We start from the raw sequence: 54,874 nt of genomic DNA on the forward strand, positions 1-54,874 counted from the left end.
CGTTGCTCAGCACCTGGCCGGCGAGAGTGCCGGCGTTCTGCGACACGTAGTTCTGGGCCTCCGCGACGAGACCGTTGATCCAGTCGTAGATCTCGGCCTGGGTGAAGTGGATCGGCAGCGGCCCGGTCTCGAGGAAATCAAAGATGTCGTCGATGCCCTGGCTGAACTGGTCGGCGAGGTCCTCCCACTGCCCGGCCACCGAGGTGATGACGTAGGTGAAGATGCCGGCGACGACGGCGAGCGAGCCGAGCATGGCGACGGCGGTGGCCAGGGCGCGTGGCATCACCCGCGCGAGGGCGCTCACCACCGGGTAGAGCACGGAGGTGATGACGAGCGCCACGAAGACGGCGATGAACACCGCCTGGATCCGCGTGGTCGCGAAGACCGCCATCGCCACGACGATGACGATCCCGACGAACAACCAGGCCATGAGGCCGTAGCGGCGCAGCCACCGGGGGACGTCGAAGGGATCGCGCTCGGCGTGCATCGCCCGTTCCGGCATGCGCCGCACCGACACCCGTGACACCGACGACGACGCGCGAGGCATCCGGGCGGCACGTGCCGGGCTCCGGTCCGCCGGTGAGGACGACGACGGCGTGGCGCCGTGGGCGGGCGGGCCGCCCGGCTCCGGTCGGCGGGTGCGAACCTTGCCGAAAAGCCTCATCGGGCGGCCTCCTCGTGTGCTGGACGTGCCCAGTGTGGCTCACCGCGCGCCCCACAGCCCGACGACACGGCCGACCCCGCACGGGCATGCCGGGACGGCCGGCGGTGGCGCTCGCCACACTCCGCCCGGAACGACCGCTGGAGTTCGAGACGGCCCTCGCGGCCGTGCTATCTTTTGGGACGTCGCCAGGGGCCCAGGCTGCTGGAGGACACCACTCGTCCGGGTGGCGGAATAGGTAGACGCGCTAGCTTGAGGTGCTAGTGCCCGTATTAGGGCGTGGGGGTTCAAGTCCCCCCTCGGACACAGGCACGGCCCGCAGGATCTCAGATCCCGCGGGCCTTTCTGCATGCTGCGTGTGCACCTGAGATTTCGGCGGCGGATCGGGACGTGCGCCACAACGGGCCTCAGGGGTCCGGGCGCGCCGGAGGACCGCTCAGGTCAGGTCGTCGTGCTCGCCGCTGACCCACTCGATGTACCGCTGCGCCGAGCGCTCGACGACCTCACCGGCGCCCTCGGGGACGACTCCGCGGAAGTTGTTGTAGAGCCGCTCGAACTCGAGCCGCTCCACCTGGTCGGCGATCCGCCGGACCACGGCGGCGGACAGCGGGATGCGGTTCGGATAGCTGCGCAGGAAGCTGACGGTCCGCCCCTCGGGGCCGGGGAAGATGCCGTCGCCCGCCAGCAGGACGCCCTGCCCGTCGACACCCGTGACGAGGGCGACCGTGCTGCCGGGGAAGTGGCCGCCGATCTGCTCCAGGTGCACGTCCGGCACGATCTCGTGCGCCTCGTCCCACAGCCGCACCGCCGGCGCGCGAAGGGGGAGGAAGGAGGCGTCGGCGCGGGCGACGAGGATCGGCGCGTCGGCGAAAACGCGGCTGTAGAGCGACTGCACGCCGTACATGTGCGGATGGCTCGCGACGATGGCCGCTAGTCGGCCGCGGGACGCGATGGCGTCCACGGCATCGTCGTCGATGAGGCCGGGGACGTCGAACAGCACGTTGCCGTGGTCGGTGACGACGAGCTTGCCGATCTGGCCGATGCCCACGGACGGCTCCGTCCCGATCCCGAGCAGCCCCGGCTCGAGCTCCTCGACGACGGTGCGGTGCCCGGCCTCGAGGAGCCGGCCCACCGTGGTCCATGCCTGGCCGCTGCGCGGAACCCACTGCCGCTCGTCGGCGCAGATGACGCACACGTCCGGCAGCGGCTCCCGTCCGTACTCGACCGCGCAGGTGGCACAGACGACGTGGTCTGCGGTCCGGAGAAGGGCGGTGGACTCACTCATGTCGATCCTCGACTCCTCGATCGTGCCCGTCGTGGGGATGGGGTCAGCCCGAGGCTAGTCCCCGGCCGACCGGCGCGGGCCGGTCCTGGACCCAGGGGACAACGACGGCGTGCGGGAGGCGGTCGATATCCCCCACACGTTCCCCGGACTACCAGGAGGCCTACCTCTCGGCGAGCTGGCCGCGAGGCCTCAGTGGCGGCTGCGCAGGTCGAGCTCACGCAGCACCCGGTCGGCGACCTCGGGATCGACGCCGGGCTCGTTGCGGGCGCGCACGACCTCTTCGCGCGCCACGCGGAAGGCGTCCGCCTGGAGGGCCGTGGCGATCTTGCGCCGCTTTCGAAACTCCTTGATCCGGTCGTTGTACTCGTGTGGGAGCTCCCCGGCGACGGCGTCGTCGAGGTGCCCGAGAGCCTGCTCGATACGGGCCGCCGCCTCCTCGGGCAGCTCCCCGGACCGGCTCAGCGCACGCAGGTGCGCCACGGCCGCCCGACTGGCTCGCGCGATGAGCTCACGCTCGGCCCGCTGCTCGGCCTCGTGGGCACCCTGCACGCCCAGCACCCGCACCAGGGCCGGCAGGGTGAGGGCGGGCAGGACGAGTGTGACGAGGACGACGGCGGCAGCGATGACGAGGATCTCGGGGCGGGACTCCAGTGGTCCGTCCGCCCCGACGGTGGGGATCGCCAGCGCGAGGGCGAGTGTCGCCAGACCGCGCATCCCGCCCCACGTGAGGATGAGGGACTCCTGCCAGGTCCGCGGCGCCACCCACGGGTCTTGCGCCCGGCGGTTGAGGAGGAGCAGCAGGAGGAGCCAGGCCGCCCGGACGCCGACGACGACGGTGCAGACAAGCGCGGCGTGGCCGACCATGCGGCCCAGCTCCGGACCGGCCTCGGCGACGACCTGGTGCAGCTCGACCCCGATGAGGCCGAAGGCCACCCCCGTGACGAGGAGCTCGATGACGTCCCAGAACGCGCGCCCGGTCAGCCGGTCCTCGACGTCGTCGCCGCCTCGAGTGCTCGCCGTCTGGACCGCCGCGACGACGACGGCGACCACCCCGGAGGCGTGCAGCTCCTCGGCGAGGATGTAGACGGCGAAGGGCAGGACGAGAGTGATCGCATTTCGCCCGGCGACGTCGGCGACGCGGTCCGACAGCCATCCGCCGGCGGTCGCTGCGGCGAGCCCGAGCCCGACGGCGAGCACGAGTCCCAGGGCGAACTCACCGAGGACGTCGATGCCGAAGGGCCGGCCGGTCTGCGTCGAGGCGATGGCCGCGGTGAAGACGACGATGGCGACGGCGTCGTTGAACAGCCCTTCGCTCTGTAGTGTGGTGGTGAGGCGGCGGGGAATGCCCACGGGTCCGGCGATCGCCTCGACGGCCACCGGGTCGGGAGGGGCGACGGCAGCGCCGATCGCGATCGCGGCGGCGACCGTGACACCCGGGACGACGGCGAGGACGGTCCCCGCGACGGCGGCGATCGTGATCGTCGTCAGCACGAGGGCCAGCCCGACGACGGCACGCCACCGGCTGCGCAGCAACGACCAGGAGGTGCGCTGCGCGGTGGCGTAGAGGAGCGGCGGCAGGAAGAGCGGCAGGATGAGGTGGGGGTCGATGGTCACCTCTCGCCAGGCGGGGACCAGGCCCACGAGCATCGCCATGACCACCATGAGCGCCGGCCAGGGGAGCCGGAGCCGCTCACCGACTCCGACCAGGATGATGGCGCCGAGCATGAGGACGATGACCAGCACGAGAAGGTCCATCGCCACAGCGTAGGGACCACCTGTGCAGTGGCCCCGTCGCGAGTGTGGCCACGAGTACGCAGGAGACACGAGCCGATGCCTCAATCGTGGTCAACACCTGCCGATACTGCTGGGGACGCCTCCGTGCGCCCCCACCGCCCGCAACCCGGAAGTTCGTCTCTCCATGCCACTGTCCAGGGCTGTCCGCCCCACCCTCGTCATCACCTCGCTGCTCCTCGCCGGCACGGTCCCCGCCGCGGCCGAGGCCGTCCCGCAGGAGCCGATCACCGTCGTCGCCCTCACCGCCGCGGACGGCAGCCTCACCGGGCTCGCCGACCAGGGGCTGCAGCCGCTGCAGCACGGTGCGCGTTCCATGCGCACGATGGCTGACACCGACGACGTCGCCGTCCTCACCGCGCCCATCGCCACCGAGGAGTTCTACGTCGCCGGCGTCACGTGGGACGGCGCCGACTCGCTCCCGCAGGACGCCGCCGTCTTCATCCGCGTGATGGAGGGCGGGCAGTGGCGGGACTGGGCGCAGCTCGAGGTCGAGAGCGTGGCCGACGAGCAGGGCACCACAGGAGGCACCGAGCCCTACATCGCCGCGGGCGCGGAGGCGGTCCAGGTCCAGATCACCGGGGACGCCGACCAGCTGCCCGGCAACGTCCGCCTCAGTCTGACTCCGGAGTGGCCGGGGCAGGAGGAGAGGGTGCTCGAGCAGGACGCCCCGGCGCCTGATCTGCCACCAAGCACCGACCCGCTCGCTCCCGTGCCTGCGGCCGCGCTGCCCTTCCAGCAGCAGACCGCGCGTGCCTCCGCAGCCCCGGCCACCGAGGCCACCGTGCAGGCCGCCGGCGCCAGCCGGGCCGTGGCAGCAGTGCCGCGCCCCTCGATCACCAGCCGCGCCGGCTGGGGAGCGAGTGAGTCGCAGATGACGTGGCGCCCGTCCTACGCAGACCTGCGCGCCACCGTCATCCACCACACGGCCGGGACCAACAACTACACCCAGGCCCAAAGCGCCAGCATCGTGCGGGGCATCTACAGCTACCACGCCGTCAGCCGTGGGTGGGGCGACATCGGCTACAACTTCCTCATCGACAAGTGGGGACGAATCTACGAGGGTCGCAGCGGCTCGCTCGCCTCGCCCACCGGCAAGATGCCCGTCGGTGCGCACGCGGCCCCGTTCAACACCGGCACCGTGGGTCTGAGCGTCATGGGCGACTACACCAAGGTCGGCGTCCCGGCCGCGGCGATGAACGCCATGGTCGACATCCTCGCCTGGCAGTTCGGGCGCGCGGGCCTGGACGCGACGGCGAGCTCGGGCCTGGTCTCCCCGGGCACCTACGCCCGCCCCAAGGGCCAGCGTCTGGGCCGGGTCTTCGCCCACCGCGACGTCTCCGCCACCGCCTGCCCCGGTGACGACATCTACTCCCGCATGGGCTGGCTGGCCCGCGCCACCGAGCAGCGCGTCGGCTCCGCCACCCCGGCTCCAGGGCCGAACCCGGGGCCGAACCCGGGGTCCACCCCGGGATCCACCCCCGGGTCCACGCCGCCGGCCCCGCCGAAGCCCGTGATCGGCCGGGTGTACCTCAACAACGGCTGGGGCAGCGTGGCGGACATCGAGTACGCCTTCGACGGTGCGGGCGCCGAGATCCTCGTCGGCGACTGGGACGGCAACGGCACCGACACCCTGGGAAGGCGGCGAGGGAGCCGGTTCGACGTGTACAACCAGAACACCGCCGCCGCGCCGCCGTGGACGATCAGCTTCGGCCGGACGGACGACGAAGTGTTCATCGGCGACTGGAACGGCGACGGCAAGGACTCCATCGCAGTCCGCCGCGGCACGACCTTCTACGTGAAGAACAAGGTGCTGGGTGGCGAGGCCGACCACGTCTTCGCCTACGGCAAGGTCGGCGACGAGGTGCTGGTCGGTGACTGGAACGGGGACGGCACGGACACCTTCGCCGTCCGCCGCGAGGGCGTCCTCTACGTGAAGAACAGCGTCAGCGGCGGACGGGCGGACCAGGAGCTCGTCTACGGACGCCCCGGTGACGTCATGCTCGTGGGGGACTGGAACGGTGACGGCAAGGACACCTTCGCCGTCCGTCGCGGGAGCACGTACTACGTCAAGGACCGCATCGCGGGGGGCCCGGCTGATCGCGAGATCCACTACGGACGAGAGAACGACGTCATCCTCGTCGGCGACTGGAACGGTGACCGGTCCGACACCCTCGGGGTCTATCGCCCCTGACAGGCCCCGCGGCCGGCGTGCTCGGCATCCTGGAGCGCGCCGGCCGCGTCGCACGCCCGGTCACCGGGTGAGGACCTCGCCGGCGAAGGGGCTCGGGGAGAAGGCCCGCACCTCCTCGGTGGTGGCGGTGAGCGCCGGGTCGTTGGCCAGGTAGTTCTTCGTCTCCCGCGCCACGAGCCCGGAGAGGATGACGAGGCCGATGAGGTTGGGGATGGCCATGAGGCCGTTCATGACGTCGGAGAAGTTCCACACCACCTCGAGGGACACGGTGCAGCCGATGTAGACGACGAGGGAGAAGACCACGCGGTAGGGCATGACGCCGGGGCGCCCGACAAGCCGCTCGATGCAGCGCTCCCCGTAGTACGCCCAACCGAGCACGGTCGAGAAGGCGAACATCGCCAGGGCGACCGTCACGATGTAGTGGCCCCAGTCACCGGGCAGGCCGTGGGAGAAGGCCTCGCCCGTCATCGTGGCCGCGCCGTCCTCACCCGTGTCCCACACCCCGGTCGTCACGATGACCAGGCCCGTGAAGGTGACGACGACGATCGTGTCGATGAAGGTCTGCGTCATCGACACGAGCGCCTGGCGCACTGGGTGGGAGGTCTTGGCCGCCGCGGCTGCGATCGCGGCCGAACCCATGCCGGACTCGTTGGAGAACATGCCGCGGGCGGCGCCCATCTGGACGGCGATGATGATCGTCGAGCCGACGAAGCCTCCGGTGGCGGCCGTGCCGGAGAAGGCGTCGGTGAAGATGAGGGCGATGGCGGCGGGCAGGTCGGCGACGTTGACGACGAGGATGAACAGCGCACCGAGGACGTAGAAGACGATCATGATCGGCACGAAGCCGGCCGTGACGCGCCCGATCGACTTGATGCCCCCGACGAGGACGACCAGCGCGAAGACACTGAGCACGACGCCCGTGACCCACGGCGGGACGCCGAAGGAGCGGTCGAGGTTGCTCGCCACCGAGTTGCCCTGTGTCATGTTGCCGATGCCGAAGGAGGCGATGATGGCTGCGACGGTGAACGCGAGGCCCAGCACCTTGCCCAGCGGGCCGCGGATGCCGCGCTCCAGGTAGTACTGCGGGCCGCCGGACTTCTCCCCGGCCGCGTCGGTGCGCCGGTAGTAGACGCCCAGGAAGGCCTCGGTGTACTTCGATGCCATGCCCACCAGGCCGGTGACCCACATCCAGAAGAGCGCCCCGGGACCACCGATCGCGATAGCCGTCGCGACGCCGACGATGTTGCCTGTCCCGACGGTCGCGGCCAGGGCGGTGGTGAGCGCCTGGAACTGGGAGACGTCACCGTCGTCGGCGCCCACGTCGCGGCGCTTGATGATGCCGAGGCGGAGTGCGGCGCCGAGCTTGCGGAACTGCAGGCCGCGCAGTCGGATCGAGAGGAAGAGACCGACGCCGAAGAGCAGTGGGATGAGGACGAAGGGCCCCCACACCACTCCGGAGACCTCGCCGAAGAAGGCGCTGAGGTCGGCGCCGAGCTGGTCCATGTGATCTCCCCGGGACGTCGTGCGACAGGTGGCTGGGCGTCACTGTGCCACGGGTCACAGACATCGGTGGTGAACTTGCCCGGGCGAGTTGCGTCAGGTGACGGCGAGGATCCCGCGCACGAGGGTCGCCGTCGCACCGAGGACGACGACGGCGACGGCGACCCGTCGCGCCGTCGTCGCCGGCACGTGGCGGGCCACCCGGCCCCCGACGAGCACGCCCACCGGCACAGCGGCCACCGCGGCGACGACGAGCGGCCATCCCGGCAGCCCTCCCGCGGCGGCGCCGGTCACCGTCTTCGTCAGCAGCGAGACGAGGCCCATGGTGAGGAAGATGGGCTGCAACGTGGCGGCGAAGGCCCGCTGCGGCCAGCTGGTGGCCTGGGCGTAGACGAGGACGGCGGGCCCGCCGACGCCCACCGCGGTGTTGAGGAAGCCGCCGGTGAGCCCGGCGACGGGCGCGGCGGCGCGGCCGAGGTCGGGCAGCTGCCAGGCCAGCGCCATCGGGGCGAGGGCGATGAGGAGCGCGGCGCCGATGACCACCTCCAGCCAGCCGGCGTCCGCGGCGCGGACGAGCAGCGCGGCCGGGATGGAGCCGAGGATGATCGTCGGGGCAATGCGGAGGAAACGCGCCCAGTCGATGTCGGCGCGCATGACCACGGTGAGGGCGAGCGCGGACACGACCGTCGTGATGTTGGTGAGGACCACCCCGGCCACCGGGCCGATGAGCAGGACGAAGGTGGGGGAGACGACGAGGCCGGTGCCCATGCCGCTCGTGCGCTGGAGCACCGCGCCGAGCACGACGGCACCCAGCACGGCAGCGAGCACCCAGACCTCCACGTCCCGTCCGGGCCGTCAGGTGCCGCAGTAGGTGACGAACGGCGTCTCCGGAGGCGCCGGGAGGGTGTAGCGCTCGAGGCCGGGACGCTCCTCGTAAGGGCGGGTGACGACGTCGAGCAGCTCGCGGACCGGGCCGAGGTCCCCGGCGGTGGCCGCGTCGAGCGCCTCCTCGAGGAGGTGGTTGCGCGGGATGTAGACGGGGTTGTGGCGCTCCATGAGGGCCGGGTCCGGGTCCACCGCCCGCCACTGCTCGAGCCACCGGGCGAGCCGGGCGTCGAAGCCGGGCAGCTCGCGCACCGCGGCCGGGTCCCCCTGCGCCGCGGAGGTGAGGGCGCGGAAGAAGGTCGTGTGGTCCGGACGGGCGGCGACGAGGAGCGCGGCGAGGTCGGCGACGAGCCGGTCCGCGCCGTCGTCGTCCCCTGAGAGCCCGAGCTTGGCCCGCATGCCGGCCGTCCACGCGGCGCTGTACCGGGCGGGGAAGGTGTTGACGAGGTCGGTGAGGACGCGGACCGCCTCCTCCTCGTCGGTGTGGACGAGGGGCAGGAGCGCCTCGGCGAGGCGGGCGAGGTTCCACTGCGCGATGACCGGCTGGTTGCCGTAGGCGTAGCGCCCGCGGGCGTCGATGGAGCTGAAGACGGTGTCCGGGTCGACGGCCTCCATGAAGGCGCACGGCCCGTAGTCGATGGTCTCCCCGGAGATCGTCATGTTGTCGGTGTTCATCACGCCGTGGACGAAGCCGACGAGCATCCACCGCGCCACGAGCGAGGCCTGCGAGTCCATGACCGCCTCGAGGAGCGCGAGGTAGGGGTCGTCCGCCGTGGCGGCGCGAGGGTGGTGGCGGGCGATCGCGTGGTCGGCGAGGCGTCGCAGCAGCTCGAGGTCACCGGTGGCGCGCGCGTACTGGAAAGTCCCCACGCGCAGGTGACTGGCCGCGATGCGGGCGAGGACCGCCCCGGGCAGCAGTGTCTCGCGCCGCACCGTGGCGCCGGTGGCGACGACGGCGAGGGAGCGGGTGGTGGGCACGCCCAGCGCGTGCATCGCCTCGCTGACGACGTACTCGCGCAGCATCGGGCCGACGGCGGCCAGACCGTCACCGCCGCGGGCGAAGGGCGTGGGGCCCGAGCCCTTGAGGTGGAGGTCGCGGACCGCACCGCTCGTGTCGGTGAGCTCGCCGAGGAGCAGGGCACGGCCATCGCCCAGGCGCGGGGAGTAGGAGCCGAACTGGTGACCTGCGTAGGCCATGGCGACGGGCGTGGCGCCGTCGGGCACGGTGGTGCCGACGAGCAGGCCCATGCCCTCGGGGGTGCGCAGCTCCTCGGGGTCGAGGCCGAGCTCGCCGGCGAGCGGCTCGTTGAGGAGGAGCAGCGTGGGCGTCGGCACGCCGGCCGCGCGCCACGGGACCACGAGCTCGGGGAGCTCGCGGGCGTAGCGGTCACCGAGGACGTGGCTGGTGGGAGCGGTGGTGCTCATCGCTTGACGATACGTCGGTGGTCGCGCGGCTGCTCGGTACGGTTCGTCACGTGCACATCGGCATCGACCTGGCCTGGAACACCCGTCGTCGCACTGGCCTGGCGGCGGTGGACGACGCCGGCGCGCTCGTCGCGTCCGGCAGTGCGGTGAGCGACGCGGAGATCGACGACTGGCTCGCGGGGCTGCCGGCGCCCGTCGTCACCGTCGCGATCGACGCGCCGCTCGTCGTCGTCAACGCCACGGGGATGCGCGAGTGCGAGAAGCAGGTGGGCAGGGCCTACGGCCGCTACGACGCGAGCTGCCACGCGAGCAACCGCTCGATCCCGTACTTCGACCCGCCGCGCGCGTGGACCCTCGCCGAGCGGCACTGGTGGGCGACCGACCCGGCGCACCGGGGAAGCGTCGAGCGGCCCGCGGCGATCGAGGTGTACCCGCACGCCGCCATGGTTGGGTTGTTCGGGCTCGGCCGGATTCTTAAGTACAAGCGCGGTCCGGTGCTCGCGCGGCGGGCGGCGCTGGTCGAGCTGCTCGAGCGGATGGAGGGCATTGCCGTGCTCGGGCCGTCCGGGAACGCCCGGTGGCGCGAGGTCCGGCAGGCGATCGAGGAGGCCACGCGCCCCACGCACCTGGACCGGGTGGAGGACGAGATCGACGCCGTCATGTGCGCGCACCTCGCCTGGCGCTGGCACCGAGCGCCCCAGTCCCTGCACGTGTTCGGCGACGCGGAGCGCGGCTACATCGTCGCGCCGCCGCCGCCCAGTCACCCGGCTCGGATGGCGGACGACGGCTGACGCCGAACACGTGGTGACCAGGCTGCCCGTACCGGTCGCGGCCGGATGTCAGACCCCCTCTGTAACGTCGATCACATGGACGACGACGGCGCAGCACCGGGCGGTGAGAGGCTCACCTCCGCCGCCGGCAGCGTGCCGGCGGGCGCGCTCGCCGTGGCGGTGCTCGAGTCGTGGCGGGGTGTGCTGGGCGAGGTCAGGACCATCTCCGACGCCGAGCGCGTCGACCTCATCCGGGCGCTGGAGGAGCTGAAGTCGGCCGCGTGCGCGGCACAGGCGCAGCTCTCGGTGGAGCTGGACGCCTCCCAGCGTGCGGAGCAGGCGCGGGCCGGTGTCCCGCTGTCCCGCCGGGGCGCGGGCATCGGGGCGCAGGTCGCCCTCGCCCGGCGCGAGTCCCCGCACCGCGGCGGACGGCTGCTCGGGCTCGCCAAGGCGCTCGTCGTCGAGATGCCGCACACCTACCGGGCGCTGCAGCAAGGCCTTCTCAGCGAGTGGCGGGCCACCCTGCTCGTCCGCGAGTCGGCCTGCCTCTCCGTCGAGGACCGCACCGCGTTCGACGCCGAGATGGCGGGGGACCCGGCGCAGCTGGAGGGACTGGGGGACCGGCAGCTGGTCGCCCGGGCCAAGAGGGTCGCCTACCGGCTCGACGCCGCCTCGGTGGTCCGCCGCGCGCGCAAGGCGGAGAGCGAGCGCTGCGTGAGCCTGCGGCCCGCCCCGGACACGATGAGCTACCTGACCGGCTTGCTGCCCGTCACGCAGGGTGTGGCGGTCCTCGCCGCGCTCACCAAGGCCGCGGACTCCGCGCGGGCCCGGGGGGATGAGCGCAGCCGGGGGCAGGTCATGGCCGACACCCTCGTCGAGCGGGTCACCGGCCAGGAGACGGCGGACGCCGTGCCAGTCGAGGTGCAGCTCGTCATGACCGAGCGCACGCTCCTCGCCGGCGATGACGAACCCGCCCACATCCCCGGGTACGGGACCGTCCCGGGCGGCTGGGCGCGGCGCCTGGTGGCCCGCCGGCTGGGTACGCCGGAGCTCGCGGGCCTTGGCCGCCACACCCGCGTGTGGCTGCGCCGGCTCTTCACCTCCCCGACTACCGGCCAGCTCGTCCGGATGGACTCGCGCCGCCGCACCGTGCCACCCGGCCTCGCGCGTTTCATCGCCGCGCGGGACCAGACGTGCCGTACCCCGTGGTGCGACGCGCCCGTCCGGCACGTCGACCACGTCGTCCCCTGGAGCGAGGGCGGGAAGACCGGGGCGGACGGCCTGGAGGGCTACTGCGAGGCGTGCAACTACGCCAAGCAGGCACCCGGCTGGCGCACCCGCGCCGGACCGCCCGGTGACGAGAGCGGCCACGTCGTGGAGACCACCAGCCCCACCGGGCACCGTTACCGCTCCTGGGCGCCGGCCCTTCCCGGCCACCCGCCGCCGGACGAGCGCGAGTCGGCGCACACGGACCGGGACAGCGCCGCCGAGCGCTACCTCCTCGACCTCCACCGCGTCGCCTGAACCGGGAGCTGAGCGATCCCTCACATCCGGTCCGGTGGGGCCGATGGGACCGAGGAGACCGATCGACCGGCGAGGAGACACCGTGACCACACCGCCCGAGGGCCAGCCGACCAACCCCTACGCCCCGGTCCCGCCGCCGGGGACGGTGCCCCCTCCCTACGGCGCCGCACGGGTCCCGTCGTACGGGGACCCGGTCAGCGTCCCCGGGTACCAGCCGTCCTTTCCCGGTGCCCCGCAGCCGCCGCGGCGCGGCATGAAGGGCTGGCAGGTGGCGGCCGTGGCCACGACCACGGGCGTGCTCGGCCTCGTCGTGGGTATCGGCATCGGCGGCGCGGGCGACGACGACGCCCCGACCGCGGCTCCCACCCCGATCGCCCGGACCGAGGAGCCGAGCGCCAAGCCCGCCGAGCGGGATGCGACCGACGCTGCGGATGACGAGCCCGCCGACGCCGCCCCCGCCGACGACGAGGAGGGCACCCGCTCCACCCCCTATCCCGTCGGCAGCCCCGTGACCGACGGTGAGTGGGAGGTGACGCTCGGCGAGCCTCGCGAGGGCTGGTCGGAGATCCAGCGGGAGAACCAGTTCAACGACGCGCCGGCCGAGGGAACCGAGTACTACCTCGTCCCGGTGACCGCCACCTACCTCGGCGAGACCGGGCTGCCGTGGATGGACCTGTCAGTCCAGTTCGTCGGGAGCGACGCCCGTACCTACACCAACAGCTGCGGCGTCATCCCCGGTGACCTCATGGACGTCGACGAGCTCTACGAGGGCGGCGTCGCCGAGGGCAACGTCTGCGTCACCGTCCCCGAGGGCGCCGACGGTCTGTGGACGCTGAGCACCGGCTGGGGCGGCAATACGGTCTTCTTCACCGCCGCGGACTGACTGACGCTAGGCGCGCTCGCGCTCCTGAGCGCGTGCCGCCGCGATCCGCTCGACGTCCACCGGCGAGCGCTGCAGCGGCGGGATGATCTCGTCGTCGGGCGTGATGATGACGAGGTCGTTGTCCATGTGGTCGGCCATGGCGTGCACCGCGTCGATGAAGTCACCGCGCCGGACGGCGTCGACGATGCGCTCGTGCTCCACCTGCATGGTCTGCGCGTCACCCCCGTGGGTGAGGCGCTCGACGTGCCCGGGGGCCGCCAGCTTCGCGGTGATCCCGGCGTACAGCGAGGCGAGGAGCCGGTTCTTCGCGGCGTCGAAGAGGAGGTAGTGGAAGCGGGAGGCGAGCTCCACGCTCGTGTCCCGCGGTCCGACGGCCGGGCACTGCCCGTCGCGCAGCGACTGCGCGACCGAGGCCTCGAGCGCCGCGACGTCCTCAGGCGTCCGGTGCAGCGCCGCCTGCTGGGCGGCCTCGACCTCCAGCGCGCGGCGGTAGCTGAGCAGCTCCTCCAGCGTGTACGCGGTGAGGAACTCCGAGAGCACCGCGCTCGTCGGCGCGCTCGAGCGCACGAAGGTGCCGCGTCCCGGCAGCGCCTCGAGCATGCCGATGCTCGCGAGCGAGCGGACGGCCTCGCGGATCGTCGAGCGGCCCACACCGAGGGTCTCGGCGAGCTCGGGCTCGATCGGGATGCGCGAGCCGACCTCCCACGCGCCGGTCGTGATCTGCCGCCGCAGGTAGGCGAGCGTGTTCCGGGCGCGCTCGGTGCCGCTGCTGAGGACCATCTTGCGAGTATAGGAAGGGAAAGCCGCTCAGCCGGCGATCCACTGCGCGATCCGGTCGCGTCCCTCCACAGTGGCCGTGAGGCCGAGCGCCTGTACCTCGCGCCCCTCGAGGAGGAGCACCTCGTGCTCGGCCACCGCGGGCAGCGCCGCGACCGCCGCGTTGTCGAGCAGCGGGCGGAAGATCGAGTCGCCCGAGCCGTTCATGTCGACGAGCAGGATCCGGTCCGGCTCCGCGGCGAGCACCTGCTCGGCCGAGATGGGCCCCGTCCGCACCATGCCGAGGGTCTCACTGGCGTCCTGGGCGCCGGCCAGGCGCAGGACCTCGAGCGGGAAGGCGCCGCCGGCGGTGACGAAGGGTCGTCCGGCCTGGTTGCTCAGCACGAGCACCCGCGGGCCGTCCCCGGCGGACTCGTCCACCAGGCCCGTCGTCACGTCCTGGACCAGCGTGCTCGCCGTGTCCTCCACGCCCAGCGCCTCCCCGACGAGCGCGATGTTCGTCGTCATGTCCTCCACGCTCGCCCATGTGTTCGGCAGGACGAGCACCGGGATGCCGGCGCCCTCGAGCACCCGACCCACCCCAGCCTCCAGGCCGTGGCGGTCGTTGAGGACGACGAGGTCCGGGCCCGCCGCGATGACGGCCTCGGCATCGATGCTGCTCTCGCTCGTGACGTGGTGCTCGACGGCGGCCATCTCCTGCGCGTGGTTCGACAGCGCCGGGTTCGAGGCCTGCTCGGGGACCATGACGAGACGGTCCGCGGCGCCGAGCTCGGCGACGACCGCAGCCGTCTCGTAGGTGAGCGCGGCGACCCGCTCCGGCTCCGCCTCGAGGGTCACCTCATCGGCCGCGAGCTCGCGCCCCGCCGGGACCTGGACGGCTCGCGGGAAGGCGGCGGCGCCGTCGCCGGCCACCGAGGCCGCGGGCTCGGAGGAGGCGGTGGAGGAGCAGGCGCCGAGCGTGAGCAGGAGCGCGAGCAGGACAGGCAGACGGTGACGCAACGGGCGTCCTCTCAGTGACGGACCGCGACGGGGCGGTGACGGGTGTAGGTGGCGGCCGTCGGGCAGGACGGCCGCACGAGGCTGAGGGTGGGGGAGCCGGCCGGTGAGCTGAAGACCTCGACCGTGACGCCGTAGACGCGGCGGACGAGCTCGGCGGTGATGACCTCGTGCGGCGGGCCGTGGACCACCGCGCCGTCGGCGACGACGGCGACGCGATCGGCCCAGCGCAGCGCCTGGGTGAGGTCGTGCATGGTGACGACGACGACGTGCCCGGCGTTCGCATGCTCGCGCAGCACGTGCATGACGGTGAGCTGGTGCCCGAGGTCCAGGGCGGAGGTCGGTTCGTCGAGCAGCATGACCGGCGCGGCCTGCGCGACGACGCGCGCCACCTGGACCAGCTGCCGCTCCCCGCCGGACAGGTGCGCGTAGCTGCGGTCAGCGAGGTCGCCCACCCCGAGCCGCTCCAGCGCCTCGAACGCGCGCTGCTCCACCGAGCCGGTCTCGGGCGTGGCCAGCGCCCCGACCGCGACGACGTCGCGCACGCGCAGCTCGTTGGGCGCGTAGCTGTCCTGGGTCATGTACGAGAGCACCTGCGCCAGCCGGCGCGGACGCATGCGGTGCAGGTCCGCGTCGCCGTAGCGGACGGCGCCGGTCGAGCGCACCCCGTTGCCGACGACGGCGGAGAGCAGGCTGGACTTGCCCGCCCCGTTGGGGCCGACGAGCCCGAGCAGCGTGCCCGGCGTGACGACCGCGTCGACCGGCGCGAAGAGCGGCCGGCCGCGGTGCGCGACGAGCTGGTCGAGGACGAGGTCGCTCATGCGCGCCGCCGCGACAGGAGGAGGGCGAGGAACACCGGCGCACCGACGACGGCGCACACGGCGCCGGTCTGGACGACGACCGAGACCGAGGCCGCGCGCGCAAGCGTGTCGGCGAGCAGGAGGAACAGCGCCCCGCACACCACCGAGATGGGCAGGAGCAGCGCGTGCTTGGCGCCGATGACGAGGCGCACCGCGTGCGGCACGACGAGCCCGACGAAGCTGATGACCCCGGAGACCGCGACGGCCGCTCCGGTGACGAGGGAGGCGACGAGGAGGAGGACGAGCCGCGTGCGGTGGACGTCGTAGCCTGAGGTGGCCGCGACGTCGTCGCCGAGGAGCAGCGCGTCCAGCGCCCGCACCCGGGTGCGCAGGACGGCCAGGCCGACGAGGACCGGCCCGGCCGCCATCGCCGCGTGTGTCCACGTGCGCAGCTCGAGGTCGCCGGCGAGCCAGAACACGGCGCCGCGCGCGAGGGCGTCGTCATGGGCGTTGGCGACGAGGACGGAGATGATCGCGCCGGCGAAGGCGTTGATCGAGACCCCGACGAGGATGAGCGTGTAGGTGCTCGCACCGCGGTTCGCCTGCAGCACCGCCTGGAGGACGAGCGCCACCGCGAGGCTCCCGGCGAAGGCCGCGACCGGCACGCCCCACTGGAGCGAGCCGCCCAGGCCCAGCGTGATGCCCGCGACCGCGCCCACCGCCGCCCCGGAGGACACCCCCGTGACGCCGGGGTCGGCGAGCGGGTTGCGGAAGACGGCCTGCATGACCACGCCCACCCCCGCCAGCGCCCCGCCGACGAGCATCGCGACGACGATCCGCGGCAGCCGGATCGACCACACGACCGTGCTCACCTGGCCGCCGTCGGGGGCGACGACGGCGCGCACCGCCTCGAACGCGTCCAGCCGCAACGTCCCCAGGCCCACGCTGAGCAGCGCGGCGAGGACGAGGGCGAGCACCGCGCCGGCCGCCAGCCACGCGGCGCGGCGCGGGGCCTGCAGGCGTGGTGCGGGGGAGGGGCCGGCCGCCGGCGCCGTCGCTGGGGACGGCGGTGAGGCCAGCTGGGTCATCGGGCACCTTCGGGCGGTCGGGCAGGGCGGACTCCCTTACCCGACCACATCGGACTTCATCAGATCAAGCGGTTCATCTGACGAGGCGGCTAGTCGTGGCGTACGCCTCAGTCGAGGATCGCCCGTGTCACCTCCGCCTGTTCGGTGAGCACCCCACCGATGGCGCGCTGGGTCTCGTTGATCTGCCCGACGACGTCGTTGATCTGCCCCAGCGCCGCCACGACCCGTGCCACCTGGTCCTGGATGCTGTTGACCTTGACGTCGACCTCGGTGGTGGCCCGCGCCGTCTCGTTGGCCAGCTCCTTGACCTCCCCGGCGACGACGGCGAAGCCCCGGCCGGCCTCGCCGGCGCGGGCGGCCTCGATGGTGGCGTTGAGGGCGAGGAGGTTGGTCTGGGCGGCGATCTGCTGGATGACCTGGACGACGTTGCCGATCTCGGCGCTCGAGCGGCCGAGGCCGGCGACCTCGCCGTTGGCCTCCTGGGCGAGCCGCTGGCCCTCGGTCGCCACGGTCGTGGCGGCGACGACGTTGCGCTCGACCTCGGCGATGGAGTCGACGAGCTCGCTCCCGGCCGACCGGAGCCGGTCCGCGGCGACGAAACGCTCCATGGCCTGGCCGAGGAGGAAGGCGGTGTTGCGCAGCGCGTCGCGGCGTCCCTCGGTAAGGGTGAGGGTCGTGGTCGCGAAGAAGTCCATGGCGCCGACGACCTCGGCCTGGACGAGCACCGGCAGGCAGACGCCCGACCGCACGCCGGCGCGGCGGGCAGCGGGGGCGCGGACGCAGTCGGTGACGTCGGCGAGGTCGGGGACGAAGACGAGGTCCCGGGCCCGCCATGCGCGCCCGGACAGGCCCACGCCCTCCTGGAAGGAGGCGGTGAGGGTCACCTGCCGGAACTCCTCACCGGCATCGCCGGACTCCTGGACGAAGCGCAGCGCGGCGGCCTCGGGGTCCACCCGCCAGAACGAGCCGTAGGCCCAGCCGAAGCCGTCGCGGATCGTGTCGAGGGCGCGGCCCATGGCCTGCTGCTCGTCGGTGGCCGTGGCGATGTCGCGCAGCACCCGGTTGACCGCGGCTACGTCCTCGCCAGCCTCCGCCTGTCGCTCGCCCGCGGCGATCCGCGCGATGGTCTGCGAGACGAGCACCCCGATGCTGCGGAGCGTGTCGAGCCGCTGATCGGAGGGGGCCAGTGTGTCCTGGCTGAAGAAGTCCATGGTGCCGGTGACCCGGCCGTCCTCCATGAGCGGGAAGCACACCCCGCTGCGCACCCCGGCGCGCTGGGCGGCGGGGGCCCGCACGCAGTCCGTGAGCTCGCCCAGGTCCGGGACGAAGACCAGGTCCCGCCGTCGCCACGCCCGCCCGGACAGGCCCACGCCCTCGGCGAAGGAGGCGGCCATCGTCACCCGGCGGAACTCCTCACCGGCGGTCCCGCACTCCTGGACGAAGCGCAGCGCGCCGTCGGACACTCGCCAGTAGGAGCCGTAGGCCCAGCCGAACTGCTCGCGGACAACTCCGAGCGCGGACCGGACCGCCTCCTCGGAGGTCCTGGCGCCGGCGAGGCCGCGGACGACGGCGGTGACGGCGGCGACGTTCGCGCGCGCCTCCTCGAGCTCGGTGGCCGGGTCGCGTGCGCCCGACCCGGTCGGCTGGGGTCGGGTGGGGAGCCGGCGGGAGAGTCGCATGTCGACGCATATCGGCAGGCGTGACGCTCGGATGAGCCGTCGGTCACGTGACGTGGCCGACAGCGGCGGGAGGCACTTCATCTGATGTTACGGTGAGCCCGTTTGCGACGCCGTCCCGAGGAGCCCGTCACCATGTCCCACCCCGCCGCGCCCTACGACGCCCTGCTCCTGTGCTCCTTCGGTGGGCCGAACAAGACGGAGGACGTCGTGCCCTTCCTGCGCAACGTCGTGCGCGGCAAGGGGATCCCCGACGAGCGGCTCGCGGAGGTCGGTGAGCACTACTTCGCCTTCGACGGCAAGAGCCCGATCAACGAGCAGAACCTCGCCCTGCGCGCCGCCCTCGCGGCCGAGCTGCGCGAGCGCGGCGTCGACCTCCCGGTCCTGTGGGGCAACCGCAACTGGCACCCCTACACCGTCGACACCCTCCGTGACGCCGTCGCCTTCGGCGCCCGCCGCATCCTCGTCCTGGTCACGAGCGCCTACGCCTCCTACTCCGGCAGCCGCCAGTACCGCGAGCACCTCGCGGCGGCCGTGAGCGAGCTCGGCATCGACGCCGAGGGCCTCGAGATCGACGTCCTGCGGCCCTTCTTCAACGACGCGGGCTTCGTCGACGCCAACACCGACGCCGTCCTCGCCGCAGTCGAGCAGCTGCCCGCCGGCGACGGCGTCCACGTCGCCTACGTCACCCACTCGATCCCCGACACCATGCAGGACGCCTCGGCCGCCACCGGCCCCGGCTACCGCGAGCAGCACGAGGACGTTCGGGCAGCCATCGACGCCACCCTGCGCGAGCGCGGCCTGACCGTCACCTCCTCACTCTCGTACTGCTCACGCTCGGGCGACCCGCGTACACCGTGGCTCGAGCCGGACGTCAACGACCACCTCGCCCAGCTCGCCGAGGACGGCGTCACCCGCCTCGTCATCGCGCCCATCGGCTTCATCTCCGACCACATGGAGGTGGCCTGGGACCTGGACACCGAGGCGATGGAGACGGCCCGCGAGCTCGGCATGGCCGCCGCCCGCGCCGCCACCGCCGGGACCGCGCCGGTCTTCGTCTCCGGGCTCGTCGACCTCGTCCTCGAACGCGCCGCCCGCGAGGGGGGCGAGGAGCCGCAGGTGACCGTGCGCGGGCAGCTGCCGGCCTTCCCCGACGTCGCCCCTCCCGGCAGCTGCCGGATGCGCCACGGCGAGGTCACCGGCGTCCCGGTCCTCGCCGGCCCCGCCGACTGACCCCGTCCCAGCGCCACCAGGAGGAACAACCCGTGAGCCCCGCCCAGCCCCAGTCCGCCTACGCCATGTACTCCGTCTTCCGGGCGATCCAGCCGCTGCCCGAGGAGGACGACGTGCGCGCCGGCCTCGTCCGTGACGTCCTCGCGGACCTGGCGGACGTCCCCGGCCTCACCGTGCGCGGCTGGTACGACGTCGCCGGGTTCCGGGCCGACGCCGACCTCATGGTGTGGTGGTGGGCCGAGGACGTCGAGGCCGTGCAGGAGGCCTACCACCGGCTCCTCGCCAGCAACCTCGGCGGGGCCCTGGAGCCGGTGTGGTCCCAGGTGGGCACCCACCGCCCCGCGGAGTTCAACCGCGGCCACCTGCCCTCCTTCATCATGGGCGAGGCACCCAGGGGCTTCCTCTGCGTCTATCCCTTCGTCCGCAGCTACGAGTGGTACCTGCTGCCCCCGGAGGAGCGCAGCACCATGCTCCGCGACCACGGCCTGGCGGCCCGCGACTACGGCGACGTCCGCGCCAACACGATCGCCGCCTTCGCCCTTGGTGACTACGAGTGGCTGCTCGGCTTCGAGGCGGACGACCTCGGCCGCATCGTCGACCTCATGCGTGACCTGCGCGCCACCGAGGCCCGCCGCCACGTCCGCGAGGAGGTCCCCTTCTTCACCGGCCCGCGCCGCGAGCTCGGTGAGATCGTGGAGAAGCTGCCCCGCGGCTAGCGAGCCGGCGCGGCGGTGCCCGTGCCGCACTCGAGCACGGCGCCGCCGCGCACCTCGAAGCGCACGTGGTTGCGCGCGTGGGCGACGGCCGCCGGCAGGTCGTCGAAGTAGTGGCCCTCGTCCCCGAGCGCGTCGAGGACGCCGACGGCGGCCGACATCCGCAGCTGCTGCGCGTCCAGGCCCTTGAGGAGCACGGTGATCCCGCGGCGGCGCAGGTCGGTGATGATCTCGCCGAGCGCATGGGCGCCGGAGGCGTCCATGACGCGCACCTCGCGCAGCGCGAGGACGACGACGCGCACGTCCTTGACCGCCGTCATCTCGTCGAGGAAGCGCTTCGTGCCACCGAAGAAGAGTGCACCGCGGAAGTGGTAGACGGCGACGTGCTCGTCGAGGAGAGCGTCCTCCTCCTCGGGGGCGAGCTCCGGCGGGAGGTCGCGCCGGGTGAGGCCCGAGGCGCGTGCCATCGCCCGCAGTGCCAGCAGCGCGGCGACCGCGACGCCGACCTGGACCGCGACGATGAGGTCGAAGACGATCGTCACGACGACGGTCGAGAGGTAGACGACGGCGTCGGCCCGGGTGGCGCGCAGGATCGCGCGGCCCGTGCGCAGGTCGATCATCCGGAAGGCCGTGACGATGAGGACACCGGCCAACGCGGACATCGGGATGAGCGCGACCACCGGCGTGAGGGCGAGGACGATGAGGACGAGCACGACGGCGTGGCTCGCGCTGGCCACACGGGTGCGCGCACCGGCACGGACGTTGACGGCGGTACGGGCGATTGCGCCGGTCGCCGGCATGCCGCCGAGGAGGCCGCTGGCGACGTTCGCCATGCCCTGGCCGACGAGCTCACGGTTGGCGTCGGTGTCGGGCACGGTCTCGACCATCCCGTCCGCCACCCGCGCCGACAGCAGGCTCTCCAGCGCCGCGAGGGCTGCGATCGCCATGGCCGACGGCAGCATGGCCGCCAGCGCGGAGGAGTCCCAGGCGGGCACCTGGAAGGAGGGCAGCGCGTCGGGCAGCGCGCCGATCCGCTCGACGTCGAGGGAGACAAGCTCGACGACGACGGTGGCGACGGCGACGGCGATGAGCGAGGCGGGCAGCGACCGTCGCAGCCGGCTGAGCAGGACCATGAGGACGACGACGCCGATGGTCACCGTCAGTGGAGCCACGGCGCGCCCCCAGTCGGTGACGCGCAGGGTCTCCACGGCCGCCGCCGTCGCGTTCTCCACCTCCGGCCGCGCGGTGTCCAGGGCGAGGGGGACCTGCTGGAGGAAGATGATGACGCCGATGCCGAGGGTGAAGCCCTCGACCACCGGCCATGGGATGACGGAGACGAGGCGCCCCATCCCCACGAGCCCCATGATGATGACCAGGACGCCGGCGAGGATCGACAGCGCGAAGACCGCCTCGGTCCCGTAGCGCGCCACCACGGGGATGAGGACGACGGTCATCGCGCCGGTCGGTCCGGAGACCTGCAGGTGCGAGCCGCCGAGGACGGCGGCGACGAAGCCGGCGACGATGGCGGTGATGAGCCCGGCCGCCGGGCCGACGCCGGACGCGACGCCGAAGCCCAGCGCCAGCGGGAGCGCGACGACGCCCACCGTCACGCCGGCGACGAGGTCGCCGCGCCAGGAGCGCGACAGACCCGTGTAGTCCGAGCGGCGGGGGAGCGTGAGGGAGGCGACGTGGCGGAGGGCCGAGCGCCAGGTCGCGCGCGCGGCGAGGGGAGTGGGGCCGCTCATCGTGCCTGCCCGTTCCGGCCGAGCGCCTCGGTGGTCCGGCCGTGCGAGCCGAGGAGGAAGGTGCGCGCGGCGTCGAGCATGGTCGCGAGCGAGTCGTCGACGAGCGTGTAGGTGACGGTGTTGCCCTGCCGGGACTTGGCCACGACCCCGGCACGGCGCAGGACCGCCAGGTGCTGCGAGAGGTGGGAGGCCTCGATGTCGATCTCCGTGAGCAGGGTGCTGACCGGACGGTCGCCGTCCCGCAGCAGCTCGAGGGCGCGGATCCGGACCGGGTGGCCGAGTGCCTTGAAGAGCTCCGCCTTCATGACGTAGACGGGGGTGTCGATGGCGCGGTCGGGCACGGGTTCTCCAGGTCGAGGCGGAGTATGACTTGACGACTCTATCAAGTCATCAAACCATTGCCTAGAGGTGTTGACGTCGGCTCGTACGCGTGTTCGACTAGAGGCATGCGGTGGGACGGGCAGCTGGTCGGCGCGAAGGACGAGGCCGCGCTGCCCGGTCTGCGGACGATGGCCGGGCTGGTCCGGACCGTCCGCACCCCGGAGTTTGCGGGGATCGTCTTCCACGAGGTGACGGCGCGCTCGGTCCTCAACCGCGTGCCGGCGGCCTCTCGGATGCCCTTCCGGTGGACGGTCAACCCGTTCCGCGGCTGCAGCCACGCCTGCGTGTACTGCTACGCCCGCTCCACCCACACCTACCTCGACATGGACGCCGGTGCGGACTTCGACAGCCAGATCGTCGTCAAGGTCAACGCCCCCGAGGTGCTCGCCCGTGAGCTGGCCAAGCCCTCCTGGGAGCGCGAGCAGGTGGCACTGGGCACGAACACCGACCCCTACCAGCGCGCCGAGGGCCGCTACCGGCTCATGCCCGGCATCATCGGCGCACTCGTCGAGTCCGGCACGCCGCTGTCGGTCCTCACCAAGGGCACCCTCCTACGCCGGGACCTGCCGCTGCTGGGGGAGGCCGCCGCGCACGTGCCCGTGTCGCTCGGTATCTCCCTCGCCGTCCTCGACGCCGAGCTCCAGCAGCTCCTTGAGCCGGGCACACCGAGCCCGCGGGCGCGCCTGGACCTCGTGCGCGCGATCCGCGAGACGGGGCTGGACTGCCACGTCATGGTCGCCCCCGTCCTGCCCTGGGTCACCGACTTACGCGAGCACCTCGACGCGCTCCTCGCCGCCGTCGCCGAGGCCGGTGCCACCTCCGCCTCGGTCATGGCCGCCCACCTGCGCCCGGGCGTCAAGGACTGGTACCTCCGGTGGCTGCAGACGCACCGGCCCGCGCTCGTGCCCGAGTACCAGCGCCTGTACGGGCGCGGGGCCTACGCCCCGGACGCGTACCGCACGTGGCTCGCCGAGCGGGTCGCGCCGCTGCTGCGCCGCCACGGCCTGGCCCGCGGAACCGGGCTGCGCACCCAACCGCGCGAGCAGGTGGCGCCGGCCCAGGCCCCGGACGCCGTCATGCAGGCGGCGCTGTTCTGAGGGCTGGCACACTGGCCTGGTGCCCGTCCCGGAGTTCGTCACCGCCCTGCGTGCCCACGTCGGCAACGCGCCGCTGTGGCTCTCGGGCGTGACCGCCGTCGTCCTGGACGGGGATCGGGTGCTTCTCGGCCGGCGCGCCGACAACGGTATGTGGGCCGCGGTCAGCGGCATCCTCGACCCGGGTGAGCAGCCCGCCCGCGCCGCCGTGCGCGAGGTGCTCGAGGAGACGGGGGTCGTCGCCCGCGTCCTCGCGCTCGCCTCGGTCGACAGCGGCGACGTCGTCACCTACCCCAACGGGGACCAGGCCCAGTACCTCTCCCTCGCCTTCCTCTGCGAGTACGTGTCCGGGGACGCGCACGTCGCCGACGACGAGTCCCTCGAGGTGGGCTGGTTCCCGCTCGCCGCGCTGCCGCAGCCGCTCGCGCCGTCGTCGGCCACGCGCATCGCCGACGCCCTCGCCGTCCGAGCCGACCCGGCCGCCGGCCCGCGCTTCGTGCGCTGAGCTCAGCCCTCCGGTGTCGCCGGCGGGAGCGTGTCGCCGCGCGCCTCGGCCACCGACATCGCGTACTCGCGCGAGCGGTCCCACGGGCGCGTCCAGCCGAGCTCGTCGAAGACGCCGTCGAGGAGGTTGCCGGTGAAGCCCCACACCCACCCGCCCTGCACCGCGAAGCCCGCGCTGCCGTGGCCGTGGATCGTCACCGTGGAGCGCCCGGCGGGGTCGAGGAGGTCGCTGACCGGCAGCCGCAGCGTGTGGAGTACCTCGCCCACCTCGACGTCCTCGAGCCCACCCGGGTCGGCCGACCACCCGACCACCGGCGTGACGAGGAAGCGGCTGATCGGCACCGCCGCCTGCGGCAGCGTGCCGATGACCTCGACACGTTCGGGCGCGAGGCCGATCTCCTCGTGGGTCTCCCGCAGCGCGGTGGCGGCCGGGCCGGTGTCGCCGTCGTCGGCGCGCCCACCGGGCAGCGCGATCTGCCCGGGGTGATGGCGCAGCAGCGGGGAGCGCTGGACGAGGTAGAGGTCGAGCCCGGGGAAGACGTCGGGCCGCGCGAGGGTCGGGGTGAACAGGAGCAGCACGGCCGCCGGCCGGTACTCGGCGAGGGCGACGGCGTCGACGCGGTGGACCTCCTGGGGCTGTCCCAGCTCACCCGCCGCGCCCCTCGCGACGAGACGTTCGAGGTCGCTGCGCGCCTGCGCCAGGTGCCGGTCCACCGCGCCACCATAGTCACCGCTGGGACGCGAGCCACTCCTCGTCGACAGCGACGACGCGGTCGTCCTCCGCTACGGGCTCCCCGCGGAAGGTGTTGGACGTGAGGAGCCACAGCCGCCCGTCCGGCGCGACAGTCACCGTGCGCAGCCGCCCGTACTCACCCTCGAGGAGGCGCTGCGGCTCGCTCGCGGCGCCGTCGGCCTTGAGCGGCACCCGCCACAGCGACTCCCCACGCAGTGCAGCGACGTACACCGCGTCCTCGGTGACGGCGAGGCCGCTGGGGGAGGCGTCGGCCGGGGGCCACGTGACGAGCGGGTCGACATAGTCCGCGGCGCCTGAGGTCCCCTCGACCTCCGGCCAGCCGTAGTTGGCGCCCGCCTCGATCTCGTTGAGCTCGTCCCAGGTGTCCTGCCCGAACTCCGAGGCGTACATCCGTCCCTCGGCGTCCCAGCCCATGCCCTGGACGTTGCGGTGCCCCAGGGACCACACCGGCGAGCCCGGGTCCGGGTTGCCGGGTGCCGACTCACCATCCTCGTCCACCCGCAGGATCTTCCCGCCCAGCGAGCGCGGGTCCTGGGACGTCGAGGGGACCGCGGCGTCCCCGGTGGCGACGTAGAGGTAGCCGTCCGGCCCGAACTCGATCCGCCCGCCCGAGTGGTACGTCTCGCGCGGGATCCCCTCGAGGACGACGACGTCGGGCTCGAGCCGCTCGCCGTCGTGCACCATCCGCAGCACCCGGTTGTCGGTCTCGGTGGTGAGGTAGACGAAGACGTGGCCGTTGTCGGTAAACTCCGGCGAGACGGCGATCCCCAGCAGTCCCGTCTCGTTCTCCGCGGCCACCCCGGGCACGGTCGCCAGCTCGCGCGGCTCCTCCCCGGCGGCCAGCTCGAGGACCCGCGCGGTGTCCCGTTCGGTGAGCAGCGCGGTGCCGTCGGGCAGGAACGCGATGCCCCAGGGCACGTCGAGCCCGGTGGCGAGCACCTCCGGCTCCCGGGGAGCGGGCTCCGTCGTCGTCGGCTCAGGCGTCGGCGTCGTCGTCGTCAGTGGCGGGGCGGTGGCCTGCTCCTTGGCCTCCTCCCCGCCCCCGCACGCCGCAAGGACGACGACGGCGAGCAGTCCCGCCGTCGTCGTCCTCGCGGTGCGGGTCATGTCAGAAGACGGGCTTGCCGCCCGTGACGCCGAGGACGGTGCCAGAGACGTAGCTCGCGTCGTCGGTGGCGAGGAAGACGAAGGCCGTGGCGACCTCGATCGGGTGGCCGGCGCGGCCGAGCGGGGCGTTCTTGCCGAACTCCGGCATCGACTCCGCAGGCTTGGTGGCCGGCTGGAGCGGGGTCCAGATCGGGCCCGGGGCGACGGCGTTGACCCGGATGCCCTTGGGCCCCAGCTCGGCGGCGAGGTTGACGGTGAGGTTGTTGATCGCGGCCTTCGTCGAGGCGTAGTCGAGGAGCGTCTCGGAGGGCTGGAAGGCCTGGATCGAGGTGCAGTTGATGATGCTGGCGCCCGGCTGAAGGTCGTCGAGCAGGGCCTTGGTCAGCCAGAAGATCGCAAAGATGTTCGTCTCGAAGGTCTGGCGCAGCTGCTCGTCGCTGATGTCAGCGAGGGAGTCCTGGGCCATCTGGTAGCCCGCGTTGTTGACGAGGACGTCGATCCCGCCGAGTCCCTCGACCGCCGCGCGCGCGAGGGCGATGTTCGCCTCCTCGGTGCGCTGGTCGGTGGGGACGAGCACGCAGCGGCGGCCGGCGGCCTCGACGTGCTTCTTCGTCTCCTCCGCGTCCTCCTGCTCCTGCTCGAGGTAGGAGATCGCGACGTCGGCGCCCTCCTTGGCGAAGGCAATCGCGGTGGCGCGCCCGATGCCGGAGTCACCGCCGGTAATGAGGGCACGCTTGCCCTCGAGCCGCCCGCGGCCGACGTAGCTCGTCTCGCCGTGGTCGGGCACGGGGTCGAGACGGTTCGTCCACCCCGGCCAGGGCTGGCTCTGCTTGGGGAAGTCCTTCATTGCCTCGGTGTCGATGTCCATGCCCCCATCCTTCGGCCCGTGGGGCCGGGTCGCATCCGGTGCCGGCCGCTCAGGGCTCAGGTGGTGGGCGTCCACACCGCGAGGCGGTGACCGCTCGGGTCCTCGAGCTCGAAGCGGCGCCCGCCCGGGAAGTCGTACGGCGGCGCGACGACCCGTCCGCCGGCGGCCTCGACCGCCGCGACGCTCGCCTCGAGGTCGTCGCTGTAGAGGATGACGAGCGGGCCGCCCGGCCGGACGTCGTCGGACAGGACGAGGCCGCCCGTCTCGCGCTCACCCTCACCGCGGATGCCGCTGTACGTGGGGCCGTAGTCGGTGAAGTCCCAGCCGAACGCGGCGGCGTAGAACCGCTTGGCAACCGTGAGGTCGTGGACCGGGATCTCGACGTAGTCGATGCTGTGGTGTCTGCCCATGGCAGCAAGGTACGGCCGGGCACCGACACGCGGTCGCGTAACCTGCGCGGTCATGGAGCCCTTCACCCTGCACGACGGCGAGCTCACGCTCGAGGCGCCTACCCTCGCGGACGTCGACCGCATCACCGAGGCCTGTCAGGACCCGGAGGTCCAGCGCTGGACCACCGTGCCCTCGCCCTACCGCCGCGAGCACGCGGTGGGCTTCGTCGAGCGTTTCGTCATCGACGGGTGGGCGCGCGGGGACAACCACACCTGGGCGCTGCGCCACGGCGGGCGGCTGGTGGGGATGGTCGGCGTCTCGCGGGCCGACGGGTCGGGGGAGATCGGCTACTGGCTGGCCCCGGAGGGCCGCGGCCGGGGCCTAATGGACCGCGCCGTCGCGCTCGTCCTCGACGCGGCCTTCGGCCGGCTCGGGATGGAGCGGGTGGAGTGGCGGGCCGACGTCGGCAACTGGCCGTCCTGGAAGGTGGTGTGGCGCCACGGCTTCCGCCGCGAGGGCCAGGTGCGGGGGATGGGCACGCACGGCGAGCGCCGCGTCGACCAGTGGATCGGCACGCTCCTGCGCGAGGACCCGCGCAAGCCCGCCCACCCGTGGGACGGGCCGGTGGGGGGCGTCGTGCCCGCGGACCCGCGTGACCCGGAGGCACTCGTGCGCCAGTTCCACGAGCACCTCGGCGTCCCGGTCGCCGACGACGCGCCCTCGGTCGACCGCGACCGCGTCCACCTGCGCATGGCGCTCGTCGCCGAGGAGCTCGCCGAGCTCGTCACCGCCGTCTACGGCGCCGCGGCGGGACGCGAGATGGAGGTGGCCTTCACCCGCGCCGTCGCCGCCGACGACGGCTCCCGCGACACCGTGGCGGCCGCCGACGCCCTGGCCGACCTCGTCTACGTCCTCTACGGCATGGCGCAGGAGTGTGCCGTCCCGCTGCCCGACGTGCTCGCCGAGGTGCACGCGGCCAACCTGTCCAAGCTCGGCGAGGACGGCCGCCCGCTGCTGCGGGAGGACGGCAAGGTCCTCAAGGCGCCCGGCTACCGGCCCCCGGACGTTGGCGGCGTCCTCGCGCGGTGGGCGGCGAGCCGGCCGGGGGGCATGCCCGAGGCGTAGCCTGGGCGCAGGCGGCCGCACCGTCCCGCGGCCGGCGTCCCGTCGGCGAGGGGAGCCCCGGGTGCCCTCACCGGTTCATGTGCCGCGACGCCGCTGGTGGCGCCGCGCACTCGTCGGCCGGTACGGCGTGCGCGGCCGGGAGGTCGCCCGGGCGGTCGACGCCGAGTACTCGGTGCTCGTCGCGCGGCGTCCACCGTGGGGCGAGGAGAGCCGGGCGCTGCGCTTCCACGTCCAACAGGCCATCGTTCCCGACCTGGCGGCCTACCGGGTGCTCACCCGTGAGCACGGTGACGCGGCGGTGGCCAGGGGAGTGGTGCGCGACCTCATGGCGGCGCAGCTGCTGCCGGTGCTGCGGGTCGTCCGTGTCCTCGACCGGGTGGGCGTGCCCTTCGGGCGGCTGCGCCGCGTGACGAGGTGGCTGGTGCCGCGCGCGTTCCCACCGGCAGGGTTCACCATCGGTTGGGGCCAGGACGACGACGCCGGCCTGCGGTTCGACGTCACCACCTGCTTCTACCTCCGGGTGCTGCGCCACTACGGCGCCCCCGAGCTGACGGGAGTCTTCTGCTACGGCGACCAGGTGGTCCTCGAGCAGATGCCGCGCAGTGCGTCTCACCAGAACCGGCACCCTGGCGAGCGGTGCCGCTCGCTGCGACTTCCTCCTGCAGGCCCCGCCGCCTGCGGGCAGGGAGACAATGGCTCCATGACCGACACCACCCTCGCCGCGGACAACCCCTTCGCGAGCCCCTCGGACCTGCCCTTCGAGCTCCCCGACTTCGCCGCCGTGCGCCACGAGCACCTGCGCCCCGCCATGCTCGCCGGCCTCGCGGAGCAGCGGGCCGAGTGGGAGGCCATCGCCACCGACCCGGCCGAGCCCGACGTCGCCAACACCGTCGAGGCGCTCGAGCTGTCCGGCACCCTCCTGCGCCGAGTGAGCCCCGTCCTGAGCACCCTCGTCTCCTCCTGCGCGAACGACGAGCTGCGCGAGCTCGAGGCCGAGCTCGCCCCGCTCCAGTCGGCGCACTGGGACGCCCTCTACCTCGACCGCCGGATCTTCGACCGGCTCGAGGCGCTCACCGCGCAGGACCTCGACGCCGAGACCGCGTGGCTGCTCCGTACCTACCGCAAGGACTTCATCCGCGCCGGTGTCCAGCTCGATGACGCGAGCCAGACCCGGCTGCGTGAGCTCAACTCCCGCCTCACCACCCTGGAGACCGAGTTCTCCCAGCGCGTGGTCAAGGCGATGGACGCGGGCGCCGTCCACGTCACCGACGCCACCCGCCTCGCCGGGCTGGACGAGGGCACCGTCGCCGGCCTCGCCCAGGCCGCCGCCGACCGCGGCCGCGAGGGCCACCTCATCACCCTCCAGCTGCCCACCCAGCAGGCCCTGCTCGCCCAGGCCGAGGACCGCGCCCTGCGCGAGGAGCTCTTCACCGCCTCCGTGCAGCGCGGCACCGGCGCGGACGAGGCCAGCGACACCCGCGCCACGCTGCTCGAGATCGCCCGTCTGCGCGCGGAGCGCGCCCGGCTGCTCGGCTACGAGCACCATGCCGCCTACGTCGCCGAGGACGGCACGGCCGGCACCACCGCCGCCGTCAACGAGATGCTCGCGCGCCTGGCACCGCCCGCCGTCGCCAACGCCGCGGCCGAGGCCGAGGAGCTGGCGACGGCGGGCGGCGGGCCGGTCGAGCCCTGGGACTGGTCCTTCCTCGCCGAGACGGTGCGCCAGGAGCGCTTCAGCATCGACGACTCCGTCCTGCGCCCCTATCTCGAGCTCGAGCGCGTCCTGCGCGACGGCGTCTTCCACGCCGCCCACCGGCTCTTCGGCATCACGCTCACCGAGCGGCCCGAGCTGGCCGGCTACGCCGACGGCGTGCGCGTGTGGGAGGTGACCGAGGAGGACGGCCGCCCGCTGGGCCTGTTCGTCGGTGACTACTACGCCCGCGAGGGCAAGCGCGGCGGGGCGTGGATGCACAACCTCGTCGACCAGTCCCACCTGCTCGGCCAGCGGCCCGTCGTCGTGAACAACCTCAACATCACCCGCCCGGCGCCGGGGGAGCCCACGCTGCTCACCTGGGACGAGGTCATCACTGCGTTCCACGAGTTCGGCCACGCCCTGCACGGCCTCTTCTCCGACGTCCACCACCCCTCCCTGTCCGGCGCCAACGTGCCGCGCGACTTCGTCGAGTACCCCTCCCAGGTCAACGAGATGTGGGCGCGCGACCCGGAGGTGTTGGCCCGCTACGCCCGCCACCACGAGACCGGCGAGCCCATGCCCACCGAGCTGCTCGACGCGCTGCTCGCCTCCGCCCAGTACGGCGAGGGCTTTGCGACCACCGAGTACCTCGGCGCCGCGCTCCTCGACCAGGCCTGGCACCAGGTGGGCCCCGACGAGGTGCCCACCGACCCCGCTGAGGTCGAGGACTTCTCCACCTGGGCGCTGGAGCGCGTCGGCGCGTCGGTGCGGCTCGTGCCGCCGCGCTACCGCTCGACGTACTTCAACCACACCTTCGGCGGCGGCTACGACGCGGGCTACTACTCCTACATCTGGAGCGAGGTCCTCGACGCCGACACCGTGCGGTGGTTCGAGACGGACGCGCCTACCGGCGACGGCGGCCTGCCCGGTCGCGCCGCCGGCCAGCGCTTTCGCGAGGTGCTCCTCTCGCGTGGCCACAGCGCCGACCCGCTGAGCTTCTACCGCGAGCTCCGCGGCCGCGACGCCGACATCCAGCCTCTGCTCGAACGTCGCGGCCTCACCACCTGACCGAGGCGCCCGCGAGGGGACGCCTGCAACGGGACGCCCGCGCGGGATCCAGCTGTCGGCGCGGGGGCTCCGGAGGGTCGCGTTAGGGTCGGGGCATGACTGCTCCCACTGACGAGGTCGTCGAGATCTGTCGGAAGCTCATCCGGATCGACACGTCGAACTACGGCGACGGGTCGGGCCCGGGGGAGCGAAAGGCCGCTGAGTACGTCGCCGAGCTCCTCACCGAGGTCGGCTGGGAGCCCGAGCTCATCGAGTCCGAGCCCGGCCGCGCCTCGGTGGTGCTGCGCATCGAGGGCACCGACCCCTCCCTGCCCGCGCTCGTGCTCCACGGCCACACCGACGTCGTCCCCGCACAGGCCGAGGACTGGCAGGTCGACCCCTTCGGGGCCGAGGTGCGCGACGGCATGATCTGGGGCCGCGGCGCCGTCGACATGAAGGACATGGACGCGATGATCCTCGCGGTCGTCCGGGACATGGCCCGCACCGGCTGGCGGCCCCGGCGCGATGTCGTCGTCGCCCTGTTCGCCGACGAGGAGGCCGGCGGCGCCAAGGGGGCCCGCTGGCTCGTCGACAACCGCCCCGAGCTCTTCGAGGGAGCCACCGAGGCGGTCAGCGAGGTGGGCGGCTACTCGGTGGAGATCGACGGCCGCCGCGTCTACCTCCTCCAGACCGCGGAGAAGGGCATCGCCTGGCTCAAGCTGATCGCCGAGGGCACCGCCGGCCACGGCTCCCAGGTCAACACCGACAACGCCGTCACCCGGCTCGCCGGCGCTGTCGCCCGGATCGGCGCGCACTCCTGGCCCCTGCACCTCACCGGCACGGTGCGCCAGCTGCTCAGCGGCGTCGCCGACCTCACCGGCACCACCTTCGACCCCGAGGACCCCGAGGGCATCGACCGCCTGGTGCGGGCGCTCGGCCCGGCGCAGAAGTTCGTGGGCGCCACGCTGCGTACTGGCGCGAACCCCACCCAGCTGAACGCCGGGTACAAGGCGAACGTCATCCCCGGCAGCGCGGAGGCGGCCGTTGACGTCCGCTTCCTGCCCGGGGAGGAGGAGGCGGTGCGTGCGACGCTCACCGAGCTCGCCGGACCGGGTGTGCGCATCGAGCCGATCCACGGCGACCGCGCGCTCGAGGTGCCCTTCGAGGGCGAGCTCGTCGACCACATGGTCGCGGCCATCGACGCCGAGGACCCGGGCGCCGTCGTCCTGCCCTACATGCTCTCCGGCGGCACCGACAACAAGTCCCTCGCGCGCCTGGGCATCACCGGCTACGGCTTCGCGCCGCTCCAGCTCCCGCCCGAGCTCGACTTCGCCGGCATGTTCCACGGGGTGGACGAACGCGTGCCGGTGGACGCCCTGCGCTTCGGCGTGCGCGTCCTCGAGCGGCTGCTGCGCACCGCCTGACGTGGGCTACAGGGTGCTGCGCACCTTGATGATCTTGCGGCGCAGCCACACCTTGCGGCTGCCGCCGATGTAGAGGCGGGTGCGGGCCAGCTCCCAGCGGCCGTACTCGGCCTCCTCGGTGAGGAGCTGTCGCACCTGCGAGCGGCTGGCCGTCGGCGGCAGCGACAGCACGCGGAACTCGTACTGGGAGGCGCTGCGGACATCGGGACGGGGCGAAGTTTCAGGGGTGTACCAGACCATGTCGTAACCCATTGTCTCCCATCGTCACCGCTGCCCGGGCGGGCTGTGCCCATTCCTACCAGGCGCGATACGGTCATCCCATGTCAATCGACCCGCGCGCCGCTCTGGATCGCTTCATCGCCGCGCTCGAAGCGCACTTCGAGCTCGCCAGCAGTGCGCAGGACCCCGAGTCCCCCGCCATCGAGGACGCCGCCGCCACGGTGGAGGACGCGTTCTTCACCTACGACGACGCCCTGTACACCGCCTACCAGGTCGAGATCCCCCTGGAGGCCTACGGCGACGACGACGACGACCTCGACGAGGACGACGACCTCGAGAACTTCAGCCTCGACGAGGCCGAGGAGGAGTAGCCCTCACTCGGCACTGACGTCGTCGAGCGCCCGGCGGATCGCGCCGGGCAGCTCGAGGTCGGTGCCGGCGAGCACCCCGCGCAGCTGCGTGGCGGTCCGCGCCCCGACGATCGCCGAGCTTACCCCCGGCGCGTCGCGCACCCAGGCGAGGGCGACCTCCAGCGGCGTACGCCCCAGCCCGTCGGCCGCCGTCGCGACGGCCTCGACGATGCCGCGCGAGCGATCGGTGAGGTAGGGCTCGACGAAGCCGCGCAGGTGCGGCGACGCCGCGCGCGAGTCCGCCGGGATCGTGCTGCGGTACTTGCCCGTGAGCACGCCGCGGCCCAGCGGCGACCACGCGAGCACCCCCGCGCCGAGCGCCTCCGCGCCCGGGAGCACCTCGTGCTCGACGCCGCGTTCGAGGAGCGAGTACTCGACCTCGACGGCGGCCAGTCCGGTCGCGTCCGAACCCAGGCTCGCCGCGGCGTAACCGAGGTACCACGCCGGGTGGTTGGACAGGCCGGCGTACCGCGTGCGCCCGGTCGCGACGGCGTGCCGCAGCGCCGAGAGCGTCTCCTCGACGGGGACGTCGGGGTCGTGGGACTGGACCAGCCACAGGTCGAGGTGGTCGGTGCCCAGCGCGGCGAGCGACTCGTCGAGGGTGTCGAGGAGCGTGGTGCGCGAGGCGTCGAGGCGGTTGCCGCGGGAGGTGGGGCGCACGCCCGCCTTGGAGCACAGCACGACGTCGCGGCGGTCCACCTCCGCGAGGAGGCTCCCGAGCAGGGCCTCGGCAGCGCCGTCACCGTAGGAGGCGGCGGTGTCGATGAGCGTGCCGCCGGCGTCGAGGAACAGCGAGAGCTGCTCGGCCGCCTCGTGCTCGTCGGTGTCCCGCCCCCAGGTCAGCGTGCCCAGCCCGAGTGACGACACGAGCAGCCCGCTGCGCCCGGCCCTGCGAAGTTCCATGGCGCTCACGCTACCGGCGCCAGCGGCACGTAGGGTGTCCCCTTGTGACGTGGTGGGATGCAATCGTGCTCGGTGTGGTCCAGGGACTCACGGAGTTCCTCCCGGTCTCCTCCAGTGCGCATCTGCGCATCGTGGGGGAGCTGCTGCCCGGTGGAGGTGACCCGGGGGCGGCCTTCACGGCGATCACCCAGCTCGGTACCGAGACGGCGGTGCTCATCTACTTCCGCAAGGACATCTGGCGGATCGTCCGCGCCTGGTTCGGGGCCCTGCCGGTAGGCCCGTGGCGCGGCACGGTGCCGCGCAGCGACCCCGACGCCCGGATGGGCTGGTACATCATCATCGGCTCGGTGCCGATCGTCGTCTTCGGCCTGCTCTTCCAGGACGAGATCGAGACCTCGCTGCGCCACCTGTACATCACCGCGGCGATGCTCGCGGGCTTCGCGATCCTCCTCGGCATCGCCGACAGGATGGGCCGCAAGCGCAAGGAGCTGCGCGAGCTCACCCTCCGCGACGGCCTGCTGTTCGGCCTCGCGCAGTCCCTCGCCCTGGTGCCGGGGGTCTCGCGCTCCGGCGGGACGATCACCATGGGGCTGGTGCTCGGCTACACCCGTGAGGCCGCGGCCCGGTACTCCTTCCTCCTGGCGATCCCCGCCGTCTTCGGCTCGGGCTTCTACCAGCTGCTCGGTGCTGACCCGACCCCGAACGCGCCGGGCGCTGCGGCGACGGCCATCGCGACCGTCGTCGCGTTCGGTGTCGGCTTCCTCGTCATCATCGCCTTCCTCAAGATCGTCTCGACGTACTCCTACATGCCGTTCGTCGTGTACCGGATCGTCCTGGCGGTGCTGGTCGTGGCAGGCATCGCCGCCGGCGTCCTGGACCCGTTGGGCGCCGCCGCCGCTGCCCGGTAGCCGTCGCCGGGGTCGGTGACGGTTCTCGACGCGGCTCCGAGGCGACCTTCGAGATGCCCAGCGCCCTGCTCGTCCCCGCCGGCGGCTACCACGGCGATGGCGATGAACACGTGGGACAGCGCCGCCGCCCGCGGGTCCCGGCGCCCGGGCCGGGACCCGTGGCGCAACCTCGAGTCGTGGCCGCCGTGCCCTGACGGATAGGCTGCCGCTTGTGCACTCCTGGCCCGCCCCTGACCTTCCCGATCTCCCCGGACGTGGCCACCAGGTCCACCTCACCGACTCCGGCAGCGGGCAGCTCGTCGCGACGGCGGCGGAGGGGCCCGCGAGCCTGTACGTCTGCGGGATCACCCCCTACGACTCGACGCATCTTGGTCATGCGAACACCTACCTCGCCTTCGACCTGCTCGTTCGTGCCTGGCGCGACGCGGGCCGCGAGGTCCGGTACGTGCAGAACGTCACGGACGTCGACGACCCGCTGCTCGAGCGGGCAGCAGCGACCGGCGTGGACTGGCCTGACCTCGCGGCCGAGCAGACCGAGCTCTTCCGCGGCGACATGACGGCGCTGCGGGTCCTGCCGCCGGCCTACTACGTCGGCGCGGTCGAGACGATCCCGCTCGTCGTCGACGCCGTGGAGCAGCTGCTCGCGAGCGGCGCCGCCTACCGCGTGGAGGAGCCGGACGCGCAGGGCCACGGCGCGGGTGACGTCTACGCCGACACCGCCGCCGACCCGCTCTTCGCCACCGAGAGCGGCCTCGGCGCCAGCGAGATGGCCGAGTTCTTCGCCCTGCGCGGCGGCGACCCCGACCGCGCCGGCAAGCGTCAGCCCCTCGACCCGCTGCTGTGGCGCACCGCCCGCCCGGGCGAGCCGCAGTGGGACGGCCGGAGCCTGGGCGCCGGGCGCCCCGGCTGGCACATCGAGTGCGCGAGCATCGTCCGGGAGTTCCTCGGTGTCCCTGTCGAGGTCCAGGCCGGCGGCAGCGACCTCGTCTTCCCGCACCACGCGTGCAGCGAGTCCCACCTGCGCATGCTCACCGGCCGCGACAGCGCCGTGGGCGTCCACGCGCACGGCGGCATGGTCGCCTACGACGGCGCCAAGATCAGCAAGTCGCTGGGCAACCTCGTCCTCGTCTCCCAGCTGGTCGCCTCGGGCGTCGACCCGATGGCCGTGCGCCTGGTCATGCTCGCCCACCACTACCGCGAGGACTGGGAGTACACCCCCGCCCAGCTCGAGACCGCCACCGAGCGCCTCGCCCTGTGGCGCCGGGCGATGAGCGCCGAGCGCGGCTTCGACGCCACCGGCATGCTCGAACAGGTCCGCACCGCCCTCGCCAACGACCTCGACGCGCCCAGCGCCCTCCACGCCGTCGACGCGTGGGTGGCGGCGTCCGAGTACGACGACGGCGCCGCCCACACCGGCCCTGACCGCGGCCCCGCGCTCGCCGCCCGGACCGTCGACGCCCTCCTCGGCGTGGCCCTCACCCCCTGATCGCGTGCTGCCCGTCGCGGTCCTCCTCGTCGGGCTGGGCGGCGCGGTGCTCGCGCGCCAGGTGGACGCGGTCCGCGCACGGCTGAGTACGGCGTCGACAACGATCCTCGCCCTCCTCGGCGCGGCGCTGGCGGGCCTGCCGCTGCTCGCCGGCGGTGGCGGGTGGGGGGTGCTCCTCCCGGCCGCGGCCGGCACGGCGGCCCTCGTCGCGCTCGGCGCGGTCGTCAACGCGCGCTGGCTCACGCCCCTGCGGGAACGCTCGGCCGAGGGCCCCACGGTCGCCGAGCGCGTCGAGTCGTGGGCCGAACGGCACCACGTCGGACCGCGCGGGACCAACCTGCTCGCCGTCGTCGTCGGCTCGTGGAGGCGAGCGATCGACGTACGGGTGACCGGTCTCGCCGCCGAGATGACGTACTACGGGCTCATCTCCCTCGTGCCGCTGCTCACCGCGCTGGGTGCGAGCCTCGGCTTCCTCGAGCGGCTCGTGGGCGCCGAGGCCGTGACACGGATCGAGGACTCCCTCGTCGACGCCGTCTCCACCGTCTTCGCCGAGCAGGTCGCCTCCGACGTGCTCGCCCCGCTCATCGAGGGGCTGCTCGGCGAGGAGCGTGCCGGCGTCGCCGTCGGGAGCGTGCTCGTGGCCCTGTGGCTCGCCAGCCGCATGTTCCGGGCCGCCATCCGGGCGCTGGACGACGCCTACCGGGTGCCCGAGCGGCGCGGCCTCGTGGGCCAGTACGCGCTCGGCATCGCCCTCGCGCTGGGCGCCGTCATCACGCTGCTCGTCATCCTCGCGCTCGTCGTCATCGGCCCGCTGCTGGGCGACGGGCAGGAGATCGCCGACCAGCTCGGCCTCGGCGTCCTCTTTCAGGTGTCGTGGTCGGTGCTGCGGTGGCCGGCGCTGGCCGTGGTGACGACGACGTACCTCACCATCGTCTACCGCTACGGCCCGAATATCACGACGACGTGGCGGCGCTGCCTGCCGGGCGCGGCCATCGGCACGGTCGGTCTCGTGCTCGTGTCGGTGGGCTTCAGCGCCTACCTACGCCTCGCGGGACCCGGCGCGCCGGGCGGCGAGAACGTCGAGGGCGCGGCCGTGACCGCCGCCGCGCAGGCGATCGGACTCGTGCTCGCCGGGGTGGTGTGGCTGTGGCTGAGCAGCATCGTCACGCTGGCCGGCGGCGTGGTCAACGCCGAGCTGGCGCGGGCTCAGCGCACGGGCGGCGGGGGAGGGGTGCCCCCGCCCTTGTCCCGGCGGCGCAGGTAGCGCTCGAACTCGCGAGCGATGGCCTCGCCGGTCGCCTCGGGCAGCTCGGCGGTGTCCTTGGCCTCCTCGAGCTGACGCACGTACTCGGCCACCTCCGGGTCCTGCTCGGCCAGCTCGTCGACGCCCGCCTGCCAGGCGCGCGCCTCCTCGACGAGGTCGCCGAGCGGCAGCGGCTCACCGACGAGCTCCTCCAGCGAGCCGAGGAGCGCGAGCGTGGCCTTGGGGGAGGGCGGCTGCGCGACGTAGTGGGGCACGGCGGCCCACAGCGACATCGCGTGCATCCCGCGCTCCTGGGCGAGCTGGGCGAGGACGCTGACGATGCCGGCGGCCCCCTCGTACTCCGAGCTCTCAACGCCGAGGAGGGCCTGGACGCCGGGGTCGTCGCTCGTGACCTGGCAGGGGACCGGCCGGGTGTGCGGGACGTCGGCGAGGAGGGCGCCGATGCTCACGACGCTGCCCACCTCCCACTCCTCGGCGATGTCGAGGATCTCCTCACAGAAGTCGAGCCAGCGGAAGGACGGCTCGATGCCCTGGACGAGGACCACCGTGCGGCCGGCCACGGGTGTGCGGGCCACGGAGATCGTCGTCGTCGGCCACTTGAGGACACGCACGCCGTCCTCGTCACGCACGGTCATCGGGCGGTTGACCTGGAAGTCATGGAAGTCCTGCGGGTCGAGGTCGTGCACCTCGCGCGCGCCCCACGCCTCGGCGACCACCTGCAGCGTCTGGCTCGCGGAGGAGCCGGCGTCGTTCCACCCCTCGAACGCGGCGAGGAGGATGGCAGGGGTGCGCTCGGCGTCCTTCTCGGGCGCCGTGCTGGGCTCAGGCTGCTCGGTCATCCGCTCAGCCTATGCGGGCGGGAGCGTCGGCTGCGTCCCCGCCCGCTGCGGCGGGCCGGGCCGGTGGCTGCGCCGCGGGCCTGACGACGAGGCGGTACGTCGGGCGAGTCAGTCGCGACCGAAGGCCCGGCGGACGTGCGCGACCTGGTCGTCACTCAGCCGCCAGCGATTCTCGCCGCGCTCTGCCAACAGCCCGTAGCCGGCGCGCAGCACGTCACGAATCCGCTTCGCGGGTACGTCGAGCTCGGTGGGCCCCGGGCGTTGCCGGAGCGGCAGGTAGCCTGGCTTCAGACCCGCCGTGGGGCACGCCGCGCCGTCCCACGTCCTGACGATGGAGAACTTCTTGTCCCTCACCAACTCGCCCGTGTCCGCACGCCCGGGGACTGCCACCGCGCCCCTGCCCGCCGCCGTCCTGTGGGACATGGACGGCACCCTCGTGGACACCGAGCCGTACTGGATCGCCACCGAGACCGCGCTGGCGGCCGAGCACGGCGGCACGTGGACGCACGAGCAGGGGCTGGCCATGGTCGGCAAGCCGATCACCCACACCGCGGCGAAGCTCCGCGAGCTGGGCGTGCCGGGCACCGACGACGAGGTCGCGGCCGAACTCGTCCGCCGCGTCACCGAGCACATCCGGACCGACGGCCCGCCGTGGCGGCCCGGTGCCCGGGAGATCCTCACGGCCCTGGTCGAGGCGGGCGTGCCCTGCGCGCTCGTGACGATGTCCTACCGGTCGATGGCCGAGGCCGTCATCGAGACGCTGCCGTCCGGCACCTTCTCCGCCGTTGTCACGGGGGACGAGGTCACGCACAGCAAGCCGCACCCCGAGCCCTACCTGCGGGCCGCGGAGATGCTCGACGTCGACATCAGTGACTGCGTGGCCGTCGAGGACTCCGTGCCGGGCGTCGCGTCCGCGCTGGCGTCCGGGGCAGCGACCATCGCTGTGCCGCTCATGGTCGAGATCGCGCGCGAGCCGGGACTGAGCATGCTCGGCACGCTCGAGGGACTGACAATGGCCGAGCTCAGCACCATCGCGGCCGGCGAGCCGCTCGTCCGATAGTCAGGAGAACAACATGACCGTTCCCGTCCTCACACTCGCAGGCGGCGTGAAGATTCCGCAGGTCGGCTTCGGCGTGTTCCAGGTGCCGGCCGAGGAGACCCAGCGGGCGGTCGAGACCGCGCTCGAGGCCGGCTACCGGCACATCGACACGGCTGCCGCGTACCGCAACGAGGAGGGCGTGGGTGCCGCGCTGCGTGCGGCCGGGCTGCCGCGTGACGATGTCTTCGTCACGACGAAGCTCCGCAACAAGGACCACGGCACGGAAGAGACCCTCGCCGCCTTCGACGCCTCCCGCCGCTCACTCGGTCTCGACGTCGTCGACCTCTACCTCATCCACTGGCCGGTGCCGAGCAAGGACCGCTATGTCGAGGCCTGGCGCGCCCTCGAGAAGCTCCACGCCGACGGCGCCGCCCGGGCGATCGGCGTCTCCAACTTCCTGCCCGAGCACCTGGAGCGGCTGCGTGCGGAGACCGACGTGCTCCCCGCCGTCAACCAGGTCGAGGTGCACCCCGGGTTCCAGAACCGCGCCGTGACGGAGGCGTCCGAGCGGGCCGGCATCGCCGTGGAGGCCTACTCGCCGCTGGGCCGGGGAGCCGCGCTGGACAAGCCGGAGGTCACGCGCACGGCGAAGGACCTCGGCGTCACACCTGCCCAGGTGGTGCTGCGCTGGCACCTCCAGCGTGGGCGCATCGTCATTCCCAAGTCGGCGACGCCCGAGCGGATCCAGCAGAACATCGACCTCTTCGGCTTCGAGCTCGACGAGGACCAGCTTGCCGCGATCGACGCCCTGGACGCCGGTGAGCGCACCGGCTGGGACCCCGCGACGATGGACCTGCCGCAGACCTGAGCCCGGTTCGGGGCGCCGGCGCTACGCCGTCGCCGCTCCCACCCCGGCCGGCACGGCCGTCGCCCCGGCCGCGGTCCGCCCGACGGCGGCGAGCAGGCGGTCCATGCCTTCCTGCGGCGGCTCCGGGGGCGTGCCGCCAAAGGACGGGCACCTGTCCCGGAAGCTGCACCAGTCGCACAGCCGCGAGACGCGGGGGCGAAAGTCACCGGTCTGCGCGGCGCGCGTGATGGCACCCCAGATCGACTCGACCTGGTCCTCGGTGGCGAGGAGCTCGTTCTCGGTGGGGTCGAGCGTGAGGACCTGCCCGTCGGCCAGGTAGACGAGCTGAAGGCGCCGCGGCGGGGTCCCTGTGAGGCGCCACAGCATGAGGCCGTAGAAGCGCATCTGGAACAGGGCGTCCGCGGCGTACTGCGGCCGCGGGGAGCGGCCGGTCTTGTAGTCGACCACCCGCACCGCCCCGTTCGGGGCGACGTCCATCCGGTCGACGAAGCCGCGCAGCATGATGCCCGAGCCGAGCTCGACCTCGAGGAGCTTCTCCCGCTCCGCCGGCTCCAGCCGCTGCGGGTTCTCCACCTGGAAGTACCGCTCGACGAGCTCGCGGGCCGAGACGAGCCACGCCTGGAGCTCCTCCGGCGTCCCGAACATCTCCTCGACCTCGGGCCGCTCGGCCCGCAGCTCCTCCCACGCCGGGGCGAGGAGCTCGACGCCGGCGGCCGGGTCCCGCTGCGCGGCGGGCAGGTCGTAGAGCCGCTCGAGCACGCTGTGGACGAGAGTGCCCTTGACCGCTGCCGGGCTCGGCGGCTCGGGCAGCCGGTCGACGAGCCGGAAGCGGAAGAGCAGCGGGCACTGCATGAAGTCCTTTGCACGCGAGGGCGACAGGGCCACCGGGCGCGACGCCGCCGGCTCCGCCGAGGGGGCGGTCTGGGCGGGGGACTCGGTGCTGCTCACTGCCATGCCGCCACTGTATGTCGGGGGTCCGACACGGCCGGGAAGCCCCGCCCACGCTGTGGGCAAGGTCGCGAGGCGACATAGGCTGCAGCGATGGCACGGCTGGGTGAGCGCACGTCCTCGGGCTGGGTGATCGGGCACGTCCGCCGTGTCCCGGTCGTCTTCGCCCCGTCCTGGTTCATCATGGCGATCGTCCTCGGCACGCTCGTCGCGCCGACGATCACCCGCGTCGTCCCGGGCGCCGGGACCGCCGCCACCGTCCTGGCCGCCGGGAGCGTCCCGCTCATGCTCCTGCTCGGCGTGCTCGCCCACGAGCTCGCCCACGGCATGGCCGGCCACGCCGTCGGCTCCCCGCCGCGCGAGTACGTCCTCACGCTGTGGGGCGGGCACACCCAGTTCACCTCCGACATGCGTAGTCCCGGCGCCTCCGCGCTCGTCTCGGTCGTCGGCCCCCTCGCCAACGCGGTCCTCGCGGGCCTCTCGTGGATCGCCGTCCTCCAGGTCGACTCCCCGCTCGCGTCGGTCGTGTGGCAGATCGCCGCGCTGAGCAACGCCGTCGTCGCGATCTTCAACCTCCTGCCCGGCTACCCGCTCGACGGCGGCCGCATCCTCGAGGCGATCGTCTGGAAGGTGACGGGGGACCGGCTCACCGGGACGAGCGTCGCCGGCTGGGGCGGGCGCGTCGTCGCCGTCCTCATCGTCGTCGCCGGGCTGGGACGCCCCCTCATGGTGGGTCTGCGCCCGACGATCTTCACCGTCCTGTGGGTGGTGCTGCTCGCCGGCTACCTGTGGACCGCTTCCAGCCAGGCCGTCAACCTCGCCCGCGCCCGCCGCAACGCCGCGCACATCGACCTGCGTCTCATCGCCGAGCCCGCCGTCGCGCTGCCCGCCTCCGCGCCCGTCGCGGCCGCCGATGCCGTGGGGCAGCGGCGCATTGTCCTGCTCGACGACGGCGGCCGGGTCAGCGGGCTCGTCGACCCCTCGGTCCTCGCGCAGGTCCCGCCGCACGCCCGTCCCACCACGCCGCTGTCCGCGGTCGCCTCCGTGCTCCCCGCCGCAAGCGTCGTCACCGAGCTCCTGGGGGCCGACGGCGTGGGCGCCGCCGCCCGGGCCGCCCGCACGAGCCCCGTCGTCGTCCTCGCCGACGGACCGGCCGGGATCGTCGGCGTCCTCACCGTCGACCGCCTCGAGGAGGCCCTGCGCCGCGCCCCGCGGTGAACCGGCCCGCGATGTCGGTGCCCGGTCCTACCCTCCCGTCATGAGGAGGTGGTGACAGTGCCGCACCAACGGATGTACGACGACGACGATCCCTACCTCGCCCGGCTGCGTCCCCTCGCGCTCGGCTTCCCCTCCGCCACGGAGGTCGAGACCTTCGGGCGGCCCACCTTCCGCGCGCGCAAGATGTTCGCGATCTACGGCGGGGGCACGAAGGGTCCGGCCGGCACCCGCCGTCAGTACGAGCACGGGCTCATCGTGCTCCCGGACGGGGAGGAGGAGCTGGCCGTCCTCCAGGAGGACCCGCGCGCCTTCGTGCCCGCCTACTACGGGCCCTTCGGCTGGGTGGGCATCGACCTCGCTGCCGCCGCGCCGGAGGAGGCCGACTGGCAGGAGGTTGCCGAGCTCCTCGACGGCTCCTACCGGCAGGTCGCCGGGCCACGCCTCGTGCGGCGCCTGGACGAGGACGGCGGCCCCGCCGGGAGAGGAGGCGCCTGAGGTCTTCCCGGTGGCCCCGCGCGGTGCGACCCTGGAGACATGTGCCGCAACATCCACCCCCTGCACAACTACGCGCCGCCCGCCACGGACGACGAGGTCCACGCCGCCGCCCTGCAGTACGTGCGCAAGGTCGCCGGCATGACCAAGCCCTCGCAGGCCAACGCCGAGGCCTTCGAGCACGCGGTTGAGCACGTCGCCGCCGCCACCCGCGAGCTCCTCGACTCGCTCGTCACCTACGCCCCGCCCAAGGACCGGGAGGTCGAGGCCGCCAAGGCGCGCGAGCGCAGCCGGCTCCGCTTCCCCGAGCAGCAGACCGCCTGACGGCCCGGAAGGCCCGGCGGTCACGGCCCGTAGACTCGTCGACCGTGACTTCCGAACCCGCCCCCGACCGCCCGCTCGGCCCCGCACGCCGTCGCGGACCCCTGATGATCGGGGAGCGGGTGCAGCTGACCGACCCGAAGGGCCGCCTGCACACGATCACCCTCGACCCGCAGGCCACCTTCCAGACGCACCGCGGCTACCTGCGCCACGACGCGATCATCGGCGGGGACGAGGGCGTCGTCGTCGCCACCACCGGCGGGGTCGAGTACCTCGTGCTGCGCCCGCTGCTGGCCGACCACGTCCTGTCGATGCCGCGCGGCGCCGCCGTCATCTACCCGAAGGACGCGTCGCAGATCGTCGCGATGGCCGACATCTTCCCCGGCGCGCGGGTGGTCGAGGCGGGCGTCGGCTCCGGTGCGTTGAGCATGTCGCTGCTCCAGGCCGTGGGCCCGCAGGGGCGGCTGCTGTCCATCGAGCGGCGGGCCGACTTCGCCGACATCGCCCAGTCCAACGCGCGAGCCTGGTTCGGGGAGGACCACCCCGCGTGGGAGGTCGTCATCGGTGACCTCGCCGACGTCCTGCCCACCGCCGTCGAGCCCGGGTCGGTGGACCGCATCGTCCTCGACATGCTCGCTCCGTGGGAGAACCTCGCCGTCGCGGCCGACGCCCTCGCACCGGGCGGCGTCCTCATCGCCTACGTCGCCACCACCACCCAGCTCTCGCGCTTCGTCGAGGACGCCAAGGCCACCGAGCAGTTTACCGAGCCGCGCGCGTGGGAGACGCTCCTGCGCGGCTGGCACCTCGAGGGTCTGGCCGTGCGCCCGGACCACCGGATGATCGGCCACACCGGCTTCCTCGTCACGACCCGGCGGATGGCCCCGGGCGTCACGCCCCCGCTGCGCAAGCGCCGCCCCGCCAAGGGGTCCCACCCGGTGGAGGAGGACTGGGCGGAGGACCTGGGCGAGCGGACCGTCTCGGACAAGAAGCTGCGCCGCGTGCGCCGCGACCAGGACCGCGCCGAGCAGCTGCGTGCCACCGCGCAGCCCGGCGCCAGTGCCCAGCCCGAGGAGACCGTCCAGGACGAGGCCGAGCCGCCCACCCTCTGACCCCCGCCTGCGGCACCCACGGTGGGTGACCTACCGTGGGGGCCGTACCGAGCAGGGAAGGGGCCGACATGGCCGAGGCTGGGATGGACGACTTCCGCGTGAACCGCGTGCGCGAGCTGGAGCAGCAGGCGATCAGCCTCGCGACGAAGAACGAGCGGCTCGCCACGGCGCTCCAGGACGCCCGCGACCAGCTCGCCACCATGCAGGAGCAGCTCGACGCCCTCTCCCGCCCGCCGGCCAGCATCGCCACCGTCCTGTCGGTCCACGTCACCGAGCGCGAGCTCGAGGTGCTGTCCTCCGGACGCCGCCTGCGCGTGGCCGCCGCGCCCTCCCTGCCGCTGGGCGCGCTGCGCCCGGGCCAGCACGTGCGCCTCAACGAGTCGCTCGTCGCCGTCCAGGCGGGCGGCTTCGAGGACACCGGTGAGCTCGTCGCTGTCAAGGAGGTGGTCGACGACACCCGCGTCCTCGTCGTCGCCCGCTCCGACGACGAGCGCGTCCTGCGCCTCTCGGCGCCGCTGGCCGCCGCGGGCGTGCGGGTGGGAGACACCGTCCTCGCGGACCTGCGCAGCGGATTCGCGCTCGAGCACGTCGAGCGCTCAGAGGTCGAGGACCTCCTCCTGGAGGAGACGCCGGACGTCGACTACGGCGACATCGGCGGCCTCGGAACGCAGATCGAGCAGATCCGCGACGCCGTCGAGCTGCCCTTCCTCCACCCCGAGCTCTACCGCGAGCACGGCCTCAAGCCGCCCAAGGGCGTCCTGCTGTACGGCCCGCCCGGGTGCGGCAAGACCCTCATCGCCAAGGCGGTGGCCACCTCCCTCGCGGACGCCGCCGGCCAGGCCGACGGGCACCGTCCCGGCAGCTACTTCATCAACGTCAAGGGCCCCGAGCTCCTCAACAAGTACGTCGGGGAGACCGAGCGGCAGATCCGCGTCATCTTCGCCCGGGCCCGGGAGAAGGCCGCCCTGGGGCTGCCCGTCGTCGTCTTCTTCGACGAGATGGACTCCCTGTTCCGCACCCGCGGCACCGGTGTGTCCAGCGACGTCGAGACGACTGTCGTGCCGCAGCTGCTCAGCGAGATCGACGGTGTGGAGAAGCTCGAGAACGTCGTCATCATCGGCGCCTCCAACCGCGAGGACATGATCGACCCCGCGATCCTGCGCCCCGGCCGCCTCGACGTGAAGATCAAGATCGAGCGTCCCGACGCCGACGGCGCACGCCAGATCCTCGCCAAGTACCTCACCCACGACCTCCCCATCCACCCCGAGGAGATCGAGCGTCACGGTGACGCCGCCGCCGCGGTCGCCGCGATGGGCGAGGCCGTCGTCGAGCGGCTGTACTCGACCACGCACGACAACCGCTTCCTCGAGGTCACCTACGCGAGCGGGGACAAGGAGGTCCTGTACTTCAAGGACTTCGCCTCCGGCGCGATGATGGCCAACATCGTCGACCGCGCGAAGAAGGCGGCCATCAAGGATCTCATCGCCACCGGCGAGCGCGGTCTGCGCACCGCGCACCTCCTCGCGGGCTACGCCGCGGAGATGCGCGAGAACGAGGACCTGCCCTCGACGACGAACCCTGACGACTGGGCTCGGGTGGCCGGCAAGAAGGGCGAGCGGATCGTCTTCATGCGCACCCTCGGTGGGTCGGGCATGACCGACGGCGCCGAGCCCACGCGGGTCGTGGAGACCCGCGACTACCTGTGAGCGGAGCGGGCCGATGACCGTGCACCGGATGATGGGCATCGAGACCGAGTACGGGGTCCTGCAGCCCGGGCAGCCGATGGCCAACCCGATGGCCCTGTCGGCCGCCGTCGTCGTCGCGTACGCGCAGACGGTGGGCGAGGGCGCGACGGCGCGGTGGGACTACGAGGGGGAGGACCCGCTGGCCGACGCCCGCGGCTTCCGTCTCGACCGCGCTGCGGCGCACCCCGACCAGCTCACCGACTCCCCGGCCGAGCGGGCCGCGGCGCTGGGACGCTTCCACCGCCGTCGCCCGGGCGTGGACGAGCCGGCTTCCGCGGCGACGTCGCTCGTGCTGACCAACGGTGCGCGGCTGTACGTCGACCACGCCCACCCGGAGTACTCCAGCCCCGAGGTCACCGGCCCGCGCGACGCGGTGCGGTGGGACCGGGCGGGGGAGGAGGTCATGCGCCGCGCCGCCGCCGCGCTGGCCGCCGAGCCCGCGATGCCCGACGTCGCGCTGTACAAGAACAACGTCGACGGCAAGGGCCAGTCCTACGGGACCCACGAGAACTACCTCATGGACCGGGCGGTGCCCTTCGGGGACGTCGTCCGCTACCTCACGCCCTTCCTCGTCACCCGCCAGGTGTTCACGGGCGCGGGCCGGGTGGGTCTGGGGCAGCGCTCGGAGGTGCCGGGTTTCCAGCTCTCCCAGCGGGCCGACTACATCGAGAACGACGTCGGCCTGGAGACGACCTTCAACCGGCCGATCATCAACACCCGCGACGAGCCGCACGCCGACGCGTCGCGCTACCGGCGCCTGCACGTCATCGTCGGGGACGCCAACCTCCTCGAGGTGGGGACCTGGCTCAAGCTCGCCACCACTTCGTTGGTGCTGTGGCTGCTCGAGCAGGACGCCGTGCCGCTTTCCCTGGACGCGATGGCGCTGGACGATGCCGTGGCGGAGACGCGGCTGGTCAGCCACGACACGACCCTCACCCACCGGCTCACGCTCGCCGACGGGCGGCAGATGACGGCGCTGGAGATCCAGCGGGTCTACCTCGACGTCATCCGCGACGCTCTCGGCGACGACGTCGACGCCGAGACGCGCGCCGTGCTCGACCGCTGGGACTCGTTGCTCACCCGCCTGGGGGAGGACCCGATGTCCTGCGCCGCCGAGGTGGAGTGGGTCGCGAAGCTCCGGCTGCTCGAGGGCATGCGCCGGCGCGACGGCATCGGCTGGGACGACCCCCGCCTGGCTGCGCTCGACCTCCAGTGGTCCGACGTGCGCCCCGAGCGCAGCATCTACCAGCGCCTTGCCGCGTCCGGTGCCGTCGAGCTCATCGTCAGCCCGGAGGAGGTGACCGAGGCGGTCCACGCCGCCCCGGTGGACACGCGCGCGTGGTTCCGCGGCGAGACGATCCGCCGCTACGGCGCCGGGGTTGCGGCGGCCGGGTGGGAGTCGGTGGTCCTCGACGTGCCCGGCGAGGAGCACCTCGTCCGTCTTCCCCTGGCCGAGCCGGCGCGCGGCAGCCGCGAGCACGTGGGGGAGGCGCTGGACGCCAGCGCCGACGTCGCCACGCTCCTCGAGGAGCTCCGCCGCCGCCACGGCTGACGCTCTCCTCATCGAGAGCCGACTTGTTCACCGAGACATGCACGGTAGGGGGCGAACGATATGCGTCAGTGCGGCGCGTACGGGGATGTGGGACCAGAATCGGGCTGTGGGCCGTCTCCCCGTGGGTTGCTCTATTCGCTAACCCGGGAGGTTTCGCACTCCGGCCCTACCGGCAGGATGATGTCACTCTGGCCAGGCGGAGTTCTGGATGATCTCCACGAAGTTCATCCGCTCGAACCCGGGCTGGGTGTGGGCCAGGACGTCGGCCTTCACGTTGCCGAAGGTGGTGTGCGGGCGGTCCTTGAGGCCCTCGGCGAAGGAAGCGATGATCTGCTTCTTGAAGCCTGTGCGCGGGTGGGCCGCGACGACGGCCGCTCGCTGCTCATCGGTGATCGTGTCGTAGCCCATTCCTAAGACGTCCAGCTCTACGCCTCGGGTCACGAGGGCGACCTCGGGGGCCATGTGCAGCGGGATCTCGGGCGTGGTGTGCAGGGCGATGGCGTTCCACACCCGATCGGCCGCCTCGCCGTCGATGCCGTAGCTTCCGAGGAAGCGGCGGGCCTCGTCGGCGGCGTCGATCTCGAACCGCTGGTCGGTGCGGCGGTAGCGCTCGGTGAGGCCCAGGTCGTGGAACATCGTGCCGATGTACAGCAGCTCGGGGTCGTACTCGAGGCCGTCGCGCTGCCCCCGCAGTGACGCGAACAGGAACACGCGACGGGAGTGGTCGTACACGAGCTGGGTTGCCACGTCGCGCAGCAGCGCCGTCGCATCCTTGGCCATCGCGCTGTCGGGGATCTGGACACCGGCGATCATCTCGGTCATCGGGGCCGCCTTTCGAAGGGGAACGGGGTCTTCAACCATCGTGGCGCCTACTGCTACGGTCACGCCATGTCATTCCAGCCCGATACCCCTCGGTTTCGGACATGAAGCACCGCGTCGGGATTGTGGTGTTCGACGGGATGACGCTGTTGGACGCCAGCGGTCCGGCCGAGGTGTTCCACCACGCCGACCCGTCCGGTGAGCACTACGACATCACGTACGTTTCCCCGGCCGGTGGCACCGTGGTCGCCTCATCCGGGATGGCACTGGCGGGAACTATCGCGGCCGACGACATCGCCCCGGTAAACACAGTGTTGGTGGCCGGCGGTGGTCACCTGGCAGGCGGTCCGTTCGACGCCGCGCTCCTGGCTGCGGTGGAACGGCTCGTCGACGGCGCCCAGCGGGTGACGTCGGTGTGCACCGGCGCCTTTGTGCTCGCCGAGCTCGGCTACCTCGATGGGCGCCGCGCCACCACCCACTGGCGTCATGCCCACGTGTTGGCGCGGCTCTACCCGCGGGTGCAGGTAGAGCCCGACGTCATCCACGTCCGCGACGGGCGCTACCTCACCTCCGCCGGCATCAGTGCCGGAATCGACCTCGCCCTCGCACTCGTGGAGGCCGACCTCGGGGTAGACACCGCTCGCGAGACCGCACGCGAGCTGGTGATGTTCATGCAGCGCCCCGGAGGCCAGACACAGTTCTCCAGTGTCCTGCAAACCCCGCCCGCCCGGGCGCCACAACTGCGCTCACTCATGGACGCGGTGCTCGCCGAGCCCGCTGCGGAACACACGGTGGCCACGATGGCGACCATGGCCGGCGTCAGTCAACGCCACCTCCACCGGATGTTTCGTACCGAGCTCGGCACATCACCAGGGCGGTGGCTCGAGCAGGTCCGCGTCGACGTCGCCCGCACCCTCGTCCTCGATGGCCACACCCTCACGCGTGTTGCGCAGCTGTGCGGCCTCGGCAGCGACGAAACGCTCCGCCGCGCCTTCGCCCGGCACCTGGGAACAACGCCCTCCAACTACCGGGCACGGTTCAGCACAGCGCTTGACGGCACCTTTCCGGCGAAGGGTCCTTGAGCGGACTGCGCCGGCTGCGCGGCTACTCATGTCTTCACGAACCGCCTCGGTCAGCGCGGAGCGAGTGAGGTCACCGGCCGGCCGCTCATGACGCGGCTTGCCCACCCGCGTGCCGTCCAGGTGATCTCTCCTGGTCCTGCCTGGGCTGGTGGCCGGTGGCGCCTTGTGGATCTACGCTCGGGCGATGCGCGATGCGGCTGCTTCCCCGGAGGATCAGTTTCACGGCTTCCCCGAGGGTCTTGCGATCTGCCGTGCGGTCCAGGAGGCCGTGCACGCGATCGGCGAAGCGACGGTGAAGGTGACCAAGAGCCAGGTCACCTTCGGCCGCCGCCGTGGCTTTGCCTACGTGTGGCGACCGGGGCAGTACGTCAATAGTGATGTACCAGCGGTGCTCTCCATCGCGCTGCCGCGTGAACTGAGATCCGAACGATTCAAGGAAGTTGCTCATCCCTCAGCGAAGGTGTGGATGCACCACATTGAGCTTCACGAGCCCACGGAAGTGGACGATCAGATCGTCGAATGGCTTACCGAGGCGTACGCGAGCGCACGTTGACCACGGCACGGCCGCGCGCCGAGCCGCTGTGAGCGTCCCGGATGGGAACCACCCTCGGGGGGCTCTCCGTGGCTGCGACGGAGACCCGCTTGACGGCGTCCCGCGACGGAGCCGGTTGCGGGACGCCGGCAAGGTGGGGCGTTCAGCCTCGTGCCGACGCGGCGGCGAGCTGGGCCTTGGCTGCCAGCCGTTGGCGTTGGATGGCGCGATAGACGGTGGACCGACCAACGCCGAAGAGTTCGGCGACCTCGAGGGTGCTGTACTCACCGCTGTGGACGAGCGACACGAGATGTGCTTCCTGTTTACGGCTGAGCTTGGGCTGCTTGCCCTTCAACCGACCCTTGGCCTTCGCGACCTTCATGCCCTCGACAGTGCGCAGTCGGATCAGGTCGGACTCGAACTCCGCGACCATGGCCAGCACGTTGAACAGGAGACGACCAACGGCGTCGGTCGGGTCGTAGACGGACCCGCCGAGCGAGAGGCTGATCTGCCGGGCGGTCAACTCGTCCGCGATCGCCCGCGCATCGGGCAGGGACCGGGCAAGGCGGTCGAGCTTCGTGACCACCAGCGTGTCCCCAGCCCGACACGCGGCCAGGGCCTCGCGCAGGCCGGGGCGTTCTCGGTTGGTGCCGGTCAGGCCGTGATCGACATAGATGCGTTCTTCCTCGACGCCGAAGCTGAGCAGGGCATCGCGTTGCGCTGTGAGGTCCTGCTGATCGGTGGAGCATCGGGCGTACCCGACAAGTAGTGCGCTCATGGCGCACCTCCCCAAGGGATCGGCCCGGCCGCGCCACGAATGTGGTCGACTCGGGCGCCGGGCGGAGCCCGACACCACCAGCGGCTGCCTTTCCTTCTCGGTGCGCAAGTGCTTCCGGTGACCGCCTTTTCGTTATACGATTTTGGTCATGGTGAGCGAGGAGCAGATCCGGCAGTGGGCTCAAGAGGCTGAGACCGGGTATGACGCCCAGGAGTTGAAGCGCCGCGGCCGTGGTCGTCCGGGGCGGGGTGCAGAGCCGATGCAGGTCGTCGCTGTCCGTCTCACTGCCGAGGAGCTCGCTGCGGTCGACGCCATCGCCGAGCGCGAGCACATCTCGCGGTCCGAAGCTATCCGCAGGGCGTTGGCCGGCTTCGGAGCGTGAAGGTCCATGACAGTGCTCTCAAGCACGGCGTGCTTGCAGAGAACGCTGTTCAAGCGGCCGACTGGCCGCTCCGATGGAGCCACTCGAGGAGAGCGGGACTGCCCCCACCGCGAACTGCGACTCGGCTTCGACACCCACGCTCGCCTCCTCGAGACGGTCGTCCTTGTCTCCAGAGCAACGAGGAACTCGTCCTTCACGCGATGCCAGCCCGCAGGCAGTACTGGGACCTCCTGCCCTGAAGAGGTTCTCACCTCACCACAAGCGGATCCTTGAACGGACGTTTAGTTCCGCTAGTTCCAGCGGATCGTCACGGAGTGCCGCTTGGTGGTGTGCTGCGACAGCACGTGCTGCGTCGGCCGCAGCTGGTGGGGTCAGCGGTCGATCCATCTCTGCATGTGCTCGGGGTACCGGGCTCCCCGGATGTCTGCCTGGTCGGAGGCCTGGGTGAGCTCGGTGAGGTCCTCGGCCGTCAGCTCGAGTTGGGCGGCGCCGTTGTTCTCGGCGAGGCGGTGCACCTTTGTGGTTCCGGGGATCGGAACGATCGACGGGTGCTGTGCGAGCAACCAGGCGAGGGCGACCTGTCCCGCGGTGGCGTCGCGTCGGGCGCCGACGTCCCTGACGACGTCGACGAGTGCTTGGTTGGCGGCGCGGGCGTCCTCGGTGAAGCGCGGCAGGCTGTTGCGCAGGTCGCCCTCGGCGAATGTCGTGGCGGTGGTGATCGCGCCGGTGAGGAAGCCCTTGCCGAGCGGGCTGAAGGGGACGAACCCGATGCCCAGCTCGGTGAGGGTGGGCAGGATCTCGGCCTCCGGCTCGCGCCAGAACAGGGAGTACTCGCTCTGCAGTGCCGTGAGGGGCTGGACGGCATGGGCGCGGCGGATCGTTGAGACGCCGGCCTCGGAGAGCCCGAAGTGCTTAACCTTGCCCGCGGCGATGAGGTCCTTGACGGCACCGGCGACGTCCTCGATGGGGACCTGGGGGTCGACGCGGTGCTGGTAGAGCAGGTCGATCGACTCGACACCAAGGCGGCGCAGGGAGTCCTCGACGGTGGCGCGGATGTGCTCGGGCCGGCTGTCGAGACCCGTGGAGGTCGTGCGGTCGAAGGAGAACCCGAACTTGGTGGCGATGACGACATGGTCGCGGACAGGGGCGAGGGCTTCGCCGACGAGCTCTTCGTTGGTGAAGGGCCCGTAGACCTGGGCGGTGTCGAAGAAGGTGACGCCCTGGTCGACGGCGGCGCGGATGAGTGCGATGCCGTCCTGATGGTCGACGGCGGCGCCGTAGCCATGGCTCAGGCCCATGCAGCCGAGCCCGAGGGCAGAGACTTCCAGGCCGCTAGTGCCGAGAGTGCGCGTGATCATCGTCGTTCCTCCTGGTGGGGACGGGTAGGCGGGCCGGGCGCCGGGCGGATCCTGAGCCGCCTCGGCGCGGGAGCGGTGAGCGTTTAGCGGTTTCGGCGGTTGTTGAGGTAGTTGACCATCGCGGGGTCGCGGTGGTCGAAGGCGACGCTGACGCCGGTGTCGAGGGTGGCGATCGAGGCCATGTCCTCATCGGTGAGCTCGAAGTCGAAGACGTCGAAGTTCTCGGCCATCCGCTCCGGCCGGGAGGACTTGGGGATGACGACCCCTCCGCGCTGGATCAGCCAGCGCAGCGTGACCTGGGCGACCGACTTGCCGTGGGCCTCGCCGATCGCGGTGAGGACCGGGTCGCTGAAGATGCCGTTTTTGCCCTCGGCGAGCGGGCCCCAGGCCTCGATCTGCACGCCGCGCTCGGTCATGACCTGCTGGTCGCTCGTGCGCTGGTGGTAGGGGTGGGTCTCGATCTGGTTGACGGCCGGGGTGATCTCGTTGTGGTCGATGAGGTCCACGAGCCGGTCGGGGTGGAAGTTCGAGACGCCGATCGCCCGGATGGCGCCCTGACGGTGCAGTTCCTGCATGGCGCGCCAGGAGCTGTAGTAGTCCCCCAGCGGCTGGTGGATCAGGTACAGGTCCAGGTGGTCCAGCCCGAGCAGTCGCAGGGAGGTGTCGAAGGCGCGCTTGGTGCCCTCCTCCCCGCCGGAGTGGATCCACAGCTTCGTGGTGACGAACAGCTCGTCCCGCGCGATGCCGCTGGCCTTGATGGCGCGGCCCACGGCCTCCTCGTTGCCGTAGGAGGCGGCGGTGTCCAGGTGGCGGTAACCGGCGGCCAGCGCGTCGCTCACGACGCGCTCGGTCTCCTCCGCGGGCACCTGGAAGACGCCGAAGCCGAGGATCGGCATCTCGACGCCGTTGTTCAAGGTCACTGTCTGCATGGGTCCGTTCCTCCGGTGAGCTCTCGGCTAAGGCGAGCACCAGCACTGGCCGGCGCCCTCGTGTGCTTCCACTCCACCACCCGCCCACTGGGGCAGGAACGTCCTGCTTGTGGGTGTATTGGCAGTACGTGGCTACCGGGCCCTCGGGCTCGTACCGTCGAGGGCATGGACCAACGTGATGAGGTGCGTGACTTCCTCTCCTCGCGCCGTGCCCGGCTCAGCCCGACCGACGTCGGCCTGCCCGCAGGCACGGGACGACGCCGGGTCGCCGGGCTGCGCCGCGACGAGGTCGCCGTCCTGGCCGGCGTCTCCTCGGAGTACTACGCCCGCCTGGAGCGCGGGAACCTGGCCGGCGCCTCCGACGCCGTCCTGGACGCGATCGCGGCCGCGCTGCGGCTGGACGAGGCCGAGCAGCTACACCTGCGCAACCTTGCCCACGCCGCCAACCAGTCCACCCGGCGGCGCCGCACCCCGGCACCGCGCCCCGCGGTGCACGCCTCGATGCAGCGTGTCCTCGACGCGATGACCACCGTGCCAGCCTACGTGCGCGACTCCCGGATGGACGTCGTCGCCGGCAACGCCATGGCGCGTGAGCTGCTCAGCCCCGTCTACCGCTTCGCCCGGCACACCGGCACCCCACCCAACAGCGCCCGGTACGCCTTCCTCGACGCCTCGGCGCGCGACTACTACCCCGACTGGGCGCAGGTCACCCACGACTGCGTCGCAGCGCTGCACGGCGCCGCCGGCCACAACCCCTACGACAAGCCGCTGTCCGACCTCGTCGGTGAGCTGTCCACCCGCTCCGAGACCTTCCGCACCCTGTGGGCCACCCACGACGTGCGCCTGCACCGCACGGGTCTCAAGCGCCTGCGCCATCCCGAGGTCGGCGTCCTTGCCCTGGAGTACGACGTCATGGAACTCGTCCAGCACCCCGGCCTGGTCCTCATCGCCTACAGCGCCGCCCCCGGCACGCCCGCCGCCGACGGGCTGGCCCTGCTGGCGTCATTGGCCGCCACCCGCGGCGACGCGGTCACCACACCCGGCGGATGACCGCGCGCTCGACCAGCCGGCGGACGTTCCTGAGTGCCGGGCTGGCCCTCGGCGGGGCGACCCTGCTCACCGTGGCCGGTTGCGTGCCACAGGACACCGCCCAGAGCCCGCAGCCCTCAGCCGTGACTCCGACGCCCGATCGATGTGCGGGACATGAACGCTCCGCTGGCCATCAGGGCGCCGAGAGGAGGCGCTGAACCGCATCTGCAAGCTCCGCCACTGAACGCTCACCATTCAGCTCGACTGTCGCACCTCGCCGCAGCAACGGCTCGACTGTCTCGACGTAGTTC

Annotated in this window: 53 protein-coding genes and 1 tRNA gene (1 of these 54 only partly in view); 28 read left to right on the forward strand and 26 right to left on the reverse strand. The window is 72.6% G+C overall.

Annotation, left to right across the window (positions count from 1 at the left end; all coding sequences use genetic code 11):
• A protein-coding gene (locus M3148_RS13835) for an AI-2E family transporter (protein ID WP_251305296.1) crosses the window boundary here: on the reverse strand, window positions 1–664 show its start. The gene continues 716 nt to the left of window position 1, outside the view; only the first 664 of its 1,380 coding nucleotides appear in the window; its start codon is at window positions 662–664; its stop codon lies beyond the left edge, outside the window.
• A 217-nt stretch (window positions 665–881) separates the two neighbouring features.
• Between M3148_RS13835 and M3148_RS13840 the strand changes: the two genes are divergently transcribed.
• Window positions 882–967: transfer RNA gene (locus M3148_RS13840), tRNA-Leu, on the forward strand.
• A 130-nt stretch (window positions 968–1,097) separates the two neighbouring features.
• On the opposite strand, the gene M3148_RS13845 is transcribed toward M3148_RS13840, so the two are convergent.
• Both M3148_RS13845 and M3148_RS13850 read right to left on the reverse strand, forming a co-directional pair.
• Window positions 1,098–1,946, reverse strand: coding sequence for an MBL fold metallo-hydrolase (locus M3148_RS13845; protein ID WP_251305297.1), 849 nt, complete (start codon window positions 1,944–1,946; stop codon window positions 1,098–1,100).
• Window positions 1,947–2,135: 189 nt separating this feature from the next.
• On the reverse strand, window positions 2,136–3,701 hold the full coding sequence (locus M3148_RS13850) for a cation:proton antiporter (RefSeq protein WP_251305298.1): 1,566 nt from the start codon (window positions 3,699–3,701) through the stop codon (window positions 2,136–2,138).
• A 163-nt stretch (window positions 3,702–3,864) separates the two neighbouring features.
• Here M3148_RS13850 and M3148_RS13855 point away from each other — a divergent pair, with 163 nt between their 5' ends.
• Complete coding sequence (locus M3148_RS13855) at window positions 3,865–5,931, forward strand: peptidoglycan recognition protein family protein (RefSeq protein ID WP_251305299.1); 2,067 nt, start codon at window positions 3,865–3,867, stop codon at window positions 5,929–5,931.
• Window positions 5,932–5,991: 60 nt separating this feature from the next.
• Here the strand turns inward: M3148_RS13855 and M3148_RS13860 are convergent, their stop codons facing one another.
• The 3 genes from M3148_RS13860 to M3148_RS13870 form a co-directional block, all read right to left on the reverse strand.
• Complete coding sequence (locus M3148_RS13860) at window positions 5,992–7,434, reverse strand: alanine/glycine:cation symporter family protein (protein ID WP_251305300.1); 1,443 nt, start codon at window positions 7,432–7,434, stop codon at window positions 5,992–5,994.
• 93 nt (window positions 7,435–7,527) lie between these two features.
• Entirely contained in the window at window positions 7,528–8,259 is a 732-nt protein-coding gene (locus M3148_RS13865) for a TSUP family transporter (RefSeq protein WP_251305301.1), read from the reverse strand.
• A gap of 27 nt (window positions 8,260–8,286) precedes the next feature.
• Window positions 8,287–9,741, reverse strand: a complete 1,455-nt coding sequence (locus tag M3148_RS13870) for a protein adenylyltransferase SelO (protein ID WP_251305302.1) — start codon at window positions 9,739–9,741, stop codon at window positions 8,287–8,289.
• Between the two features lie 50 nt (window positions 9,742–9,791).
• Here M3148_RS13870 and M3148_RS13875 point away from each other — a divergent pair, with 50 nt between their 5' ends.
• From M3148_RS13875 to M3148_RS13885, 3 genes are all read left to right on the forward strand, one after another.
• On the forward strand, window positions 9,792–10,532 hold the full coding sequence (locus M3148_RS13875) for a DUF429 domain-containing protein (RefSeq protein WP_251305303.1): 741 nt from the start codon (window positions 9,792–9,794) through the stop codon (window positions 10,530–10,532).
• Between the two features lie 75 nt (window positions 10,533–10,607).
• On the forward strand, window positions 10,608–12,035 hold the full coding sequence (locus M3148_RS13880; protein WP_251305304.1) for an HNH endonuclease: 1,428 nt from the start codon (window positions 10,608–10,610) through the stop codon (window positions 12,033–12,035).
• An 82-nt stretch (window positions 12,036–12,117) separates the two neighbouring features.
• Window positions 12,118–12,918, forward strand: coding sequence for a hypothetical protein (locus M3148_RS13885; protein ID WP_251305305.1), 801 nt, complete (start codon window positions 12,118–12,120; stop codon window positions 12,916–12,918).
• Between the two features lie 6 nt (window positions 12,919–12,924).
• On the opposite strand, the gene M3148_RS13890 is transcribed toward M3148_RS13885, so the two are convergent.
• The 5 genes from M3148_RS13890 to M3148_RS18010 form a co-directional block, all read right to left on the reverse strand.
• On the reverse strand, window positions 12,925–13,698 hold the full coding sequence (locus tag M3148_RS13890; protein WP_251305306.1) for a FadR/GntR family transcriptional regulator: 774 nt from the start codon (window positions 13,696–13,698) through the stop codon (window positions 12,925–12,927).
• Window positions 13,699–13,725: 27 nt separating this feature from the next.
• A complete protein-coding gene (locus M3148_RS13895) occupies window positions 13,726–14,694 on the reverse strand; it encodes an ABC transporter substrate-binding protein (RefSeq protein ID WP_251305307.1) in 969 nt (322 codons plus the stop codon).
• 11 nt (window positions 14,695–14,705) lie between these two features.
• Window positions 14,706–15,512, reverse strand: a complete 807-nt coding sequence (locus tag M3148_RS13900; protein ID WP_251305308.1) for an ABC transporter ATP-binding protein — start codon at window positions 15,510–15,512, stop codon at window positions 14,706–14,708.
• Window positions 15,509–16,579 (reverse strand): FecCD family ABC transporter permease, encoded by a 1,071-nt coding sequence (locus tag M3148_RS13905; RefSeq protein WP_251305309.1) that lies wholly within the window; start codon window positions 16,577–16,579, stop codon window positions 15,509–15,511. The genes M3148_RS13900 and M3148_RS13905 overlap by 4 nt, the downstream gene beginning before the upstream one ends.
• A gap of 107 nt (window positions 16,580–16,686) precedes the next feature.
• The gene (locus tag M3148_RS18010; protein ID WP_285884726.1) at window positions 16,687–18,258 is read right to left on the reverse strand and encodes a GAF domain-containing protein; all 1,572 of its coding nucleotides are present in this window, start codon (window positions 18,256–18,258) and stop codon (window positions 16,687–16,689) included.
• 132 nt (window positions 18,259–18,390) lie between these two features.
• Here M3148_RS18010 and M3148_RS13920 point away from each other — a divergent pair, with 132 nt between their 5' ends.
• Window positions 18,391–19,488, forward strand: a complete 1,098-nt coding sequence (locus M3148_RS13920) for a ferrochelatase (protein WP_251305310.1) — start codon at window positions 18,391–18,393, stop codon at window positions 19,486–19,488.
• A gap of 65 nt (window positions 19,489–19,553) precedes the next feature.
• A complete protein-coding gene (gene hemQ, locus M3148_RS13925) occupies window positions 19,554–20,204 on the forward strand; it encodes a hydrogen peroxide-dependent heme synthase (RefSeq protein WP_251305343.1) in 651 nt (216 codons plus the stop codon).
• Here the strand turns inward: hemQ and M3148_RS13930 are convergent.
• Window positions 20,201–21,946, reverse strand: a complete 1,746-nt coding sequence (locus M3148_RS13930; protein WP_251305311.1) for a SulP family inorganic anion transporter — start codon at window positions 21,944–21,946, stop codon at window positions 20,201–20,203. The two genes, hemQ and M3148_RS13930, sit on opposite strands and share 4 nt — an antisense overlap.
• Window positions 21,943–22,287 carry an ArsR/SmtB family transcription factor gene (locus M3148_RS13935; RefSeq protein ID WP_251305312.1) on the reverse strand — a complete coding sequence of 115 codons (345 nt, stop codon included), beginning with the start codon at window positions 22,285–22,287 and terminating at the stop codon, window positions 21,943–21,945. The genes M3148_RS13930 and M3148_RS13935 overlap by 4 nt, the downstream gene beginning before the upstream one ends.
• 105 nt (window positions 22,288–22,392) lie before the next feature.
• Here M3148_RS13935 and M3148_RS13940 point away from each other — a divergent pair, with 105 nt between their 5' ends.
• Window positions 22,393–23,424: an Rv2578c family radical SAM protein gene (locus M3148_RS13940; protein WP_251305313.1), complete on the forward strand. Its 1,032-nt coding sequence runs from the start codon at window positions 22,393–22,395 to the stop codon at window positions 23,422–23,424.
• 19 nt (window positions 23,425–23,443) lie between these two features.
• Window positions 23,444–23,926, forward strand: coding sequence for an NUDIX hydrolase (locus M3148_RS13945; RefSeq protein WP_251305314.1), 483 nt, complete (start codon window positions 23,444–23,446; stop codon window positions 23,924–23,926).
• 2 nt (window positions 23,927–23,928) lie between these two features.
• On the opposite strand, the gene M3148_RS13950 is transcribed toward M3148_RS13945, so the two are convergent.
• From M3148_RS13950 to M3148_RS13965, 4 genes are read right to left on the reverse strand one after another with little or no spacing between them, the layout of a single operon-like run.
• Window positions 23,929–24,639 carry an NUDIX hydrolase gene (locus M3148_RS13950; RefSeq protein ID WP_251305315.1) on the reverse strand — a complete coding sequence of 237 codons (711 nt, stop codon included), beginning with the start codon at window positions 24,637–24,639 and terminating at the stop codon, window positions 23,929–23,931.
• 13 nt (window positions 24,640–24,652) lie between these two features.
• Complete coding sequence (locus tag M3148_RS13955; protein ID WP_251305316.1) at window positions 24,653–25,786, reverse strand: PQQ-dependent sugar dehydrogenase; 1,134 nt, start codon at window positions 25,784–25,786, stop codon at window positions 24,653–24,655.
• A 1-nt stretch (window position 25,787) separates the two neighbouring features.
• Window positions 25,788–26,654, reverse strand: coding sequence for an SDR family oxidoreductase (locus M3148_RS13960; RefSeq protein ID WP_251305317.1), 867 nt, complete (start codon window positions 26,652–26,654; stop codon window positions 25,788–25,790).
• Window positions 26,655–26,710: 56 nt separating this feature from the next.
• Window positions 26,711–27,064: a VOC family protein gene (locus M3148_RS13965; RefSeq protein ID WP_251305318.1), complete on the reverse strand. Its 354-nt coding sequence runs from the start codon at window positions 27,062–27,064 to the stop codon at window positions 26,711–26,713.
• Window positions 27,065–27,116: 52 nt separating this feature from the next.
• On the opposite strand from M3148_RS13965, the gene M3148_RS18180 reads away from it, so the two are divergent.
• From M3148_RS18180 to M3148_RS13985, 3 genes are all read left to right on the forward strand, one after another.
• A complete protein-coding gene (locus M3148_RS18180; RefSeq protein WP_306469986.1) occupies window positions 27,117–28,169 on the forward strand; it encodes a GNAT family N-acetyltransferase in 1,053 nt (350 codons plus the stop codon).
• A 700-nt stretch (window positions 28,170–28,869) separates the two neighbouring features.
• Window positions 28,870–30,930, forward strand: a complete 2,061-nt coding sequence (locus tag M3148_RS13980) for a M3 family metallopeptidase (protein ID WP_251305345.1) — start codon at window positions 28,870–28,872, stop codon at window positions 30,928–30,930.
• A 95-nt stretch (window positions 30,931–31,025) separates the two neighbouring features.
• Window positions 31,026–32,333 carry a M20/M25/M40 family metallo-hydrolase gene (locus tag M3148_RS13985; RefSeq protein WP_251305319.1) on the forward strand — a complete coding sequence of 436 codons (1,308 nt, stop codon included), beginning with the start codon at window positions 31,026–31,028 and terminating at the stop codon, window positions 32,331–32,333.
• Window positions 32,334–32,339: 6 nt separating this feature from the next.
• On the opposite strand, the gene M3148_RS13990 is transcribed toward M3148_RS13985, so the two are convergent.
• Window positions 32,340–32,573 carry a DUF5703 family protein gene (locus tag M3148_RS13990; protein ID WP_251305346.1) on the reverse strand — a complete coding sequence of 78 codons (234 nt, stop codon included), beginning with the start codon at window positions 32,571–32,573 and terminating at the stop codon, window positions 32,340–32,342.
• An 80-nt stretch (window positions 32,574–32,653) separates the two neighbouring features.
• Between M3148_RS13990 and M3148_RS13995 the strand changes: the two genes are divergently transcribed.
• On the forward strand, window positions 32,654–32,923 hold the full coding sequence (locus M3148_RS13995; protein WP_251305320.1) for a DNA primase: 270 nt from the start codon (window positions 32,654–32,656) through the stop codon (window positions 32,921–32,923).
• Window positions 32,924–32,926: 3 nt separating this feature from the next.
• On the opposite strand, the gene M3148_RS14000 is transcribed toward M3148_RS13995, so the two are convergent.
• Window positions 32,927–33,865, reverse strand: a complete 939-nt coding sequence (locus M3148_RS14000) for an aldo/keto reductase (RefSeq protein ID WP_251305321.1) — start codon at window positions 33,863–33,865, stop codon at window positions 32,927–32,929.
• Between the two features lie 44 nt (window positions 33,866–33,909).
• Between M3148_RS14000 and M3148_RS14005 the strand changes: the two genes are divergently transcribed.
• From M3148_RS14005 to M3148_RS14015, 3 genes are all read left to right on the forward strand, one after another.
• Entirely contained in the window at window positions 33,910–34,773 is an 864-nt protein-coding gene (locus tag M3148_RS14005) for an undecaprenyl-diphosphate phosphatase (protein ID WP_251305322.1), read from the forward strand.
• Between the two features lie 211 nt (window positions 34,774–34,984).
• The gene (mshC, locus tag M3148_RS14010; protein ID WP_251305323.1) at window positions 34,985–36,259 is read left to right on the forward strand and encodes a cysteine--1-D-myo-inosityl 2-amino-2-deoxy-alpha-D-glucopyranoside ligase; all 1,275 of its coding nucleotides are present in this window, start codon (window positions 34,985–34,987) and stop codon (window positions 36,257–36,259) included.
• 4 nt (window positions 36,260–36,263) lie between these two features.
• Window positions 36,264–37,523: a YihY/virulence factor BrkB family protein gene (locus M3148_RS14015; RefSeq protein ID WP_251305324.1), complete on the forward strand. Its 1,260-nt coding sequence runs from the start codon at window positions 36,264–36,266 to the stop codon at window positions 37,521–37,523.
• On the opposite strand, the gene M3148_RS14020 is transcribed toward M3148_RS14015, so the two are convergent.
• Window positions 37,466–38,362 (reverse strand): PAC2 family protein, encoded by an 897-nt coding sequence (locus tag M3148_RS14020; protein WP_251305325.1) that lies wholly within the window; start codon window positions 38,360–38,362, stop codon window positions 37,466–37,468. The genes M3148_RS14015 and M3148_RS14020 overlap by 58 nt on opposite strands.
• 108 nt (window positions 38,363–38,470) lie before the next feature.
• Complete coding sequence (locus tag M3148_RS14025) at window positions 38,471–38,716, reverse strand: hypothetical protein (protein WP_251305326.1); 246 nt, start codon at window positions 38,714–38,716, stop codon at window positions 38,471–38,473.
• Window positions 38,717–38,726: 10 nt separating this feature from the next.
• Here M3148_RS14025 and M3148_RS14030 point away from each other — a divergent pair, with 10 nt between their 5' ends.
• Window positions 38,727–39,422: an HAD family hydrolase gene (locus M3148_RS14030; RefSeq protein WP_251305327.1), complete on the forward strand. Its 696-nt coding sequence runs from the start codon at window positions 38,727–38,729 to the stop codon at window positions 39,420–39,422.
• Window positions 39,423–39,435: 13 nt separating this feature from the next.
• Window positions 39,436–40,269, forward strand: a complete 834-nt coding sequence (locus M3148_RS14035) for an aldo/keto reductase (RefSeq protein ID WP_251305328.1) — start codon at window positions 39,436–39,438, stop codon at window positions 40,267–40,269.
• A gap of 21 nt (window positions 40,270–40,290) precedes the next feature.
• Here M3148_RS14035 and M3148_RS14040 read toward each other — a convergent pair whose 3' ends face one another.
• Complete coding sequence (locus M3148_RS14040; RefSeq protein WP_251305329.1) at window positions 40,291–41,223, reverse strand: RecB family exonuclease; 933 nt, start codon at window positions 41,221–41,223, stop codon at window positions 40,291–40,293.
• Window positions 41,224–41,310: 87 nt separating this feature from the next.
• Between M3148_RS14040 and M3148_RS14045 the strand changes: the two genes are divergently transcribed.
• From M3148_RS14045 to dop, 6 genes are all read left to right on the forward strand, one after another.
• Window positions 41,311–42,435 (forward strand): site-2 protease family protein, encoded by a 1,125-nt coding sequence (locus M3148_RS14045; RefSeq protein WP_251305330.1) that lies wholly within the window; start codon window positions 41,311–41,313, stop codon window positions 42,433–42,435.
• A gap of 51 nt (window positions 42,436–42,486) precedes the next feature.
• Window positions 42,487–42,930 carry an MmcQ/YjbR family DNA-binding protein gene (locus M3148_RS14050; RefSeq protein ID WP_251305331.1) on the forward strand — a complete coding sequence of 148 codons (444 nt, stop codon included), beginning with the start codon at window positions 42,487–42,489 and terminating at the stop codon, window positions 42,928–42,930.
• Window positions 42,931–42,969: 39 nt separating this feature from the next.
• Window positions 42,970–43,251 carry a DUF2277 domain-containing protein gene (locus M3148_RS14055; protein WP_251305332.1) on the forward strand — a complete coding sequence of 94 codons (282 nt, stop codon included), beginning with the start codon at window positions 42,970–42,972 and terminating at the stop codon, window positions 43,249–43,251.
• Between the two features lie 104 nt (window positions 43,252–43,355).
• On the forward strand, window positions 43,356–44,357 hold the full coding sequence (locus M3148_RS14060; RefSeq protein WP_251305347.1) for a tRNA (adenine-N1)-methyltransferase: 1,002 nt from the start codon (window positions 43,356–43,358) through the stop codon (window positions 44,355–44,357).
• Window positions 44,358–44,425: 68 nt separating this feature from the next.
• On the forward strand, window positions 44,426–46,063 hold the full coding sequence (arc, locus tag M3148_RS14065) for a proteasome ATPase (RefSeq protein ID WP_251305333.1): 1,638 nt from the start codon (window positions 44,426–44,428) through the stop codon (window positions 46,061–46,063).
• A gap of 13 nt (window positions 46,064–46,076) precedes the next feature.
• A complete protein-coding gene (gene dop / locus M3148_RS14070; RefSeq protein WP_285884736.1) occupies window positions 46,077–47,654 on the forward strand; it encodes a depupylase/deamidase Dop in 1,578 nt (525 codons plus the stop codon).
• Between the two features lie 183 nt (window positions 47,655–47,837).
• On the opposite strand, the gene M3148_RS14075 is transcribed toward dop, so the two are convergent.
• Window positions 47,838–48,476: an HD domain-containing protein gene (locus M3148_RS14075; RefSeq protein ID WP_251305334.1), complete on the reverse strand. Its 639-nt coding sequence runs from the start codon at window positions 48,474–48,476 to the stop codon at window positions 47,838–47,840.
• A 101-nt stretch (window positions 48,477–48,577) separates the two neighbouring features.
• Between M3148_RS14075 and M3148_RS14080 the strand changes: the two genes are divergently transcribed.
• Complete coding sequence (locus tag M3148_RS14080; protein ID WP_251305335.1) at window positions 48,578–49,555, forward strand: GlxA family transcriptional regulator; 978 nt, start codon at window positions 48,578–48,580, stop codon at window positions 49,553–49,555.
• Window positions 49,556–49,739: 184 nt separating this feature from the next.
• On the forward strand, window positions 49,740–50,108 hold the full coding sequence (locus tag M3148_RS14085) for a DUF5655 domain-containing protein (RefSeq protein ID WP_251305336.1): 369 nt from the start codon (window positions 49,740–49,742) through the stop codon (window positions 50,106–50,108).
• Window positions 50,109–50,250: 142 nt separating this feature from the next.
• Here M3148_RS14085 and M3148_RS14090 read toward each other — a convergent pair whose 3' ends face one another.
• The gene (locus tag M3148_RS14090) at window positions 50,251–50,865 is read right to left on the reverse strand and encodes a recombinase family protein (protein ID WP_251305337.1); all 615 of its coding nucleotides are present in this window, start codon (window positions 50,863–50,865) and stop codon (window positions 50,251–50,253) included.
• A gap of 148 nt (window positions 50,866–51,013) precedes the next feature.
• Between M3148_RS14090 and M3148_RS14095 the strand changes: the two genes are divergently transcribed.
• Entirely contained in the window at window positions 51,014–51,247 is a 234-nt protein-coding gene (locus M3148_RS14095; protein ID WP_251305338.1) for a ribbon-helix-helix protein, CopG family, read from the forward strand.
• Between the two features lie 371 nt (window positions 51,248–51,618).
• Here the strand turns inward: M3148_RS14095 and M3148_RS14105 are convergent, their stop codons facing one another.
• Window positions 51,619–52,605 carry an aldo/keto reductase gene (locus M3148_RS14105; RefSeq protein ID WP_251305339.1) on the reverse strand — a complete coding sequence of 329 codons (987 nt, stop codon included), beginning with the start codon at window positions 52,603–52,605 and terminating at the stop codon, window positions 51,619–51,621.
• 83 nt (window positions 52,606–52,688) lie between these two features.
• A complete protein-coding gene (locus M3148_RS14110) occupies window positions 52,689–53,534 on the reverse strand; it encodes an aldo/keto reductase (RefSeq protein ID WP_251305340.1) in 846 nt (281 codons plus the stop codon).
• 165 nt (window positions 53,535–53,699) lie between these two features.
• Between M3148_RS14110 and M3148_RS14115 the strand changes: the two genes are divergently transcribed.
• Window positions 53,700–54,584 (forward strand): helix-turn-helix domain-containing protein, encoded by an 885-nt coding sequence (locus M3148_RS14115; protein WP_251305341.1) that lies wholly within the window; start codon window positions 53,700–53,702, stop codon window positions 54,582–54,584.
• The last annotated feature ends 290 nt before the right edge of the window (window positions 54,585–54,874 follow it).

It is taken from the genome of Georgenia satyanarayanai (assembly GCF_023715365.1).
GTDB lineage: Bacteria > Actinomycetota > Actinomycetes > Actinomycetales > Actinomycetaceae > Oceanitalea > Oceanitalea satyanarayanai_B.

Excerpts from the sequence above, each read along its gene's own strand:
- M3148_RS13845 (WP_251305297.1), bottom strand. The coding sequence starts at position 1,946 with ATGAGTGAGTCCACCGCCCTTCTCCGGACCGCAGACCACGTCGTCTGT.
- M3148_RS13850 (WP_251305298.1), bottom strand. The coding sequence starts at position 3,701 with ATGGACCTTCTCGTGCTGGTCATCGTCCTCATGCTCGGCGCCATCATC.
- M3148_RS13855 (WP_251305299.1), top strand. The coding sequence starts at position 3,865 with ATGCCACTGTCCAGGGCTGTCCGCCCCACCCTCGTCATCACCTCGCTG.
- M3148_RS13860 (WP_251305300.1), bottom strand. The coding sequence starts at position 7,434 with ATGGACCAGCTCGGCGCCGACCTCAGCGCCTTCTTCGGCGAGGTCTCC.
- M3148_RS13870 (WP_251305302.1), bottom strand. The coding sequence starts at position 9,741 with ATGAGCACCACCGCTCCCACCAGCCACGTCCTCGGTGACCGCTACGCC.
- M3148_RS13880 (WP_251305304.1), top strand. The coding sequence starts at position 10,608 with ATGGACGACGACGGCGCAGCACCGGGCGGTGAGAGGCTCACCTCCGCC.
- M3148_RS13890 (WP_251305306.1), bottom strand. The coding sequence starts at position 13,698 with ATGGTCCTCAGCAGCGGCACCGAGCGCGCCCGGAACACGCTCGCCTAC.
- M3148_RS13900 (WP_251305308.1), bottom strand. The coding sequence starts at position 15,512 with ATGAGCGACCTCGTCCTCGACCAGCTCGTCGCGCACCGCGGCCGGCCG.
- M3148_RS13905 (WP_251305309.1), bottom strand. The coding sequence starts at position 16,579 with ATGACCCAGCTGGCCTCACCGCCGTCCCCAGCGACGGCGCCGGCGGCC.
- M3148_RS18010 (WP_285884726.1), bottom strand. The coding sequence starts at position 18,258 with ATGCGACTCTCCCGCCGGCTCCCCACCCGACCCCAGCCGACCGGGTCG.
- M3148_RS13920 (WP_251305310.1), top strand. The coding sequence starts at position 18,391 with ATGTCCCACCCCGCCGCGCCCTACGACGCCCTGCTCCTGTGCTCCTTC.
- hemQ (WP_251305343.1), top strand. The coding sequence starts at position 19,554 with ATGTACTCCGTCTTCCGGGCGATCCAGCCGCTGCCCGAGGAGGACGAC.
- M3148_RS13930 (WP_251305311.1), bottom strand. The coding sequence starts at position 21,946 with ATGAGCGGCCCCACTCCCCTCGCCGCGCGCGCGACCTGGCGCTCGGCC.
- M3148_RS13940 (WP_251305313.1), top strand. The coding sequence starts at position 22,393 with ATGCGGTGGGACGGGCAGCTGGTCGGCGCGAAGGACGAGGCCGCGCTG.
- M3148_RS13955 (WP_251305316.1), bottom strand. The coding sequence starts at position 25,786 with ATGACCCGCACCGCGAGGACGACGACGGCGGGACTGCTCGCCGTCGTC.
- M3148_RS13960 (WP_251305317.1), bottom strand. The coding sequence starts at position 26,654 with ATGGACATCGACACCGAGGCAATGAAGGACTTCCCCAAGCAGAGCCAG.
- M3148_RS13965 (WP_251305318.1), bottom strand. The coding sequence starts at position 27,064 with ATGGGCAGACACCACAGCATCGACTACGTCGAGATCCCGGTCCACGAC.
- M3148_RS18180 (WP_306469986.1), top strand. The coding sequence starts at position 27,117 with ATGGAGCCCTTCACCCTGCACGACGGCGAGCTCACGCTCGAGGCGCCT.
- M3148_RS13980 (WP_251305345.1), top strand. The coding sequence starts at position 28,870 with ATGACCGACACCACCCTCGCCGCGGACAACCCCTTCGCGAGCCCCTCG.
- M3148_RS13985 (WP_251305319.1), top strand. The coding sequence starts at position 31,026 with ATGACTGCTCCCACTGACGAGGTCGTCGAGATCTGTCGGAAGCTCATC.
- M3148_RS13990 (WP_251305346.1), bottom strand. The coding sequence starts at position 32,573 with ATGGTCTGGTACACCCCTGAAACTTCGCCCCGTCCCGATGTCCGCAGC.
- M3148_RS13995 (WP_251305320.1), top strand. The coding sequence starts at position 32,654 with ATGTCAATCGACCCGCGCGCCGCTCTGGATCGCTTCATCGCCGCGCTC.
- M3148_RS14000 (WP_251305321.1), bottom strand. The coding sequence starts at position 33,865 with ATGGAACTTCGCAGGGCCGGGCGCAGCGGGCTGCTCGTGTCGTCACTC.
- M3148_RS14020 (WP_251305325.1), bottom strand. The coding sequence starts at position 38,362 with ATGACCGAGCAGCCTGAGCCCAGCACGGCGCCCGAGAAGGACGCCGAG.
- M3148_RS14035 (WP_251305328.1), top strand. The coding sequence starts at position 39,436 with ATGACCGTTCCCGTCCTCACACTCGCAGGCGGCGTGAAGATTCCGCAG.
- M3148_RS14040 (WP_251305329.1), bottom strand. The coding sequence starts at position 41,223 with ATGGCAGTGAGCAGCACCGAGTCCCCCGCCCAGACCGCCCCCTCGGCG.
- M3148_RS14045 (WP_251305330.1), top strand. The coding sequence starts at position 41,311 with ATGGCACGGCTGGGTGAGCGCACGTCCTCGGGCTGGGTGATCGGGCAC.
- M3148_RS14055 (WP_251305332.1), top strand. The coding sequence starts at position 42,970 with ATGTGCCGCAACATCCACCCCCTGCACAACTACGCGCCGCCCGCCACG.
- M3148_RS14060 (WP_251305347.1), top strand. The coding sequence starts at position 43,356 with ATGATCGGGGAGCGGGTGCAGCTGACCGACCCGAAGGGCCGCCTGCAC.
- arc (WP_251305333.1), top strand. The coding sequence starts at position 44,426 with ATGGCCGAGGCTGGGATGGACGACTTCCGCGTGAACCGCGTGCGCGAG.
- dop (WP_285884736.1), top strand. The coding sequence starts at position 46,077 with ATGACCGTGCACCGGATGATGGGCATCGAGACCGAGTACGGGGTCCTG.
- M3148_RS14075 (WP_251305334.1), bottom strand. The coding sequence starts at position 48,476 with ATGACCGAGATGATCGCCGGTGTCCAGATCCCCGACAGCGCGATGGCC.
- M3148_RS14080 (WP_251305335.1), top strand. The coding sequence starts at position 48,578 with ATGAAGCACCGCGTCGGGATTGTGGTGTTCGACGGGATGACGCTGTTG.
- M3148_RS14085 (WP_251305336.1), top strand. The coding sequence starts at position 49,740 with ATGCGCGATGCGGCTGCTTCCCCGGAGGATCAGTTTCACGGCTTCCCC.
- M3148_RS14090 (WP_251305337.1), bottom strand. The coding sequence starts at position 50,865 with ATGAGCGCACTACTTGTCGGGTACGCCCGATGCTCCACCGATCAGCAG.
- M3148_RS14095 (WP_251305338.1), top strand. The coding sequence starts at position 51,014 with ATGGTGAGCGAGGAGCAGATCCGGCAGTGGGCTCAAGAGGCTGAGACC.
- M3148_RS14105 (WP_251305339.1), bottom strand. The coding sequence starts at position 52,605 with ATGATCACGCGCACTCTCGGCACTAGCGGCCTGGAAGTCTCTGCCCTC.
- M3148_RS14110 (WP_251305340.1), bottom strand. The coding sequence starts at position 53,534 with ATGCAGACAGTGACCTTGAACAACGGCGTCGAGATGCCGATCCTCGGC.
- M3148_RS14115 (WP_251305341.1), top strand. The coding sequence starts at position 53,700 with ATGGACCAACGTGATGAGGTGCGTGACTTCCTCTCCTCGCGCCGTGCC.